The organism is Marinobacterium rhizophilum DSM 18822 (assembly GCF_000378045.1).
GTDB classification, from domain to species: Bacteria; Pseudomonadota; Gammaproteobacteria; order Pseudomonadales; family Balneatricaceae; genus Marinobacterium_A; species Marinobacterium_A rhizophilum.
Window position 1 is genome coordinate 1 of the sequence record NZ_KB899104.1, and the last position, 57,671, is coordinate 57,671.

Sequence of the window (57,671 nt, forward strand, 5' to 3'; positions counted from 1 at the left end):
ATAAAAAGGTAGCGGGAGTGTTCGATAACCTTCGACAAGACGAAAGGACCCAGCCGTTCCTGAGTCAGATCCTGCAGCACTGAGTCAGACCGCAAAGAACCACCCGTTAAATGTCGCCGCAACGGCGCATTTAACGGGCCCCTCCCGCCCGGAACATCGCCTTCCCTTCGGCCCCAAACAGCCTGCAGCGGCCGAAGCCAGCCGGCACCTTTGTTGCCCGTTTTGCTTTACGACACAAGGTGCAGGTGTTAGAAAGCCTGTTTGCCAACGTACGGAGCTTCAACGATGGATCTGGATTCATTTCTCGCCGGGATCGGACAAGACGACAGCCTGGATTTCAAACACACCATGGAGGTCATCCAGCAGTATTACGATTACCAGCCCAGCGGGTTCACCAATGGCGAGGTACGTAATGAAGCGGGTCAGAATGAGGGCAGCTGCAAGATTTTTGCATTCGCCCGGCTCAATGGTCTGAACGAAGCCCAGACACTGGCTTGTTTTGGGGGCTTTTATCGCGATGTGTTGAAGGCCCCCCAGGGCACCGACCATGGCAACATTCGTGCTTTCATGGCCAGCGGCTGGGACGGCATTGCCTTTGATGCCGAGGCACTGACCCGCAAGGGCTGATCGGACGATACACGCCTGCAGGATCCTGGGAACGTTCCTTAGAAGAGCGTCAGCTGATCGGGCTGCGGGCCTTCTCGATGCTCACTCAGGCGATAGCCGACACCAATCAGCCGTACGGGCCGGCTGCCACGGCTGAATGCTTCGCGCATCAGTTGCTCATATAACACCCTATTCGGCAGCAGGCCGGCCTGAACACGGGTCGCCTGTTCAACCGTGGTCTGACTGAAATCATGGAACTTCAGTTTGATAACCGCGCCGGCGACATCCGCCGGGCGCGACAGCCTGGCATAACGGACGGCTAACGCCTCCAGCATTGGCGGCAACGCCTGCAGGCAGGCCGCGAGGTCAGGCAGATCCTCGGCGTAGGTGTGCTCCACGCTCACCGACTTGCGCTCCCGGCTGATGCGTACCGGCCGTTCATCCTGCCCCCAGGCCAGCTCCCACAGTCGCTGACCAAAACGACCGAAACGGCTGTTTAGCGCCGCCGCCCCCTGCGCCCGAAGATCCGCACAGCTGTGCACACCCATGCGTTCCAGCTTCTGGGCGGTCTTGGCCCCTACACCATGCAGACGCTTCACTGGCAGCGCCTGTACAAAGGCTTCCACCTGCTCAGGACGCAACACAAAAAGACCATCCGGCTTGTTCCAGTCACTGGCGATTTTAGCCAGGAACTTGTTAGGTGCCACACCGGCCGATACGCGGATTCCGACTTCCTCAAACACCCGCCGGCGGATTTCCTCGGCCATCAGGGTCGCACTCCCCTGGCACCGCCGCACACCGGTAACATCCAGGTAGGCCTCATCCAGCGACAGCGGCTCAATCACCTGCGTATAGTCCGCGTAAATCGCCATGATCCTTGCAGACACCTCGCGATACTTTTCCATATTGCCGCGCACAACCCGAAGATCGGGACAAAGCGCCAGGGCGCGGGCCGTGGACATGGCCGAATGCACACCATAGGCACGGGCCTCGTAATTACAGGTGGCAACCACGCCGCGCTGATCGGCACGCCCGCCAACCGCCAACGGAATGCCGCGCAAGTCCGGATTGTCGCGCATTTCGACCGCCGCATAAAAACAGTCACAGTCGCAATGAATGATTTTTCGATCCACGTGAAGGTCTCTGCTGACGTCGGTGCCCAGGGGTCGCTGAAAATGACTAATGCAATATCATGCCTGACTGCTAATCTTAACCTGAATACGCATGCATCATCCCGGTGATGGAGCCACACAATGACGGATGAAAACAAGAACAACTGGAATGGTAGCGAAAGGCGCTCGGGTAACGACCGGCGCCAACAAAAAGACCGCCGCGAAGAGGTGAGGTTTGAACCCGGTAAACCGGATCGACGCAAAAATCGCGGGCGCCGTGGACCCGACCAGGACCCCTGGAGTAAAGGTTCAGTCTGAACCACCCCATTAACTGCCCAGGGGGCTTCGCGCCCCCTCCCCCTCCTCTTTTTGCCCTATGCCCGGCGCACGACGCACGAGCACGGACTGTCACATTCCTGTCACCGTACATTCAAACCGTGGTCACAGTCCGGCCATAGAGTGTGAGTCCTCCGATAGAGGACACCCCTGATGCAACTTAATGTCGAACAGGTCGTCACCCAGAAGTTTCCCGCTTTTATCGCCAAACCTGCGCCGGTAAAGCGCTCCACCCTTTTTTGCCTGCGCCATCTGGTGCGCGAGCGGGAAATTAACCAGTTCCTGGCCGAAAACAACACCAGCACCGGTTTCGGGTTTATTGACAAGGTGCTGGACTACTTCAATTTCAGTTACGCGTTGAGCCATCAGCACCGCATGAACATTCCGGCCACCGGACGCGTACTGATTGTCGCCAATCACCCGCTGGGCGCACTCGACGGCCTTGCCCTGCTGAAACTGGTGGGTGAAATACGCCGCGATGTGCGCATCGTCGCCAATGACGTACTCTCCAGCTTCGATCCGCTGGAACCGCTGCTGCTGCCCGTGGACAACCTGGGCAAGGCCACTCGCAAACGGGATATCACCCGTATCACCCAGGCACTGCAGGATGATCAGGCGGTCATCGTATTCCCCGCCGGCGAAGTGTCCCGCGCGGGGCTGACCGGCATCCGCGACGGCAAATGGAACAGCGGCTTCCTGCACTTTGCCCGCAAGGCCAATGCGCCCATACTGCCTGTCTTCGTGGGGGGCAAGAACTCGTCACTGTTTTACAGCATATCCGCGCTGAATCGCTCTTTCTCGACCTTGCTGCTGGCACGGGAGATGTTCAACAAGCAGTCGGTCACCATCGCGGTACGCATTGGTGAACCCATTGCCTTCAGCCAGATTGATGCACTGCCCGTTTCGACCCGCGAAAAAGCGCGCATTCTGAAAAAGCACCTGTACCGTATTGCCCGCAATAAGTCCCCGCTGTTCATCACCGAGAAAACCATCGACCATCCACAGGATCGCAGCAGCCTGAAACAGGAACTCAAAGCCTCCGAGCTACTGGGGGAAACCGGTGATGGAAAGAAAATTTACCTGTTCGACGACCATCCGGACTCGGCGGTAATGCGCGAAGTCGGGCGCTTGCGCGAAATCGCCTTTCGCAGTGTCGGCGAGGGTACCGGTGAAAAGCGGGACCTGGACCGCTATGACCACAACTACCGTCACCTGATCCTGTGGGACGAGGAGGATCTCGAAATTGCCGGCGCCTACCGGTTGGCGGAAACGGCCAGCCTGGCCAATAACGACAGCAGTCTCTACAGTGCCAGTCTGTTTCACTACAACGATGCCATGGCACCGGTGCTTGCCCGTGGCATCGAACTTGGCCGCAGCTTCGTCCAGCCGCGCTACTGGGGACGGCGCAGCCTGGACTATCTCTGGTATGGCATCGGCGCCTACCTGCGCTGCCACCCCGAGATTCGCTATCTGTTCGGCCCCGTGAGCCTCAGCAACAGCTACCCCAAGGCCGCACGTGACCTGATCGTCTGGTTCTACAGCCACTACTTCCCGGATAATGACAACCTGGCCCGTTCGTTGAGCCCCTTCAAAATCGACGCCGCCAGCCGGGAACATCTCACCCAGTTGTTCAGTGGCACCGATTACACCGCCGACTTTCGCGTGCTCAAGGAGCAGCTGGAATTCATGGGCGTATCCGTTCCCACACTCTACAAACAGTACAGTGATGTCTGCGAAGCGGGCGGCGTCCGCTTTCTGGACTTCGGTATTGATGCGGACTTCAACTACTGTGTGGATGGCCTGGTACTGGTCGACCTAGACTACCTGAAACCCCGCAAGCGCGAGCGCTACCTGGGCGTGGCACAGCCCCCGCAACTGCCCCGATCCGGTACCGCTTGAGACGATAAAACGCGCCCGCGCCAACTTTTTCCTGCCTGCGCACTCCAACGCTGTATTCTCCTATACTGAGCGAAAAAGGAGTGCGCCATGGGCGATGATCGAAAATCCCTCAGCCAACGCTCCAGTCACCAGGAAATCGACCAGTTCCTGCGGCGGCTGGCCAAAACGCCATCCAGCGGTACCGGGCGACTGGTGTTCGCCCTGGATGCCACCGCCAGCAGGGAACCCACCTGGGACCATGCCTGCCAGCTGCAGAGCGAAATGTTCGAACAGACCCGAAACCTAGGCGGGCTGTCGGTGCAGCTATGCTACTATCGTGGCTACGGCGAGTTTCATGCAACAGACTGGCTGTGCGATACCGATCACCTGATGCGTCAGATGAATGCGGTGCGCTGCCTCGGCGGCCATACGCAGATTGCGCGGCTGCTGACCCATGTTCGCCGCGAAACCCGTTTGAAGAAGATCCAGGCCGTGATCTTTATCGGCGACTGCGTGGAAGAACCCGTGGACGATCTGTGCGAGCTTGCGGGCGAACTTGGCCTGTTGCGAGTGCCGCTGTTCATTTTCCACGAAGGTCACGATTGCACGGCAACCCGGGCCTTCAAGCACATCAGCGAGCTTTCGGGCGGTGCCTATTGCCAGTTTGACCAGCACAGCCCCCAGCTCATGCGCGAATTGCTGGGCGCTGTTGCTGTTTATGCGTCAGGCGGACACAAGGCCCTGGAGGATTTCAGCCAGGGCAAGAGCGCAGCATTGCTGCGTCTCACCCGCCAGCTTAGAAATTGAAACCAAATCGAATACACACGAGGTAAGCGTTGAACCCTTTTGGCCTGATCATTCTCAGTGCAGTTGCCCTGGCAGGCATCATGTGGATCCAGTCACGGCCACCCCAGTTGCGCGAACGCGCCAAGTGGCAGCTGGTCATTATACTGTGCGCTCTGTTCCTGCTGTACCTCAGCGTCACCGGTCGCCTGCACTGGCTCGGTGCGGTCTTGGCCGTACTGCTGCCGTTCAGTCGAAGGCTGATACCGCTGTTGCGCTACCTGCCGTTCCTGCAGCAGCTCTACAAACAGCGCCAGCAGCAACAGCCGGGGAGCAGTAACAACCGTTCCCGCGTGCAGAGCGCCATTCTGGAAATGAGCCTCGAGCACGACACCGGTGCCATGCACGGCACCGTGCTGCAGGGGCCACTGAGCGGCAAGACACTGGGCAGCCTGAGTGAAACCCAGTTTATTGAATTACTGCAGTACTGCCGGGAGCATGATCAGGAGTCAACCCAGCTGCTGGAAGCCTACCTCGACAAGCGTTTTGGTGACAGCTGGCGTCAGGATGACCCTGGTGCCGGCAAAGACAGCCACACCAACCAGGCCGGGCCGCTGAGTGAAGCAGAGGCCTACGACATCCTGGGCCTCGAACCCGGCGCCAGTGAAAGCGACATTATCAACGCCCACCGCCGGCTGATTCAGAAGCTGCACCCGGACCGCGGCGGCAGCAACTACCTGGCAGCCCGTATCAACGAGGCAAAAGACCGCCTGCTCGGCTGACTTTATTACCTTCATGCCCACCCAATTCAGCGACTTTCTGCTATGATCGCCGATTCAAATTCTGTGCTGCGGGCAATGCTCTTCTGCTATGAAAAGGCTTTCATTTCTTCTGCTCCAGGGACCGGCAACGCCCTTCTTTGCCCGCCTGGCCGACACCCTGCTCGCCCAGGGACATCGGGTATGCAAAGTCAATTTCTGCGCTGGCGATGCCCTGTTTCGCACCCGTGCCCAAACCCTGACCTTCAATCGCCCGCTGGACGAATGGGACAGCTTCCTTGACAACGCGCTGCAACAGCATGGCATCGACCGGGTGCTGCTGTTTGGCGACTGCCGGCCACAGCACATGCAGGCGATCATTCGCCTGAAGCAGCAATCAATTCCTTATTTCGTCTACGAGGAAGGCTACTTTCGCCCGAACTGGATTACGCTGGAAGCAGGCGGCACCAATGCATTCTCAAGCCTGCCCCGGGACCCGAGCTGGTACCTGGCCCAGGCAAAAGAGATTAGCAAATATGGCGATGGCCACAGTGTCGGCGGATCTCTGAAGGTTCGCGCGCTGCAGGACATGGCTTACCATCTGGCCAATCTCGCCAATCCACTGTGTTTTGCGCACTATAAAACCCATCGCCCCCATGGCAGCCATATCGAGTACCTGGGTTGGGCACGGCGCTTCCCACAACTGCCGTGGCGCGGACGCCAGGCACAACAGGCCATTGACCGGATTCAGGCCAACAGCCGACGTTTCTATCTGTTCCCGCTGCAGCTGGACGCCGATTACCAGGTCAAGGTGCACTCCCGTTTTGATGGCATCTGCCAGGCGATCGACGAGGTCATGACCTCGTTCGCCGCCAGAGCACCGCGCAACTGTGTTTTAGTGATAAAGAACCATCCGCTGGATACCGGCCTGATCGATTATCGAACGCACATCCAGCGTCTGAGCGCGCAACTTGGCCTCGGCAAGCGGGTACTTTACATTGACGGCGGGCACCTGCCGACATTACTGCACCACTGCAGCGGCGTCATCACGATTAACAGTACCGTCGGACTCTCGGCGCTCTACCATGGTCGACCCACAATCGCACTGGGGCAGTCGATATACAACCTGCAGGGGCTCTGCTTCCAGGGTCCGCTGGATAACTTCTGGAAACAGAAGCAGAAGCCAGACAAGACCTTGTTCCATGCATTTCGCAATACCGTGATTCACCGCACCCAGCTCAACGGCGGTTTTTACAATGCCCGCGGTATCGAGCTGGCGATTGCAGGCTCAATACGGCGCCTCACTCAAAGCGACCCACTGCCGGTGCATCAGCCGGGCTACATGGGGGAGCCTTCGTGGGAAGGCTGAGCCAGCCCAGGCATGTGCTGATTACCGGTGCCAGTGGCGGTATTGGTGCCGCGCTGGCACACGCCTATGCCGGCACCGCTGAGCGCCTCAGTCTCTGTGCCCGCAATGAGGCCAGACTGCAAAGCGTCGCTGACGCCTGCCGCGCGCGTGGCACGCGGGTCGATATCAGGCCGCTGGATGTGACCGACGTTGACGCTCTGCAAGCATGGGTCAGTTCCTGTGATGCCCGCCAGCCGATAGACCTGGTCATTGCCAACGCCGGCAAAACCCTGAACGTGGGCCCACAGGGCGAAGCAGAAAGCTGGGCCGATACAAAGTCACTGCTGGCCACCAATATCGACAGCGCGCTGGCCACCGTCATTCCGCTGATAGGCCCGATGCGTCAGCGCGGCCATGGACAGATCGCCCTGGTAAGCTCACTGGCAGCCTATCGTGGCATGGCGATCACACCGGCGTACTGCGCCAGCAAAGCGGCGCTAAAAGCCTATGGTGAAGCCTTGCGCGGCCTGCTGGGCCCGGATGGCGTCGGTGTATCGGTGATCTGCCCGGGATTTGTGGAATCCGACATGAGCCGGGAATTTCCGGGCAAAAAACCCTTTATGGTCAGTGCCGACCAGGCCGCCACGATCATCCGTAAAGGCCTGATGCGCAACCGGCCTCGTATCTCATTCCCGTTCCCGCTGAATCTTGGCACCTGGCTGCTGGCCATGCTCCCGGCTGCGATGGCGGATTTCATCCTGCAACATATCAGCTACGGCCGCAGTCGCTGATTACTCAACTGCCTGTCCTGCCCATGACCCTGACCCAACTCTGCTTTCTGGCCCTCACCGCACTGTTTTCCGTTAATTTGGAGCGGTTTCGCAAGCCCGGGTATGAGGGTCTTGGCGCCCCGGCGCTGCACCTGTTGATTATTGCGACGCTGTTCCTGACAGCCTATGGACTGACACGGCGTTTCTATTTTGCCTTGCTCGCGGCACTGTGCGCCCAACTGGTCGTCCTCATCGTCAACAATGCCAAGTACCGGTTTCTGCGTGAGGCCCTCGTTTTCGCTGATTTGGCGCTGTACTCGCAGGCCATCCGCTTTCCTCGCCTTTATCTGCCCTTTATCGGTGTAGTGCCTGCCGTGCTGGGCTCGGTGGCCATCGGCGCGAGCATCAGCACTGCCACGCTGTATGAAGCCCCCAGCTCGCTGTTCGCGGCCTCTGCCTGGCTGGATAGCCTGAGCGCCCTCGCGCTGGCCGCACTGCTGATTGCACTGATCGCCAGACTCGCCGCCCGCCACTCTGTGACGCTCGATGCCAACCGCGACACGGCACGGTATGGCCTGCTACCGACACTGGCGATCTATGGCAGCCAGGCCAGAGAAGCGCCAGAGCTTGAGCCGCAAAGCTTTCCGGCGCTCGAAACCCGTCCCAACCTGATCGCTGTGCAAAGTGAGTCTTTTTTCGACGCAAGGCGCCTGGATGACCGTATCCGTCCTGAGGTGCTGCAGCACTTTGACCGCATCTGTGGCCAGTCGCAGGCACATGGCAAGCTTCAGGTACCCGCCTGGGGCGCCTATACCATGCGCAGCGAATTCGCCTTTCTCACCGGCCAGGCGAACAGTGGCCTGGGCTTCGGCCGGTTCGATCCGCTACGTTATTTTCAGCGCCGGGTGGCAAGCAGCGGCGTCGGCTCTTTTGCCGCCAGCCTGAAACAGCAGGGCTACCGCTGTATCTGCATCCATCCTTACCCGGTGGAGTTTTTCGCCCGTCACCGCATTTACCCGGAACTGGGCTTTGACGAATTCATTGATATTCGCAGTTTTAGCGGCAACGACCGCTTTGGTCCCTATACCTCTGATTCCGCCGTCTGTGAGCGCATCATCAACGAGCTGTCACAAAGCACCCAGCCCCTGTTTATCTTTGCCATCACCATGGAAAACCATGGCCCGCTTCACCTGGAATCCATTGAGCCGGCCGAGCGCAACGCCTTTTTTGATGCACCCACGCCGGATGCAGACAACAACCTGGCCATCTACTTGCGCCATCTTAAAAATGCCGATTGCATGCTGGACCGTCTGACCCGACACCTTGCCGAGCAGGACCCGACTGCGATACTGGCCTGGTACGGTGATCATGTCCCGGGCATGCCGGACATCTATCAGTCCCGCAATTATGCCGACGCCTGCACCGACTACCTGGTCTGGTCGGCCGCCAGTGCCGGCCTCACGCCCTCCAAACCCAACGAGACAAGCGTCGAGACCCTGCCGGGCTTAATGCTCGACGCCACCTTTGCCTCCACAAGCTGATTACGATTGGATCGTCAGACAGGCCGTGTCGACCACTGCATTTGAATGTGTGTGAGGGAATACGGGCAATGTGTGTGGTGAAGGGGTCGCACACCGGTGATCGTCCCGATGGAGCCGCCGCCCGCATAGAACCGGGTTGCCAGTTTCGCTAGGCGGCTAGCGTCGAATCAGGCCCAGACTCTGGCCAAGCCCCAGCAGACCCGACACCCGTGCGGCGTCGCGCGCGGCGGGCCAGCCGTCATAATTCCCCTCGCCCTGCTGAGCGAACCCGCTGTGACGGTCATCCATGCTGGTAATACTTTCGATGGCAAGCGTTGCCCCCAGCGAAAACAGCCGGGCGTACGCAGCCATCAGGCTTTCGGTGTGATCCAGAGTACAGTGTTGCTGCGCCAGCACAGGGCCGGTATCCAGCCGGGCATCGAGTCGATGCACCGTCACGCCGCCGGTCGTCTCGCCCCGCAGGCGGGCATGAAACAGAGGGTCAACACCCCGGTTATGGGGCAAAAAGGAGGGGTGGATATTAATGCAGCCCAGCGGTGGCAGGCTCAGTATCGGCTCATGCACCACCTGGTTGAAATAGGCCGACAGACAAAGATCCGGTGCGAGATAACGCACAAAATCAATCCCTTCGGCGGCGTTGATATCCTGAGTATCAAGCACCGGGACACCCAGTGCCCTGGCGCGAACATGGAGCCGTCGGCGCGGGGCCAGCAGCTCAAACCCCGATGTTGCCAGTAGCAAATGCAACGCATAGCGCAGGCCAGAGCGCTGCAGCAGACGGCGAATATCCGCAACCGCCGAACCGCCGCGGGACAGTATTCGAGTGGAATTGACGACACCAACCACCTCGACCCCGGGCGCCTGCAGCAGCGCGTCCAGCACCAGGCTCGAGTAAAGGCTCGAATGGGTGCACAGGATCAGCCGGCGCTTCATGCGTGCGCTGCGCGCATCACAGCTGTTTCAGGGCGTCGGCAATGGCAGCGACGGTCGCGTCTATCTGGGCTTCGGTATGGGCACAGCTAATGAAAAAACGTAACCGCGCCAGCTTTTCCTCCACCGCCGGATAGACAATCGGCTGCACGTTGATGCCCTTCTCCAGCAACAGATTCGACAGCCGCACCGCCTTGATCGAGCTGCCACAGAGCACCGGCACCACCGAATATCCGCGGCTCAGGCCGGTATCCAGCCCCTGCTCCCTGGCGCGCGCCAGAAAATAGCGACTGCGCTCGCACAGCTGTCGTACCCGCTGCGGCTCCTCCTGCATCACGCGGATCGCCTCGAGAGAGGCTGCCGCCATGGGCGCCGGCATACCCACACTGTACAGAAACCCCGGTGCTGAAAATTTCAGGTGATCGATCAGAGCCTGTTCGCCGGCGATATAACCGCCGCAACCGGCCATTGTCTTGCTCAGCGTCCCCATCCAGATATCGACCGCACCGCCGGCAACGCCGTAATGCTCGGCAATACCATGCCCGCGCTCGCCCATGACACCGATCGAATGGGCTTCATCAACCATCAGAAACGCGCGGTGGCGACGCTTGAGCTCAATAAACTTTGGCAGATCCGGATGATCGCCGTCCATGCTGTATATACCTTCCACCACGATCAGCACCCGCTCGAACTCATGGCGACGCTGCTCCAGCATGCGCTCGAGCGCCTGCCAGTCATTGTGTGGAAACGATAGCCGGAATGCACCGGACAACTGGATGCCCTGCAGAACACTGTTGTGAATCAGCGCATCGTGCAGCACCAGGTCCCTGGGACCAAACAGATAGCCGATACTTGTCACGTTGGTGGCATGCCCGCTGACAAAGACCACTGCATCCTCGGTACCGTGCAAAGCCGCCAATGCCTGCTCCAGCTCCTGCTGCACCGGACGCTCTCCGGAAACCGGCCGACTCGCCGACACCGAGGTGCCGTACTGATCGATGGCATCCTTGGCCGCCTGCGAAACCCGCGGGTGGCCACTCAACTCGAGGTAGTTGTAGCTGGAAAAGTTGATGCATTCGCGCCCGTCGATCACCGAGGTCGCGGATGCAGTACCTTCATGCAGACGAAAAAACGGGTTGCTGATATTAAGCTGATCCGCCGCCAGCCGCTGCACCATCAAGTCCTTGTAACCCGGCAGCTTATCAAAACGACAGAGATCATCGGACACCGGCACCCGGGCGCCCGAGGGTGCCCGGCGCGCCGTGTCGGCTTCCGCCTGCGCATCACGCGCACTGCGCTTTTCGATGGCTTTTTGAATCAGACTTTCCTTGGCCTTGCCGGTCAGTCCGAACAATCCCTTGTTGATCTTGTTCATTTCAACAGCCTCACAGTCGTCGAATCACTTTCCAGCACCGCCGCTATGCGTTGCGTTTCTTCTGCGGAAAGTGAATCGGCGTGACGGGCTGCGACCTGGGCCACCTGATTGGCCGCCTGCTGGGCAGCCCCGTTATCGCCACTCTCCTCGTGACAGAGCTGCGCGACAATACGTTCGGTCAGGCGGGTAATGGTGGGGCCCTGAGACAACGCCATCGCCGGCATGCTGACGCCAAAGCGGCCTTCGATCGCCAGCGCCAGTTCGACCCCCATCAGGGAGTCCATACCCAGTTCCAGCACCGACTGGTTCTGGTCGATTTTCTCCGCCGGCAGACGCAGGATCTGCGCAATTTCATCACACAGCATGCCACTCACCAGTTCGGCCACCTCGGCCGGCTCCATCCCCTGAATCAGGCTGCGAATATCATCGCTGTCTTCTTCATCGCCACCGTGGCGCGCATCCAGCCGACGCAGAAGATCAAACTTGGGAGAACGTGCAGACGGCATGAGACGCTGCATATCGCGCCAGCTGAAGTCCATGACCGAGGCGCCGGCGCAATCGCGTGTCAGCAGCAGCTGCAGCATTTTCAGCGCCTGGGCCGAGGTCAGCGCTTCGCTGCCCATGCGGCTTTGCAGCGCCTCCTTGATATCTTCGTTACGTGCCAGGAATCCAACGTCATCGATGGCACCCCAGGCGACGTAAAGCCCGGGCAACCCTGCAGCCCGGCGCTTGCGGGCCAGCGCTTCAAGATAAGCATTGGCCGCAACGTAGTTGCCCTGTCCCGGGTTGCCAAAGAAGGTGGTGACCGAGGAGTAGAGCACGAAGAAATCGAGTGCGAGGCCTTCGCTCAGCTCGTGCAGGTTGGCAGCACCAAGCAGCTTGGGCGCCAGCACCTTGTCCAGGCTGGACCGGCTCATATTGCGCATCAGGCCATCGTCAAATACCACCGCCGCGTGAATCACCCCTTTAAGTTCCGGCAGCCGGGTGCCAAAACCTGCGAACAGCGACTTAAGGTCATTGCGATCCGTGACATCAACCGACTCGGCCGTGACCTGCACACCCTCGGCTTCGAGCTGGGCGATCGCCGTACGGGCCTCATCGGTCTGTACGCCACTGCGGCTGATCAACACCAGGTGACGGGCGCCCTGCTCCGCCAGCCAGCGCGCACTGCGCAGACCAAACCCGCTGAGGCCTCCGGTGACCAGGTAGCAGCCCTGCGCATCCAGATTCAGCGGCGCGACCAGAGTCTGCGCCTGCTCAGAGGCAACAGGACGCTGTTCAAACCCGATGACAACCTTGCCGATCTGCTTCGACTGCTGCATGTAGCGGAACGCATCGCTGGCCCGGGAGGCCGGGAATACGCGGTGCGGCAAGGTGCGCAGCGCACCTTCGGAGAACCGCTCCATCACCTCATGGAACAGCCGGGCACTGAGCTCCGGACGTTCGACCATGAGCTGGTCAGCATCAATGCCGTAATAGGTAATGTTGTTGCGAAACGGTCGCAGGCCAATCTTGCTGTTCTCGTAGAAGTCGCGTTTGCCCAACTCCATGAAGCGACCGAACGGACGCAGAATCGCCAGGTTCTTGGTGATCGCCTCACCGGCCAGGGAATTCAGCACCACATCGATGCCTTCACCGCCGGTCAGCTGCATGATCTGGTCGGCATACGCCAGGCTGCGCGAATCCAGAATATGGTCAACGCCCATCAGGCGCAGGAAGTCGCGCTTCTCATCGGACCCCGCCGTGGCGAACACCTCGGCCCCCAGGTAACGGGCAATCTGAATCGCCGCGATGCCAACCCCACCGGCGGCACCATGAATAAGCACACGTTCACCCGGCTGCAGACGCGCCAGGTAATCCAGTGCGTACCAGGCAGTTACAAATACCGTCGGCACGGTGGCCGCCTCGGCACAGCTCCAGCCCGATGGCACCGCTGCCACGGCCGACGCCTGCGTCAGTACCCGGGACGAGAAACAGGATGGCGCAAAACCCATCACCTGATCACCGGCCCGGAACGCGGTGACACCTTCGCCAACCTCGATCACTTCACCGGCAAACTCCATGCCCAGCGTCGGGCCCGAGAAGCCATTTTCCACCGCCTCATCCGACAGAAGCCCCATGGCGTACATCACATCCCTGAAATTCAGGCCGCTGGCAATCGGCCGTACCGCCACCTCACCAGGTCCTGGTGTGCGCTGCGCCATGGGCATCCACTTCAGGTTTTTCAGCGGGCCCGGTTCAATGAAATCGAGCTTCACTTCGGCATCGCCGCCGCTTTGCGACGGTGCCAGAGCCAGTGACAGCGGCTCCAGGCGCAGGCTGTAGGCGGCATTCCCTGTGAGCAACAGCTCATCCTCCGGGCTTTCGGACAGCAAGGCTTCAGCCAATGCCGGCACCAGGCTGGCGGGATCCGCCTCGGCCAAATCAATTAGCCTTGCATTGAGTTCCGGATGCTCGTTCATCAGCACACGGCCCAGCCCCCACAAAGGCGCCTGGGATGGCACAACCTGCAGGCGACCCTGATGCAAGTTCGAGCACAAGGCGGCCCCGGACGTTACCAGCGACAGCTGCGGTGACTGTGTCCACACCAGCCGCTCCAGCGCCTGAATCAGGCACAGAACCGGCAAGCATCGCAGGTCCTGTTGCGCCAGCAAGCGGCTGCCCTGCGTATCAACCGGATCCAGCCCCATGAGCTGTACCACCTGATCGCAGCCGCCTGTCACGGCAATGGTATCGAGCAGCTGCTCAACACTGTCCACCGAGAACGGATCCACCTGCAATTCGCCGTCTGCAAGCGCAGCACCCTGAGCCCTGCGTGCCAGCACCACCTGCTGGCCGGATGCTTGCAACGCCTGCGCGAGCAGATCCGCCAAACCGTTGTCGTCTGCCAGCAATAACCACCGCTGCTGCGGCTGTGACGGCACCAATTGCGCTTCAGGCTCAGGCGCCTTGGCGGCCAGCACCACGTAACCGCCCTCGGCCTTGTCCGCTGCCGGCTCGTGCAGGGTTTCGAATCGAGAAAAACCACTTTCGCCCAGCAGCTCAACCCAGTGCTCGGCGGGCCTCAGCCGGGACAACGGGCGCGCCGCATCGGACGCATCCCACCAACCCGGCGTCAGACCCTGCGTCAGATCACTGAAGCGATCCTGGTTGCGCTCCGCCAGCAGCAGCACCCCGTCTTCAACCAGCAACGGGCTCAGTTGCGCCAGCGCGGTGACGGGGTTATCCAGCTGGTGCAGTCCATCACCGGCCAGCACCAGATCGAAGCGACGACCCGCGACTGCATCGGCTGTATTTGACACGTCGTTGGGATCAAAACAGGCAAAATCCACATACGGATGGGCCGCGAGCTCAACCTCCGCACTGGCCAGCAGCGCCTCATCGGCTTCGGTAAACAGATAGTCCGTACGGTCCTGTGGCAACAGCGCCATCAGGCGACGGGCCAGCGCGCCGGCACCGCCGTTCAGATGCAGAATGCGCACACGGCGGTTCTCGGGCCAGGCTGCGACCAGCTGTGCCAGCACTTCATGCACAGCCTGGTATATGCCGGCGCTGGACTGCGCCGAATCGGCCAGATGCTCCTGCAAACTGCTTTTGGCAGGGTTTAGCAATTTGGCTGCAGCGCAGGTGCCACTGAATACATCCGTCAGGTGCATGCCACAGCGACCGGCCAGCAGCAGTTCGGGCAGGTACGCCGGGTAGTCGCCCTGCAATGCCAGCCAGAGTTGCCGCGCCGCAGGCCACTCGTCGCTCTGCAACAGCACGAATTGATCACCTTCACAGGACACCAGGCCGTCTTCAGCGAGGATCTGAAGATAACGCACCAGGGCTGGACGGAACTCGTCGCCAAACCCGGCTCGGGTCATCAGCGTATCAATGGCAAAAGGCTCATCAAAACCAACCTGGCCCTGCAGCGCCTCATAAATAAATCCGCTGACCATCATGCCGATCAGCGGCTCGACCTCGGCGAAATGACGTGAACGCGCAGGCGCATGCGCTTCGAGATGGCGCCGGGCGACAGTCGCCACCGACGCCAGTTCGGGCAGCGGACTGGCGCCAATCGGCCCCTGCAAGCGGGGGCTGTAATGGTAGGTCGCCGGCAGGCCCTGCTCATGGGCAAAGTTTACGCCACGGAAGCGACACGACTGCGCCTCGGCGAGCACGCGGCCGTTATCATCGGTGAGCCTGAAATTCGCCAGCACCGAGCGCGGACTCTGCTTGCTGATGTGGGCACTGAAATGTGTGATGTCATGGCAGTTACCGTAGACTCGCAACCGGTCTATACGAACCGGTATCAGCGCCGCATGCTGACGTTCACCGCTGTTAGCGGTAAAGATTCCCACCAGCACCTGGAAGCAGGCATCCAGTACGCCGGGATGCAACACATGGCGTGGCAACTCGGCGGCAACGGATTCAGGCAGTTCCAGTTTGGCCAGGGCGCTCAGCCCATCGGTCCAGACAACTGCGACACCCTGAAACGCCGGGCCGTATTCCAGCGCCACGTCGCGGGCCAGCTGGTAATGCTGCTCACCGCTGAGGCGACCCTCAGCCTGCGTCTTGAGCTGGGCAAGATCCAGCTGCTGCTGTGCATCAAAGGCCGGCGCACCGGTCAGGCGTCCCACGGCATGCAATACCCAGGGATCGTCACTCAGGCGAACCCGGCTCTCGATCGTGAAACTGCCGTCCTTGGGATAAAAGGCAAATCGCAGGTTTTTGAGGTGATCCTGTTCGAACACCAGGGGCGCACGTATTTCCAGCCCCTCGATCTCGAAGCGCTCGGCCGGCGCCTCTTCAGTGCCAAACCAGGAACGCCCCGCCGCCAGTGCCATTTCCGCGTAGCCGGCTGCCGCCATCACCGCGGCGCCCCCCACGACGTGATCGGCCAGGTAAGGCACCAGATTCACATCCAGCACATTCTCCCACACAGGTTCGCCCGGCTTGATGCGGTATCCCAACAGCGGATGCTCCAACCGGCGATTAACCAGGTCATACCCCTCAGAGGTCAGCTCGTACCAGTGGCGCTCACGCTGCCAGGGGTAAGCCAAAGGACGCACCACGTTGCCTGGCTGCGGGAAGTGCCGCGACAAATCAACTTGAGCACCGCCGAGCCAGGCACTGAATACGGCGGCCTTTACGTCCTGCACATCATTTGAATTACGCTTGAGCGTAGATATGACCCCACCGCTGAGATCATGCGTTTTAAGACAGTCGCCAATATAGGCGCGCATAATCGGATGGGGGCCGACATCAATAAAGAGGCGCACGCCCCGGTTTATCGCCGTCTCGATTGCAGCACCGAACTGCACCGGTTGACGAATGTTGTCCCACCAGTAGGCAGCACCCAGTTCCGTACCCGCAAGTTCAGTGCCGCTGACCGTCGAAATATAGGGAATACCGGTATCAGACGGCGCGAGATCCGCCAGCTGCTCCAGCACCCGGCCGTGCACCGGGTCCATCAGGCTGCTGTGAAAGGCATAGTCCAGATCCAGAATGCGGAAGAAGCGACCCTGCGGCTCCAATGCGGAGCCTATCGCCTCAAGCGCTTCAAGCTTTCCTGCCAGGGTGACAGCAACGGGACTGTTGATGCCGGCGATTTCAACCTGATCACCAAGTTTCAGCTCGGCGATCAATGCTGCTGCTTCATCGGCCGACAATGAGGCCGCCGCCATGCGCCCCTGTCCGCGCGTGCTGCCCTGGGCCGCACTGCGCTCAAAGATGACTCTGACTGCCTGCGCCAGACTCAGGGCGCCGCTCACCCAGGCCGCAGCAATCTCACCGACGCTATGCCCGAGCACTGCACTGGCCTGAATGCCCTGCGCCTGAAGGCAGCGGACAAGGCCAACCTGCAACGCAAAAAGCGCAGGCTGCGCGACTTCGGTACGCTCGTAATCCGCGGCCTCATCGCACAGGAATATCTGGCGAATCGACAGGTCGGTGTATTCACTCAGCAGTGCATCCACTTCGTCGACTGCCTGGCTAAACAGCGGCTCGGCCTCCATGAGCTGACGTCCCATGCCAGCCCACTGCGAACCGTTACCGGAAAAGACCAGTGCGACGTCCAGATCCAGTCCCAGGTTTTCACCGGTAAATACTGCCGAGGGCTTTTCTGCGGCCGCAAACTGCTGCAGCGCATTGCGAATCTCTTCGACACTCTGCCCCTGCACGGCCAGTCCCCGAGGCAGCGACTGGCGGCGGGTAGCCTGAGTCCATGCAATGTCGTAATAGGCACCGGCGGAGTCTTCCAGTTGCGCGGCCATCTGCAGGGCCTGTGCTGCCAGCGCCGCGTCATTGCGCCCGCTCAGCAGCAAAGGAGGCAACATGCCCGCCTCAGCAACAGTAGCGTTATGGCTGCCTGAAGTCTTGCCCTGATACTCGGCCAGTACCGCATGGGCATTGGCGCCGCCGAAACCAAAGGAATTGATCCCCATGATCAGGCGCTGATCACCACCGATCTCGGTGTATTCGGTGACCGGCTTCAGATTCCAGCCGTCAAAATCAATGTTGGGGTTGAGCGTTTTAAGGTGGACGGTACCTGGCAAGGCACGTTGTTGCAGGCAGTTGATCACTTTGACCATGCCCGCCATGCCCGATGCCGTTTCAAGATGACCGACATTGCTCTTGACGGAGCCGATCAGCAGCGGATTACCCTCTCCACGCTGTTTGGCCAGCGCCTGCGACAGCGCTCTCGTTTCCAGCGGGTCGCCCACCGCGGTACCCGTGCCGTGCGCCTCAAGATAAGCCAGGTCCAGCGGGGACAGATCAATCTCGGCGTACACTCGACGCAGCAACTCGGCCTGGGCTTCAGCACTGGGTACGGTGATCCCGTTGGTACGACCGTCAGAATTCACACCGGTGTTAAGAATCACCGCATGAATCGGGTCACCATCACGCTCGGCGGCACTGAGCGGCTTCAGATAGAAAACCGCGCTGCCCTCTGAGCGCACATAGCCATTCCCGCTGGCATCGAACGTCTTGCAACGGCCATCGACAGACAGCATTGATGCCCTGGAAAAACCGATAAACGGGAAAGGATGCAGCAGCATGTTGACGCCGCCGACCAGCGCACTGGAGGCCTCACCGTCCCACAGCGATCGACAGGCCTGATGCAGTGCCACCAGCGATGAAGAGCAGGCCGTATCAACCGACATGCTGGGGCCATGGAAGTCGAACACATAGGAGATACGGTTCGAGGCGATGCTGGCGGTGCTGCCCGTCATGGTATAGGAATCGGCGTTGGACGGATCGTCGATACGCCGGTGGGAATAGTCCGTTCCCGCAATACCGACATAGACAGCGCAGTGGCTGCCGGCCAGGCGCGCAGGATTCTGGGCACCATTTTCCAGCGCCTCCCAGGACAACTCCAGCAACAGGCGTTGCTGCGGGTCCATCTGGCACGCTTCACGCGGCGAAATGCCAAAGAATTCGGCGTCGAACTCATCGATACGCGACAATACGCCGGCGGCCCAGGTATAGCTTTTCCCGGCCTCGGACTTGCGGGGGTGATAGTGGGTATCCTTGCCCCAGCGGCTATCATCGATCTCGCCGACAAGGTCTTTGCCATCTTTAAGTGCTTGCCAGAACTCATCCGATTTGGACTGGTCACCGGGAAGACGGAATGCCATGCCAACGATGGCTATATTTTCCTTACTTCGACGCAAAATAAATTTACCTAACTATACTAAGCCAAATCCTGCACCGGACCTGCGGGCACTCATGCCAGCGCACTAACGATGGGCAGACCAAAGCGGCTATGGTATCAATTTAACCGTCGTCAAGGAACGCAGTCGTGCAGACTTGATTCTGCAGATGCGTCCCTCGAACAAAGCCAGGCTCTCAGCGGCGCAAAAGCGCCAGAATCGCGTCAGTTTTTTCCTGCATTAGCGCCTGATCGCCCCGGCTCTCCACATTCAGTCGCACCACCGGTTCGGTATTGGAGCTGCGCAGATTGAAGCGCCACTGGGCACACTCAATGCTGATACCGTCAGTCTCATCCACCGACAGCGCGTCGGGCTCGTAGGCCGCGCGCACACGCGCAATGGCCGCCACCGGGTCCGCCAGCTTGCTGTTGATTTCACCCGAGCTTGGAAAGGCCGCGATGCGCTCTGCGACCAGCTCGGACAGCGGCTGTTGCTTGTTACTCAGCAGTTCCGCCACCAGCAGCCAGGGAATCATGCCGCTATCGCAGTAGGCGAAATCACGGAAGTAGTGATGCGCGCTCATCTCGCCGCCATAGACGGCATCCTCCAGACGCATGCGCTCCTTGATGAAGGCATGCCCGGTTTTGGAAAGTACCGGTACACCGCCGGCCGCTTCTACCAGGTCGATCGTATTCCAGGTCAGGCGCGGATCATGAATGACCCGGGCACCGGACTGCTTGTGCAAAAACGCTTCGGCCAGCAAACCAACGATGTAATAGCCCTCGATAAACTGGCCGTTCTCGTCGAACAGGAAACAGCGATCGAAATCGCCATCCCAGGCGATACCCATGTCGGCACCCTGTGCGATAACGACATCGGCAGTCTGGGCCCGGTTTTCGGGCAGAAGCGGGTTAGGGATGCCGTTAGGGAAACTGGCATCCGGCTCATGGTGCACCTTGATAAACTCGATCGGCGCGCCAAGCGCCTGCAACTGGCGCTCGATCGCATCCAGCGCGGGCCCGGCGGCACCATTGCCGGCGTTGACCACCAGCTTCAGTGGTTTCAGTGCGCCCGCATCGATATACGACAGCATTTTCTGTGCATAGACATCCTTGAGGTCCTGCTGGCTGTAACTGCCACGCGGCTCGCATGCAGCAGGCCACGCCTGCTCCTCGGCAATGCGCTGCATGTCCTTGAGCCCGGTATCACCCGATATCGGCCGGCTGCCTTCACGCACCAGCTTGAGTCCGTTGTAATCGATAGGGTTATGGGACGCGGTCACTTCCACGCCGCCGTCCAGCCCCAGGTGCACCGTAGCGAAATAGATTTCTTCGGTGCCCACCATGCCGATATCGACAACATCGACGCCGCCATCCTGCAGCCCGCGCGACAGCGCCATTTTCAGCGCCTCGGAGGTTTCCCGAATATCGCCGCCCACGACCACCGAGCGCGGCGAAAATTGCTGGGCGAAAGCACGCCCGATGCGATAGACCACATCTTCATTCAACTCATCGCCAAGGCGACCGCGAATATCATAGGCCTTGAAACAGGTCAGTTTTGTCACGTTTAGAATCCGATTCCGTTTTAAAGATTTGACAGCGGCGAAGGCGCGATCGTGGGAGCCCGGTCTCCGGGCGAACGGCCAAACCGGCTCATTCGCCTACAGAGCGGGCTCCCACAATCATTCAGAGACGGCCAATGCCGTAGTAAGTGAAACCCTGAGCCCGCAACAGGGCCGGATCATAGACATTGCGCCCATCCACAACTACCTTGGCGCGCAGGCTTTGCGCCAGGCGCTCAAAGTCCGGCGACCAGTATTCCGGCCACTCGGTCAACAGCAGTAATGCATCAGCCGCTTGAGCCGCTTCGTACTTATCAGCGCAGTAGCACACACTGGCATGATTTCCGTAGTGCTCACGCACCTCGGGCAGCGCCTCGGGATCATGCAGCCGAACCCGGGCGCCCTGAGCCAGCAGCGCATCGATGATGCGCAGCGCCGGGGCATTGTCGATACTCGCAACCCCAGGCTTGAATGCCACCCCCCACAGCGCCACCGTCTTGCCACTGAGGTCACACTCGTAGTGCTGCCAGAGCTTGCGAAACGGCAGTTCCATCTGACGCTGATTTTCGGCCAATACGGTGTCCAGCAGGGTCGATCTGCGCTTCTCGCTGAACAACCCCGCCAGCCCCTCGATGTACTGGGTGAAATGCTGACCGCCAAAACCGCAGCCCGGCGCCAGATAGTGCGGGCCGATACGCTCATCCGAGCCCATCCCCTGACGCACGACATCTATGTCGACAGCCAGCAGATCCGCCAGGTTGGCCAGCTCATTGATGTAACCCAGACGCAGCGCCAGCATGCCGGTAATGGCGAACTTGGTAAATTCGGCTTCCCGGCGGGTCATCAGCTGCAAGCTCTGCAGCGCCCCGGTAAATGGCCGCAAGATGGCCTGCAGCGATTGCAACGCGGTTGCATCCTCGCAACCGACGAGCAGCGTCTTTGGCTGTGCAAACTGGCTCAGCGCCCGCCCCTGCTGCAGCGTATCGGGCAAGCAGATCACCGCCTGCCCGGCGTCACTGTTGAGCAGTGCCTGCAATCGGTCGCTGGCACCGATGCCAAAGTTGCTCTGATTAATCACCAGCAGCGAACCGTCTGCACGCTGCGCCAGGCGCTGCACCAGTGCGATGGCCTTGTCTTCTTCATCCGGCGCCATGGCCAGCCAGTGTACAACGACCTCTTCACACTCATCCGTCGCCAATGCGCTGAGCTGTCCTTTGATCACACCTGCCTGAATCAACTCCATCAGGCCAGGCTCTGCGCGCACGCTGCTCTGGGAAGGTCTGATCTCAGTTGTTCCGGCCGCAGCCTGCGGCACCCGTACATCATTGCCGTAGGCAGCAAGCTGTGCCACGGCAACCCACGAGGCCAGTTCATCACCCCACACTGCTATTTTCATCGGTCCGCTTCCATTTTCTGTCCTGCCTGGCTCCATGCAACAACCACGGTTTTAATCCGCATCGGGGTTGCTCATGCGTCGCGCCTCAATCGCGGCCAACAAGCCGTTCGTCGCGTGATCGAAAGACGCCACCGGGTGCTGGCCGCTATCAAGAACATCAAGCAGCTGCGTCGCCATGGTCTTGCCAAGCTCCACGCCCCACTGGTCAAACGGGTTGATGCCCCAAATCACCGACTGCACAAACACCTTGTGCTCGTAGAGCGCAATGAGCGCTCCTACTGAGCGCGGGGTTAATTCGTCCAGCAGAATCACCGTGCTGGGCTGATTGCCCCGATAACGCTGCCACGGCTTGGCGTTATCCTGAGCACTGCCCAATGCCGCATCTCCCAACGCCAGCACGCGCGCCTGCGCCAGGCAATTGGCCAGCGCCAGCTGATGCTGGCGCTGCAATGTTTCATGCTCGGAGGCATAGCGCCGCGCCGAGACGATGAAATCGCACATCACCGACTCGGTACCCTGGTGCAGCAGCTGATAAAACGCATGCTGCGCATTGGGGCCCACCTCACCCCACAGCACCGGGCAGGTACGATGTGCACTGGCACTGCCATCGCGACACACGCTCTTGCCGTTGCTTTCCATCTCCAGCTGCTCGAGATAGGCCGGCAAATGCGCCAGCCGTCCGTCATAGGGCAGAATGGCATGGGCATGAATGTCCAGGAAATTGATATTCCAGATCCCGGTCATCGCCAGTAAAACAGGCAGGTTTTCGCTTAAGGGAGCACTGCGAAAATGCTGGTCCAGGTCATGCGCGCCTGCCAGCATCTGGTGAAATCCGGACATGCCAATCTTGAGCGCAATGGGCAGGCCGATGGTGGACCACAGCGAATAGCGCCCGCCGGTCCAGTCCCAGAAATGCAGCTGGTTGGATTCGGGAATGCCCCACTGCAGCGCCTTTTCCGGCGATGCGGTCACCGCGACGAAATGGCGATTGACCAGCACCTCATCCCGCACGTCACTGGCATCCTGCAGCCAGCGCCGTGCCGTCGCCGCGTTGGCCAGGGTATCGATGGTGGTAAAGGACTTGGACGAGACGATAAAGAGGGTGGTGGCCGGATTCGACTGCTCGAGCAGATCCACCAGCTGACTGCCATCCATGGAGGACACGAAATGGATCTTCAGATGGGCAGCTTCATCGGGAACGAAGTCATTCAGCGCCCGGCAAGCCATCATGGGCCCAAGATCCGAACCACCGACACCCACGTTAACCACGGTATCGATGGGCTCACCGGTGTAGCCCCGCCACTGCCGATTGTGCAGCAGTTCAACCATGCCGGCCATGCGCTCAAGGTTGGCGTGCACCTTGGGCACCACGTCTTCACCGGCAACCCGCAAGGTCGAACCGGCCGGCAGACGCAGCGCCGTGTGCAGCGCCGGGCGCTGTTCGGTGTTGTTCACTGCCTCGCCCTGAAACAGCGCCTCGATCCAGCCCTGCAGATCACTGGCCTGTGCCAGGTCGACCAGCTTGTCCAGCGTCTGCGGCAGCAGCCGCTGGCGGGACAGATCCAGTAGCATTCCCTCGTGGCGGAAACTCAACTCGCCAAAGCGCCCGTCCTGCGACAACAGGTCTTTCAGGTGTTGTTGCTTCAACGCATCAGCGTGGACGCCCAGCGCCTGCCAACAGCTCTCAATAGTCAATTGCATACTCCCACAAGCCATATTCATGCGCGGCCCCTATATACGTGCTAAAAACGCCTTCAGCGCGTCAGCAGTCTCGGGGTGTTTAAGCCCAAATGCGACATTGGCCTGCAACAGACCGGCCTTGTTTCCGCAATCATACAGATTACCGGTCATGCTGTAGGCCTCGAGCGTCGCTTCCTGGGTCAGGTGCACCAGGGCATCGGTTAACTGAATCTCACCGCCGGCGCCCGGCTGGGTGTCCTGCAACAGCGACATGACCCGTGCTGGCAGTATATAGCGGCCGACGATCGCCAGGTTGGAAGGCGCATCTTCCCGGGCCGGTTTTTCAATCATGCCCTGCACCTTGGCGCCACCGCCCGCCTCGACCACGGCACCGCCGCAATCGACGATACCGTAGCGTTCGACCTGATCCTGCGGTACCGCTTCAACCATGATCTGGCCACAGCCGCCGGTACGGTAGCGCTCAACCATGGCGACCATATCAGTGCCAGTAGCATCGCTTTCGATCAGCATGTCGGGAAGCATCACCGCAAAATCCTCGTCACCGGTCACCGCCGCGGCGCAGAGCACGGCGTGCCCCAGCCCTTTGGCAAATGGCTGGCGCACCGAAATCACCTCGACACCCTCGGGCAGAATTTCCCGCACAGACGACAGCAGCGCGACCTTGCCTTTGCGATCAAGCTCAGCTTCGAGTTCGTAGTGGCTGTCGAAATGGTCCTCAATGGCGGACTTGCCGCTGCGGGTGACCAGTATGATCTGCGTGAAACCGGCCGCGATGGCCTCTTCGACCACGTGCTGGATAACCGGCTTGTCGACCACCGACAGCATCTCCTTGGGAATCGCCTTGCTGGCGGGCAGAACGCGGGTACCGAGACCGGCAACGGGAATCACAACTTTTGACAACATGTTCATAAACCTTTTTCTGATCCATAGAATTTCGCTACTTACCCCCGGAGCCAGCCGGGGAACTGCTGTTTCAAACGCCATGCGCTAACGGCAATGGCTTCGCGGTCTGAATAGCGGGGGATCCATACCCCAGCAGTCGGTCACCTCCTGCTTCATCTCAATCAGATTAATGGCATCACTTCCCGAACCGCTACCGGGACTTCAGTGGCTCATTCCACCTTCAGGAGCACGTATCGCTAGATACACAACTGCCCATGACGGCCAAATGCTGGCTGTAGCCACTCAGTATCCTCAGCACCAGTTCGGGTGCCGTTATGCGGGTTATTACCCCGCGGGTTTCATTACATTTCCCAATTCACAAAGGTGCCTGTTTCTTCCATATTTCAAAGAAACACTGCATGCAGATGCGCGCTTTGGTCTGCGCATCTGCGGCATTAAAGTAACGTAACGCAGCTGAATGCAGGCCGTATGCCAAATCGCAATCCCGCGACATTGACTCGCCCCCCGTGGCTCATTGTTCGATACCCGTTCTCGACCAAACAAACGGTCGGTATGCCCTGCTGTCGGGCTATTCAGAGCCGTGGCCGATGACCCGAACGCGGCAACGTATTGACTACACGCGACACGGTAAAGCCCCGCCGCCGACAAATAAAGACCTATTTTTGCGCCAGCGCCGCCCAGTCCTGTGAACTAATCCCGTGCACGACAAAGAAGGGATTCAGGATGTGCGCGGTATTGGCATAGCTCAGCGGGGTACCGTCCAACTGGATCACCGCTCCGCCGGCCTGCTCGACCACCGCCTGGGCGGCCGCGGTATCCCACAGTGACGTAGGGCCAAGGCGCGGATAGACATCGGCCGCCCCTTCGGCGACCAGGCAGAGCTTGAGCGAGCTGCCCATGGCGACCATCTCGTGCTGACCCAGCTTTTCCAGCCAGGCCGTTGTTTCAGCGCCAGCATGGGAGCGGCTGCCCACCACCCGCCAGCAATCGCCCTGCACATGTTCGCTGACACGAATCGGCTGTCGTCCCTCGGCATCCACCTTGAACGCCCCCAGTCCCTTGAGCCCCAGATAGGCAACATCCAGCACCGGGGCATAGACAACACCGAGCACCGCCACACCGTTTTCGATCAAGGCCACATTGACGGTGAATTCGCCATTTCGCTTGATGAACTCCTTGGTACCATCAAGCGGATCCACCAGCCAGTAGCGGCCGCTGGCATCGGCCCCCGTGAAGGCCGCTGTATCCTCTTCCGACAGTATCGGCATGTCCGGCGTCAGCGCAGCCAGGCGTGCCACGATCAGCTCGTGGGCCGCCGCATCGGCTTCCGTGAGCGGCGACTTGTCGGCTTTTTCTTCCACACTGAACTCACGGCCGTAGATCGCCATGATGGCCTCGCCCGCTTCGCGCGCTATCCGCTCCACGCTATCGAGCAGCGTCTGATCAATCGCTGTCATTGTTCTCTCCCTATGCAAATTGGTTAAACCCATCGTCGACCTTTGTGGGAGCCCGTTCCTCCGGGCGAATTGAATAGGCACCGAGGCCGTTCGCCCACCGAGTGGGCCCCCACAACAGGTGAAAGTATCCTGGGAGCCAGACCGTCCGGGCGAATGGGGTATCAACCCACCAGCATGGCGCGCTCGTCCAGCATGGCGACGATCATCTCGGCCGCCTGCTCCGGCGTCTGCCGCGTGGTATCAATATGAATCTCGGGATTCTCCGGTGCTTCGTAGGCGGAATCGATACCGGTGAAGTTTTTCAGCTCGCCGCGACGCGCCTTCTTGTACAGGCCCTTCGGATCGCGGTCCTCGGCGACACTTAGCGGTGTGTCGATAAAGACTTCGATAAACTCACCCTCGGCCACCAGATCCCGCGCCATGTCCCGCTCGGAACGGAACGGCGAAATAAAGGCCGCCAGCACAATCAGGCCGGCGTCCACCATCAGGCTGCCGACCTCGGCCACACGGCGAATGTTCTCGACCCTGTCAGCATCAGTAAAGCCCAAGTCCCGGTTCAGGCCATGGCGCACGTTATCGCCATCCAGCAGGTAGGTATGGTGGCCGCGGGCATGGAGTTTCTTTTCCACCAGGTTGGCGATGGTCGACTTGCCGGCGCCGGACAGACCGGTCAGCCACAGCAGGCAGGGCTTCTGGGACTTGGTGGCACTGCGTACAGCCTTGTCGACATCGACGTGCTGCATGTGGATGTTCTGGCTGCGACGCAGCGCGAACTTCAGCATGCCGGCACCGACGGTGCTGTTGGTCATGCGATCGATCAGGATCAGACCACCGGTATCCTGATTGATTTCGTAGGGATCAAAGGCGATGGCACGATCAAGAGTCAGGTTGCAGATACCGATGGCGTTGAGTTCCAGCTTCTTCGCCGCCGTGTGCTCAAGGGTGTTGACGTTGACCTGGTACTTGATCTCGCTGACCTGGGCGGTCACCGTGCGGGTGCCGATTTTCAGCAGATAAGAGCGCCCTGGCAGCAACGGCGCCTCGTGCATCCACACAATGGTCGCCTCGAACTGGTCCGCCGTTCCGGCCGGCGCTGCGATATCGGAAATCACGTCACCGCGGGAAATATCGATCTCATCGGCCAGTGTCAGCGTAATGGACTGCCCGGCCACCGCCTGCTCCAGATCGCCATCATAGGTGACGATGCGGGCAATGGTGCTCTCCTTGCCGGAGGGCTGCACGCGGATGCGATCACCCGGGCGCACCACGCCGCTGGCGATGGAGCCTGCAAAGCCGCGGAAATCCAGGTTCGGGCGATTGACCCACTGCACCGGCATGCGGAATGCACCCTGCTGCAGGCGTTCCTCATCAAGTTCGACCGTTTCGAGGTATCCCATCAGGGTGGTGCCATGGAACCAGGGCATGCGCTCGCTGTGGCTGGTGATATTGTCACCCTTGAACGCCGACATCGGTATAAAGGTCACGTTCTCGATGCCGACGTGGCGTGCGAATTCGCGGTATTCCTCGACGATCCGGTTGTAAGTCTTCTCCGAGTAATCGACCAGGTCCATCTTGTTGATTGCCACGACGATATGGCGGATGCCGATCAGCGACATCAGGTAACTGTGGCGGCGGGTCTGGGTCAGGATGCCCTTGCGTGCATCGACCATCAGGATGGCCGCATCGGCAGTCGAAGCGCCGGTCACCATGTTGCGGGTGTACTGCTCGTGCCCCGGGGTATCGGCGACGATGAACTTGCGCCGGTCCGTGGAGAAGAAGCGGTAGGCCACATCGATAGTAATGCCCTGCTCACGCTCGGCGGCCAGACCGTCCACCAGCAGCGCGAAGTCGATTTCGTCACCCTGGGTACCGAACTTCTTTGAGTCTGCCTCGATCGCCGCCAGTTGGTCTTCAAACAGCATCTTGGATTCAAACAACAGGCGGCCAATCAGGGTGCTTTTGCCATCATCGACACTGCCGCAGGTGATAAAACGTAGCAGCCCCTTGCGCTCGTGCGCCTTGAGGTACTGCTCAATATCCGTTGAAATCAGATCCGATACATGTGCCATCAGAAATAGCCCTCCTGCTTCTTCTTCTCCATCGATGCCGCCGAATCGTGATCGATCACGCGCCCTTGCCGCTCGGAGGTCTTGGTCAACAACATTTCCTGAATGATCGCCGGCAACGTATCGGCCTCAGACTCAACCGCACCGGTCAGCGGGTAGCAGCCCAGGGTACGGAAACGCACCTTGCGCATCATTGGTACTTCACCCGGCTGCAGCGGCATGCGCTCGTCATCCACCATGATGAGCGCGCCGTCACGCTCGACCACCGGACGCTCGGCAGAATAGTAGAGGGGCACAATGGGGATGCCTTCCAGGTAGATGTACTGCCAGATATCCAGCTCGGTCCAGTTAGAGAGCGGGAAGACACGAATGCTTTCCCCCTTGTGCTTGCGCGAATTGTAGAGCTTCCAAAGTTCCGGACGCTGATCCTTGGGGTCCCAGCGATGCTGGGCGCTGCGGAACGAAAAGATCCGTTCCTTGGCACGGGATTTCTCCTCGTCTCGGCGTGCACCGCCGAAGGCCGCATCGAAACCGTACTTGCCCAGCGCCTGCTTGAGGCCTTCGGTTTTCATGATATCGGTATGGATCGCCGAACCGTGGGTGAACGGATTGACGTCCTTCTCGATGCCCTCAGGGTTGGTATGGACCAACAGGTCCATGCCCAGGTCCTGCACCATCTTGTCGCGGAAGCTGTACATCTCGCGGAACTTCCAGCGGGTATCCACATGCAGCAGCGGGAACGGCGGCACCGAGGGTGCGAATGCCTTCATCGCCAGATGCAGCATCACCGCACTGTCCTTGCCGATTGAATAAAGCATGACCGGGTTTTCGGCCTCGGCCACCACCTCGCGCATGATGTGGATACTTTCGGCTTCCAGCCGTTGCAAATGTGTCAGTGCCATCATTGCCCTCGACGTGTCTGTGTTTGCGATGCGCGAACCCGGGGCTACCGGGGAGGCGTGTGTAGCGTGCGTTGAACTCTTTCGGCTGGCTGGCGGGGATTGCGCCGGCATTGCCAGAAGCCTGAATGATGTGGCATGGCGGGTTAACCAGTCTTGAACATTCGGCTCGTGATTGAACTGTGCGCCATGAAAAACCAGTCCAACCGGACCATCAAAAGCCGCCAGCAAGCGTTCAAAAAACGCCTGATAGAGGCCAGAGAGCGGAGGCTGCTCGCTCAGCAGCCAGAACTGTCGCGCCCGCCCAGCATGCACGTACAGCTGGTAACAGGATTTGCCGTCAAGCGGATTAACGATACGACGCAAGCCACCCCAAAGCAGGGCACCGCCCTGCTTTCGAAGGCTTGCCTCCAGCGGCTTGAGCTGGTCCTTGCTCCAGCGCTGCATTGCCACACTCAACGGACCGGTGGTCTGCGTGGCCTTGAGCTCCGGCGCAACCAACTGCCACTGCTGCAGCAGGCGCGTGAGGCTGCGGGCAGTCAACTGGACGCCGAGCTGTTCCTGCACCCAGTCGAGAATGTCGTCGGCCTGCCAGAGTTCATAGCCGCCTGGGCAGGCTTGCGCCGATGCCGCAAACAGATGGTGCAGCAGCGCCTGCTCGCGATCGGGATCCAGACTTCGACCGGAGCCCGCCTTGCGACCGCGCGGCTTCACGTCGACCGCGGCCCAGCCGCCGGCAACAAATGCCTTGTACGCCGCAATCACGGTGGGCGCGCTAAGACCGGCCTGCTTGGCGGCTTGTGCCACCGTCGCACCGTCAATCCGCTGCTGAACGGCCAGGTGTCGACGCTTGTTTAATTCTTCAGGCGCTAAATGTTTTACCATTCAATTCACATTAACTCATTGAATTTTAATAAAAATTATTAAAACATCAGCATATTAGGCCTGATAACTATCGACAGTGTATAAAACATACTCCTACAATGACAACTCGTTTATGCGTGAGGCATGAGGCGTAACATGCACCCTAGTCCGGTGAATGTGGGAGCCCACTCTGTGGGCGAAAAATGATATTCGCCCGGAGACCGGGCTCCCACAACGCATAATCACTTAGCGAGCAGTGGCGGCAAATCAAGCCCTCAAAGGGATCAGAAAGGAAAACGAACCATCCATGGAAAGCTGGAGCGTACTGATATCGGTTGTCGTGCTGCTGGGACTGCTGACCAGTGGCCGCGTGCCGCCGGCCGTTCTCTTCACCGGCTGGGCCGGCGGCTTTGCGCTGCTCGGGGTCGTCGACAGTAGTGATATGCTGGCCAGTCTGGCCAACCCCGCGCTGGCCACCCTGGTGCTGCTGATGCTGGTATCGCTCGCACTGGAGCGCTCCCACCGTCTTGACCAGCTGTCTGAACGCTTGCTGCGTGGCAGCGAAAGCACCGCACTGCTGCGCCTGATGGGCACAAGTGCGTTGCTGTCGGCGTTTCTCAACAACACAGCGGTAGTCGCCTCCTTCCTTGGCGCCATCAGTCGCCAGCGAAAAATCACGTCGTCCCGGCTGCTGATCCCGCTCTCGTTCGCGTCGATACTGGGCGGCATTACCACGCTGATTGGCACCTCGACCAACCTGGTGGTCAGCTCGTTTGCGGTCAATGCGGGGCTGCCGGCGCTCGATATGTTCCAGTTCAGCCTGGTGGGCGTGCCGGTGGCACTGCTCTGCATGCTGGTACTTCTGTTCAGCGCAAAGCAATTACCCAAACACAACAACGGTGAACAGGAATCGAGCCAGGAATACTTTCTGGCCGCGCAGGTTCTGCACGACTCACCGCTGATCGGCAAGAGCATCGAAGAAAACAGACTGAGGAAACTGGACGGGCTTTTTCTGCTGGAGATCGAACGGGAGGGTCATCTGATCAGCCCGGTCGGGCCCGAGGAGATCATTCATGCCGGTGACATACTGGCATTCACCGGGGAGGTGCAAAAAGTTCAGACGCTGCAGCGCTTTCAGGGGCTGGAACTGTTTGGTAGTCGGGCCGACGACCTGCTGACCACCAACTTGGTGGAGGTGGTGATCTCGAACGAATCTGAGCTGGCCAACCGCACGCTGCAGGAAGTGGATTTTCGAACCATGTTCAATGCCGGCGTGGTGGGCATCAGGCGGGGGGAGAAACGCATAAAGGAGCAGCTGGGCCGAATCCCGTTGCGGGTAGGCGACAGCCTGCTGCTGGCGGTGGGGGCTGACTTTCGGCAGCACCGCAATCTGGATCGCAACTTCCATGTCCTGAGCGGCTCGCTGCAGCGCCCCAAACTCAGCGATGCCCAAAGCACCCTGGCGCTGTCCGGTTTTGCCGCGGTAATCGTCGCAGCCACCCTCGGCCTGATGCCGCTGTTCAATGGCCTGCTGCTGCTGCTCGGTGCGCTGCTGGCAAGCCGTGTCCTGACCATCAGCGAAATGCGCCGGCGCTTTCCGTTCGAGCTGCTGCTGCTGATCGGCTCGGCGCTCACCATTGCCCGGGGCCTGGAAGCGTCCGGCGGCGCGCAGCTGGTCGCCAACTTTATTCAGAACTATGCCAACGGCTTCGGCGTCATGGGTGCCTTTGTCGGCATTTACCTGCTTACCCTGCTGCTCACCGAAACCGTGACCAACAATGCCGCAGCCGCCCTGGCATTTCCAATTGCCCTGTCGACCGCCCAGGCTTTCGACGCCGACCCGCTCCCTTCATCATGGCTGTCGCCTATGGCGCCAGCGCCTGCTTCCTGATTCCCTTCGGCTACCAGACCCACCTGATGGTCTATTCGCCAGGACGATATCGCCTGCAGGACTATGTTAAAACCGGCCTTCCGGTAAGCCTGGCCTATTCGGCCGGCGTTCTCATACTGGTGCCGCTGGTGTTTCCGTTTTGATTTAGCGTGTTGATTTATCGTTTCAGGAAGCGGTTTCTGACCAATCGGTAGGCCCTGGTCTTGAAACTGTCCGGCTTGGTTGTGGAGCGCTGGATCGCGAGCAAGGCTATCGCGGTTTCCGCATTGATCTGGTCGCCCATCTTCGGATCAACATAGACCGGATACAGAATCAACGTGCCGGCGACCAACTGCTCCAGGCTCAGGCGCCGCGTACGCCGCGAGCACTGCAGGCGATCTTCGGTCAGCCCCCAGCCGGCATAAAACGGCATTCCGTAGGTCACGACTTTCACGCCGCGAAGCAGGGCTTCAAACCCGCTGAGGGATGAGAGCGTGTGCACTTCATCAACCCGATCGAGAAGATCGGTAATGGCAACATCCCGTATCTCCAGGTCGCAGAGACGCGCCGCATTGATGTCACCATAACGCCCTCCTCCCACCACATCCGGATGCGGCTTATAGATAATAAAGGCGTCTGGATTGGTCTCGCGCACCGCCTCGAGCAGCCCGTGATTCGTTTTGATAACCGGTGAGCCTTTTGCAATCGACGCATCAGTTTCCACCTGCCCCGGCACAAGGATCAACCGCCGGTCGCGCGGCAAATCAAGTGGTGCCGATGTGCCGACGTTGTATTTCGACACGCGAAGCGAAACGAGCTTTTCACGCAGGAGGCTCGCACGCTCCAGCATATCGGGCGTAAAGTCCGTTTCCTGCAGCAGGACCTCAAGGTCGCTTGGCGCGGTAGCATCGTAATAAATTCCCCGCGAATCAAGCACCAGCGACAATGGCCGCACCAGATCGGCGCCCAATCCCACCGAACGCACAAACCCGTCCTCCATACGCCACAGCGCGACTCCAGCAATGGAACAGGCAGAGACAAACTCAGGTGCGAGCGCACTGGCCCAGCTGAGGACAGCCGTCTTCGAGCCAACACGCTGCAGCAATTCTGGATGACGGTGACCAAAGCGCAGCGTCGCAGCCGATCCAAGAAATGCAGGCACAAACGAGCGCTTCCAGCGCGAAAAGCCAACGCCCAGCCAGTCGCCACGCAGACACTCCCGCACGCGCTTCTGGTCGGCGATCAGCGCGATGGTGTCTTCCAGCTCACAGCGCTCCCCGGTATAGGGATTGATGTATCGGCAATACCGCAGATAAGCCGCGGCAAATACCTGCTCAAGCGAACGCTGTACGCCCCTTCGCTCACACTTCTGGCGATCCCGGGTAAGACCCCAGCCAGCATAGAACGGCATGCCGAAACAATACACCTCCTTGCCCGCCATCAGCGCGTCGAAGCCAAGCTGGCTCGTCACCACGTAGACCTTGTCAACGGCATCCAGCAACGCCCAGGGCGACAAATCTTCCCCGATCAGCCTGCAGTTGCGCGCCAGTGCCAGTTCGAGCAGATAGCCCTTCTTCTTGCCGCAGATCACATCGGGGTGAACCTTGACCAGCACCTCCGCACCCGGATTCTGCGCTATCGCAGCCTCAAGCATTTGCGTGAAGGTACTTTCTTCTGCCAGTCCGTAACCAATCGATGGATCGCCGAATGTCTGGTCAACGACCAGTACCCGTGGCACCCATTCGTTGGCGCCGCGCACCCCAGCAAACTCCTTCGCGGCGAACAACTCTGGCTCGGTACTGGTTCCAACGGGGGAGGTGTCCTTTGGGTACATCGCTCCTGCGCTGTACGGTGCCACCTCGTTGTAGGAGCCGCGCCTCGCGGCGAACAACTCTGATCCCAGCGGCACATCAGGCGCATGATTGTATTTGGAGAGGCGATAGCAACGCAGCAGTTCCATACACGCCTGGGCACGCGCAAGCTCTGCGGCCGAGAAATTCGCCGCGACGATTAGTTGCTCAAGATCACTCGGGCGGGTGGCATCGTAGTAAATGCCAGTCGCATCAACAATCAGGCTATGCAGCGGTGCGCCAGCAACGCCGAGGCCCAAGGAGCGCAGAAAGCCATCCTCAAGCGACAGATAGGGTAGGCCCTTTTTAGCGGCATAGCGGCGCGCCCTGTCCGCGGTAGGCTTCAGCCCCCAGCCCACGACCTGGCTGATTGCCGTGCGCGGGGTATTCCAGCCAATACGCCGGCTGGGCGACTGCAGCAATTCATCCAGAAAGGGTATACGTGCAATTCCCGGTGAGAAATAACCGATCATAACGAGTTACGCGCACCTTGCAGCAGACGGGCCCGATAGACCTCGTCCCCCGCCAGCTGCAGAATGGCCTCAACCCAGGCCGCTTTGTCCATCGGTACCAACAACCCATTGTCACCGTGCGTGACAATACGTTCATATATGGTTCCCGGGGCATAGATACCCACGGCACCCGCCTGGGTGATATCAAAAAACTTGGTATGCGAACGCGCGCGATTGAAAGGTGAATCGAGCAAAGGGGCAAGACCAACCGTGCGCCCAGGCCTCTGCAGCAACGCCTGATACGCAGGCCAGTTCATCGAATGTAGCACATGGACCCGCGGCACATTTGCAAACAGTTTACGCACCTTTTGATTACCAATAATTTCGAACGTAAGTTCGGGCGCACGCTCCAGCACTTCTGCAACAACGGGGTACAGCCACTCGATCTCGTCATAATGTGAAGCCGACCCATGGTAAAACAGGGTCGTGACCGCCGGAGTCGATAGATGCGGTGATTGCGGATACAACAGTTGCGGCTGCCACTCCTGGTACTTTTCCAGCAGCCAGGGCGTCGACACCCAGAGTTCCACGCCAAACGCCTTCAACCAGCGCTGGTGGCGCCATATTAGCTGCAAGAGCTTCCAACGATAACGCCAAGGCAGGCCGGAGTGAGCCTTCAGGTCCAGCAGGTCGTCGTCCATGAAGAGCACAACCTTTCCCAAACTCGCTTTGTTCCGTTCCACCCAGCGCCGCCACTGTGGCGTGATATAACGTACGAAAATGACACGGTCGATCTCCCCCCCGTCGTCCGGTGGACCATCGTACAAAAGGAGCCGTTCACAGCGGAAATCACCGTTTTCCAGCTTCGGCAGGATGAAAAAATCCGTCGACGGATTGGCAGCCTGCTCGACTATCAGCGCTCTGGTCATGGATAACGAGTCGATAGCTGGCGCATGCAATCATCACTCACTCTAAGAGAAAAATCTTCATGCACGAGCGTCAAATTCGGATTATAAGCGGGGTCGCGGTCGAGTAGGTGACCCCAGGTACGGTGCATATAAGCGGCCTCATTCTGTGCACGCACACGCTTGCTTGGGCTCCGATCTGTCCCACGAGATACCGACTCATGGTGAATTAACTCGGCAAAGGGAGTCCACAGGTTTCGGTACCCCAGAGCCTGGATTTTCAAGCACAGATCCACATCGTTATAATTCACGGCCAATTGTAGCTCGTTCATACCTCCGACACGGTCAAACAAGTCTTTGCGTACAGCCAGGCAGGCAGCAGTGACAGCCGATATATTTTGTACCCGTAACAAACGTTGTTTGTAACCGGTACTGTTACCCACAGCAAAGCGATCAACATGCCCGGCAACGCCACCAACCCCCAAGACAACGCCCGAGTGTTGAATACGACCATTCGGATAATAGAGTTTAGCACCGACACAACCAATATCGGGGCGACAGGCCTGGCTTACCATTTCAGTCAGCCAGTCGGAATTTAATGGTTCGATATCATTATTCACCAACGCCAAAATGCTACCATTCGCGTGCCGTGCGCCAAAATTGTTTATCGCTGCGAAATTAAATGGATTGTCCCAGCGCAGTACTCTGACCCGGCTATCACGCAAACATGCCTCTTTTAGATAAGCAAGCGTCTGAGGGCAGTTGCTCTGATTATCCAGGATTATTACTTCAAAGCTGGGATAGTCCGTACGTTGCAATACTGACTCGATGCAGGGCTGAAGAATCTCAACATGATCGCGGGTGGGGACCAGCAAAGAGACCATGGGCTCTGGCGCTCGAACTTCCCATCTTACGCGTACGGAACGACCGGAGACTGGGGTCGCCTCAGCGCTGTATTGCCTGGTTTCCAGCCAGGAATTAACCACCTTAGCTTTGAAAACGGCAGAATGCTGATCAGCAGATTCAGCGACATGCAGAAGAACAACCGGAAGATTCCGACTCGAAGCTGACAGATCAACATGGGCACTTAGCTTCAACATTAACCCGTATAGTAAAGCATCTAGCGGCAGCTCTCCCTCCATACCAAGCGCAAAACCGCCCGCCTGCTGGAGCAAGCTGGCCTTGATTAGTACCGCACGCCCGGTACCAGTGCCCGATAAAAAAGCATCCAGATTCCAGGCAGTCTTGAAGCAGGGCTTGATACGACGACCGTCAACAGTCAGACGATCTTCGTCCGCTACTATTACCGAACAGTCCGGAGCTTGTTGCACCGTCCGAGATAGCCACTCAACACACTCAGACGCTACCCGGTCACCCAGCAGCAGTGGAAACACCCAAGATTCAGGAGCCTGTATGACCTGCAGCTCCAGGCCTGTGTTGAGTATCTCGCCCAGCGCCCCCTCAGCGACGAGCAGCAGGTCGACCTGTTGCGATAGCACCACGGATGAAACCAGCAATGAACGAATTTTCTGTTCATCTTCTCCGGTCTCATCGCCCTTACGGGCAAGCAGCAATATACAACGCCAATTATCAGACGATAGTTGTTCCAGACTAGTTAAGGTTTTCCGCAACCCATCAAGGCAACTTCCCGACGCTAATGGCAGCAAAAAATACACCTTGGCCGACAAGGTTGTATTCTCGACTCCTGGCTGGTTCGCTCGCCTACGCTTTTGCAAAGCCGGCTCCTGCTCCTCTATCCAACGGCTATAGTCTTTCACCTGCGTGTAGTGACTCCAAGTCGTTTCATACAGTTGCAGCGCCGCAGTGCTGGGCAGGCACTTTAGATTAACAGCACGCCCAGCTACCTTAACCAAAAAAAACGGGAATGAAACCTCGCGCCACTCTGGCAATAGATTACGCACTCGAAGCCAGAGACGATACCAGCCATCAGCCACAGAGATGTGTTGCAGGCTGCAGCACAGCTGGTTATCTGGCAGCGAAGCTTTGTCATTCGCGGTTCTCAAACTCAAGCGATAGCTCGTGTTAGCAAGGAGATATACCACTCTCTGCGCTTCGCGCCCCGGCCTGATCAACAGACTGAAACTGGCAATGCCCGTGCTGTCCTGTTGCGACATCACAATTGATTCCACGGCCTCAAGTGCCATGCTGCATTTTAGAAGATACCAGCCTGTTTTCGATACCGTTGTAATATCGCTCACAGTCTAGCCCGGCGCAGCCATTGTCTTATGCGCTGGCTGATGCGCGCACTTTGAACACGGTACTCGCCAAGCTTACGGTTTATAAAGGGACCCTGTGGCCTGATTTGCGAGGCAAGTTCCATCAGTCTGGTGGCCAAAGGCAGGTCGTTCGCCTCGACTTGAAGTGCCATATCACGGAGATAATTGGCACAAGGGTCCAGTATCAACACGCTCTCGCACTCCGTTGCAGTCAGATACTGAATGATCTTTCCAACCAGAATCTGCTGCTCGGTATTCAACAGCTTGATGGTCGGCGGCCGGCACTCTGCTGCCTTTACGGGTGCAAACAGAAACTCGCGTTCAGGAAACCATTGCTTACACACCGTCACATTGCTTTGATCAAAGGCAGCTTGTATCTCAGTTGCCAGTTCAACATCCAGCCGCTCACCTGACCCCGCAAATTGCTGGCGCAACTCCAGTGCAAACTCCTCGATATCGCCGTTGGGCTCCAAACGTCTAGCGCATTTAACCGACGCATTCAAGCCCCTGAGCAATACCTGCCCAAACGGTGTCAGTGATTCATTGTATCGCTTGTATTCTGCTACAGCGGACAGCATACAAGCAGACAGATCCGTTGCGTGCAGAAAATCCGCGGTTATATCGCCGTTGAGCAACTCCGCAGGGCTGAACAGGCGCGGCGTGATATTGTGCTCACCAAAGGTTTCTGACCATAACGACAGCAAAGCCTGATAATTGAAGTAATGGTTTCCCGGCCTGCACCCATGGCGCACTGCTTGTTCAAGGGTTCGAACGCCACCATTTTTCAGCTCTGTAGAGTAGTAGGATGCAGCCATATCGACTTGCCGGCGTAAATAGACAATGACCTGTATTTCGCGACTATAGGGCTCCAGCAAAGACTTTAACCACCTAAGGTGTTCTGGCTGGCGCAAGCGGGAATGCAAGTGTTCGCTTGATATTATGACGGTATGAACCGAACCAGGCAGTAGCTCAAGTGTTGCGGCAAAATGTCGCTCCACTTCCTTACGAAACGCCTGCCGCTCTTCAGGCGTATTCATACCCTTTCTCAGCAGGTAGTCGTCTCCGACCTTATCCCCCACCGCAGCTGCGGCTAGGGTGCGGGACTCTACACGTTCAGGAGATGTGAAGTAGTGAAGGCCCTGCTCCTGTAACGACCGTTGGTTATGATACAACTGGTGCTGGAGTGTCGTTGTCCCGGTCTTCTCGGTACCAATATGCAATATAAATCGAAATTGACGTTTCATCGTTTCGACAACGCACCCATACAGCCTGCAAGCAGCTGCTCTACAGCACCGGCGGTTGCGGCCTCGCAGTAACATCGCAGCTCCGGCGCATTACCCGACGGACGCAGATGCACGACGCAACCGTCTGCCAATGTAGCACGCAGCCCATCGGTCGTATCGAGCCGTTCGACCGGACTGTTCAATGCCAATGCCGCTTGCATCTCGGTTGGCGCCGACTGCCAGCCCGCGATTAACGCATGACTACGATCGGTCGCGAAGTTCTTGATACGATCACTGGCGGTATGGCGAGCGGGCAGCCCCTCGAGTAACTTCGACAGGGCTTGCTTGCGGCTCGCCGCTTCGGCCAGCACCACAAGTGCTGGTAACAACGCATCACGGGTTGGCAGGGCAGCCATGACAGTGCCTTCCCGCTCAATGGCGCTACCCAGCAGAAAACCGCCGTTGGCCTCAAACCCGGCGACACGGTCAAAGCACTGCACCAGCTGCGCCATACCGTCGATCACATAGGGCGACCCGATACGGGTACGTAAAACCTCATTAAAATAACCGCACGCATCGATGGCAGTGTTACAACTGACGGGCACAGCAAGCGCCTCAATATCCAGGAAACGCGCGCACAGCAGGCCCAATATATCCCCACGCAACCACTCACCCCGCTCATCGGCCAGCAACGGACGGTCGCCATCACCATCCGTCGATAGGATCGCATCAAGTTTGTGCTTTTGCGACCAGGCCCCGCCACGGTCCCGATCTTCCTGCGATACGGCCTCAGTGTCGATGGGTACAAAAGCCTCGGAGCGGCCCAACGAAACCACTTCAGCGCCAAGTTTTTCAAGTACTTCGATACAAATGTCACGGCCCGCCGCGGAGTGCTCATAGAGTCCGATACGCATGCCTTGGAGCATCTGCGATGGGAATAGATCAAAATACCGCTTCACATAATATTCTTTCGCTTTGCTGGAAGCGGGAGGTAGACCCGGCGCCAGTTCCGGTAGTTCCGGTAGTTCCAGCTCAGCCTGCAAAATCGCATGCTCATCAACCTTGTCGATCTCGCCATCCGGACGATAAAACTTGAGCCCGTTACGATCGAAGGGGATGTGACTGCCGGTTATCATGACCGCCGGAACGCCCTCTGACATGGCGTGCAGTGCCAAGGCGGGGGTGGGTAGAATGCCATAATTGACCACCTGGATACCAATAGCCCGAGCCGCTGCGCCACAGGCAGCCGCTATATCAGGGCTACTGGGGCGGCGGTCCATGCCAATGGCGACCTGAGAGACCTCACCTTGTTCGCGCATCACGGTCAGAAAGGCTACCGTAAAGGCTGCACATACCTCGTCAGTAAATTGCTCCACCAGGCCACGGGCGCCGCTGGTACCGAAGACGATGCCGCTTTGGCCGATTACGTCTTTACAGGATGCTTTAGCGTCCTCGAGATTATTTCTTGTGAGCATAAAATTGGGCCAATTATCCGCTAAGTGCTGCTTCCAGCATATTTTCCAGAGTGGTATCTAGATCGTATTGAGGCTCCCAACCTGTCAACTGCTTTAGCCGCTGATTAGAACCACAAAGACGTGGTATTTCGTTGTCTCTGACAAAGGCAGGATTAACCTGAACCGCTATCTTATACCCAGCTAAAACGCTGACCTTTTCAATAATGGTGCGCAGCGCGGTATCGGTACCCGAGCTGATATTGACCACGGTACCTGTAACCTCGCTATTGAGCAGTGCCATATATGCGTTCACCACATCCCTGACGTCCGAGAAATCACGGCTGACATCAATGTTCCCCAGTTCAATCGTGGAAGACCTGCTTGCAAAGTGATCGACAATCTTAGGTACGAGAAAACGGGTATGTTGGTGAGGGCCTGTGTAGTTGAAAGGACGAGTAATAACTATAGGCAGGCGTTCAAACCAGTTAGCCACCATGTGTTCCATCGCCAGTTTGCTACAAGCGTAATGATTCACTGGCGCTGGGCATACTCCTTCGTCGATCTCGCCAATATCCGGAGTACCGTATACGTTGGCACTACTGGCCACTAGTATTCGATCAGGGGGCGTTTCAAGTTCGGCTAAGGTCTGCAGCAGGTTGAGCGTGCCAAACACATTCACATCATAGAAAGCCCTCTGATTTTCATGACCTACAAAAGATAATGCCGCCAGGTGGATTACCCAGTTCGGTTTAACACGCTCAACGCAGGCTTTAACTGCTGATGCATCGGTTAGATCACACGCCAGAGATTGATCAGCGGTGGTGGGATGGTTACCCAACCCCACCACCTGAAACCCCTGACTTTTGAGCGCCTCGACCATGTACTGGCCGGTAAATCCAGATGCACCTGTCACTAACGCGATGGGCATTTGTTTGGCTCCTTTGGATAGAGGTGATTAGTTAAAATGAAAAGCCCTTGTCATTACGACGCAAGTCAGATTCGACCATCATTCGGCACAACTCTTCAAGACTTGTTTTTGGCTCCCAACCCAGCTCGTCTTTCGCTTTCTGAGGATTGCCAATCAGTAGCTCCACCTCAGCAGGGCGGTAAAACTTGGGATTAACACGAACCAAAACCTTGCCCGTGGAAACATCAATGCCCTGCTCATTCTCACCTTCGCCTTCCCAGCGCAGTTCAATTTCAACTGCCTTGAACGCTAGTGACACAAAGTCACGCACCGTTTCGGTACGGTTCGTGGCCAGCACATAGGTATTCGGCTTATCTGCCTGCAGCATACGCCACATACCTTCTACATACTCTTTGGCATAACCCCAGTCGCGCTTGGCATCCATGTTACCCAGCTCAAGCACATCCAACTTGCCCAGCTTGATCTTAGCCACTGAGTCTGTGATTTTCCTCGTTACAAACTCTCGGCCACGTAACGGCGACTCGTGGTTAAACAGAATGCCACTGCAGCCGAAAATGCCGTAAGACTCTCGGTAGTTGATGGTCATCCAGTGCGCGTAAAGCTTGGCAACTCCATAAGGACTTCTTGGATAGAAAGGCGTACTCTCAATCTGGGGAATCGCTTGCACCTTGCCAAACATCTCGGACGTCGAGGCCTGGTAAAAACGTATCTTGGGATTGACGATACGAATGGCTTCCAATAGGTTAACCGCGCCAGCGCCGGTAATATCCAGTGTAGTGAGCGGTTGCTCGAAAGATACACCTACAAAGCTCTGTGCAGCCAAGTTATACACTTCGGTGGCTTCGGTAGTTTGTAGTAGACGTATACTCGAAGATAAATCTGTCAGATCGTATTCAACTAGATTTAAGTTAGGGTGAATATGGATACCAAGCTCTTCGATTCGCCAAAAATTAACCGAACTCGTGCGACGGTATGTACCAAATACCGTGTAGCCTTTCTGAATCAATAGTTCGGCCAAATAAGCGCCGTCTTGTCCGGTAATACCTGTTATGATTGCTTTTTTCACTTATATTCTCCAGTAAAAATTCCTGAAAACCAAGTTAGCTTGGTTCAATTTGATCCAAAAATATCGAGCGTATAGACCTTGTCGCTTACATCAGTTAATTATTACGCCATCCGGTTGGTGAGAATCACATCCGCATATAATTTAAAGCTCTCCAAGTTACGTATTACCTTAAAACCAATGAAGGTTGCTTCTTTCAATACTGGTTCATAGACAATGACTTCAACTCCTTTAGCCTTGATACGCTTCATCTCACCTGTATAGCTGAAACACGAAAGTTATCTGCACCATCCTTCATAACAAGCCGATAAATGCTTACAACTTCAAGGCCACGTCGGAGCACCAAATCGATGCTAAAGTCCTTTCGGGTACAATTAGCGTCGACGACAATCGCAAATTAGATTGTTAGGTACGTCCTGGTCATTTTCACGTTATTGTTTTGTCTCTATGGACAGACCGCAGCCTCCATAACCGAAGTTGGGATTATTGTAGTTGTTTCCAATACGTCGAACCATCCCTACACTTTCGATAATTTTACGAGTATTTACGCGATGGATTCGGCGAAAGTATCCAACTCATTTAAGTACATATATTTCCGAGCAAGAAAGGCAGAAATATCTTTATCTTCAATAGGTGATACGCCCAAACTTAATAAAGCAACCATTTTCTTAACGACATCCACTGCCCTTACCGGCTGATGTTGGACCAAAAAGCGTGTGTTGAAAACCCAAAATAGCGAGTACCGGTTATCGAACTTTTAAAATTTATACCGCTCCCATAATCGCCGATTAATTAATACTTATAAAATTTTCTATACCAATTGACAAGATTGTTGACACCTTCAATGACGTCTACTTTTGGTAGATAACCTGTAGCTTCAAAAAATGCATTAGTATCCGCCCATGTCTGAGGTACATCGCCTGGCTGCATGGGTTGAAAGTCACACTTGGCTTTAAAACCAGTAGCTTGTTCAATAGCATGAATAAAGTCCATTAGCGCTACTGGAGTACCATGACCAATATTATAAAGCGCCCACGGAGCTGTACTTGTATCTGGAAATTTGGAATGTTCACCTTCTTTTGGGATTATATTCAAAATATTCGCAATACCTTCTACAATATCGTCGATATACGTAAAATCCCGAAACATCTCACCATTGTTAAACACTTGAATAGGACGGCCTTCTAAGATGGAACGAGTAAACTTAATAGGCGCCATGTCTGGACGTCCCCATGGTCCATATACGGTAAAAAATCGTAATCCGGTAGCAGGCAAACGATACAAATGCGAATAACTGTGGCTCATCAGTTCATTAGCTTTTTTTGTAGCAGCATAAAGACTCACTGGATGATCGACAGCATCAGTAGTTTTGAAAGGAACTTGTTCATTCATACCGTACACTGAGCTGGATGAAGCGAATACTAGATGTTCAATGGCATGACGTCGGCAACCTTCTAACACGTTAAGATGTCCAACTAGATTGCTATCAGCATAAGCATGGGGGTTTTCTATCGAGTAACGCACCCCTGCCTGTGCTGCAAGATGGATAACACGATTAAAACCATGTTTGATGAATAGCGACTCCATGCCATGCCGGTCGGAAATATCCAGCCGTTCGAAGTTCACATCCGAATATTTTTCAAGATCTTCTAATCGTGCATACTTAAGTGCCACATCATAGTAATCATTTAAGTTATCAATGCCTATTATTTCGTACCCATGCCCACTTAAGCGAGAAGCTACCGCATGCCCTATAAAACCAGCGACACCAGTTATCAAAATTTTCAAAGCGACACCTATTCAAAAAAATTAATTACTAATTCATTCTACGCTACGGATAAAATCTTGAATACTAGCCGATTCATCATACAGACGTAAAAGTTTTTTATAATCATCTTCATTTGGCTTTCGATTAAGCCTTACTATTGATGTTATCTCAATCAATCTTTGCTTATTTTTTTCTTGTAACTCTTCAAAAGACCCTGAAAAAAGATCTTCTAAAGCAGATACATTAATGACTTTTTCAGACTCTTTTTCTTTGTCACTCAGCCTATTCTCACACATATAACTAAGAGAGTTTTCGTCAACTACAATTGATCTAACCATCACACCGAGACTTCTATCGTCAGGAGAGCCCTTTAATTCTTTTGGATTAAGAAGCCTATCTACCTCGATATCAATGATTAATTCTGACCCTTTTAGATCTTCACTATTCGATATAAAATCACTCAACGCAAAGTCAAGCGTTAATACCCCGTTCTTAATATCACTCGTATTTAAACAAAGAGCCATATTGCCATTCAAAGAAACACTAACTCTTTGATTATTAATCTTACTTCCTATAGAAAGAAATGAAACGTTAATCTTCAATTTAGCCTTATCAATTCTTCCAAGATAATAAAATGAAATAGTTGAATTTAGTTGAGTTGACCAAACACCACTAGACTCAATATGAGACCAGCCTCTATTTAAAGACTTTTGCGCAGAAAGATTTCCTAAAGATCGTTCAAAAGTTAAACTCTTGCTTGGCAACAAAACAGGGGGAGAAAAACCATCAAATGGAAGTTTATCAAGATGACAGACAATATCTTTAATTGACCGTTCCCATTCATAGATTTTGAATCTTTTTCTTATTAAATCTTCTCTTGTACGTAATAGATCACGATTTTCAAGATAAATTCGAGCGCAATCAAGCCACGCCTTGAAATCATATGGATCTAACAACTCAGTCAAGTAAGGGGAAATTTCAGCTGTTGAACTAGTATTACTTGTAAGACATAGCTTATTATAGGCGAGACTTTCTGAAACAGGCAGTCCCCATCCTTCATACAAAGATGGAAAAACTGTAAACAAACAATTTTTATATAACCAATCCAAACCTGAATCATCTACATCAGATAAATGGTGTATATAACCGGCCAACTCATCATTCCTACTTAATATATCTACTACAGGATCATTCGGCCACATTACTCTACCAACAAATATTAATATTGGCGTTCTATCACCTCTTTCTTTTATAAGCCTTTCCCAAACATTTAAGAGTAAAGAGTGATTTTTTCTCTTATCAAACGAGCTTACAAATATTACAAACTCTTTTTCTGAATACTTATCGACCAAATCAGAAACATATTCACCTGCTCTATCGGTTACTGAAGTCCAGTCTCCTAATTTAGCGGGCAATATTTTTTTCTCATCAAAATCATTATCTTTTATAAAATCAACTAAGTCATCAGATGTTGACTTAGAATATGTAATAAAATGATCCACATGGGAAAATATATTTAGAGCATTTTTTTCAAACTTATCTGCAACTTCTTTTGGGTATAAATGAGATAATTTATAACGAACCAAGTCATGAACCATTAAGATAAACTTAGATCTTGTTGCATACTTGATTCGCTTCAAGCCTTGACAGTAACCATCATGCCCGGTCCACGCCCCGCCAAAACTTAATAGAAAATTATCATTATTATTTCCAACAAATCCAGTTTCACATAGGTTATTTTTATTTTTTATATTTAAAGACTCGATATTTTCTATAATATCATTATTTTCAACTTCATCTGACTCAAGCATAATAAAACTATTATCTGTTCGCCTCCAGCAAATAAAATTAGCACGGTCAGAAAATGACCTTTTAAATATTTGATATGATTTTTCAACAACTCTCGGAACACCAGATGGTTTTCCCTTAGCATAAACATAATCAGTTATATCAAAGTATATTTTTCTTTCATTACTCTTCTCGTTTAACGTAAAAACATTTACTTTCTCGTCTCTAACGTTCAGAGCTCTGTATATGCTCGCAGTTTCTTTTGCATGCTTAGTCCAATTAAAATTGATATCTATATATTCTTTTTGAGCACCGCTACGACCTCTACCAATAGACTTCTCCAACTTTTCACATAATCCATTTAAATCACTAGGTCGTACATAGTCAGCAAATTTTCCGAAATATTCTTCTTCGGATGAGCGGTCACTCAGGACTAAAGGGACACCAGTAGACGCAGCTTCCAACGCAGCCAGCGGTGCTCCTTCCGACCAACTAGGCAAAGTAAATACTGATGCTCCAGTAAATGCCGAACCAAGCAAGGGATCTTGAGGGTCTATTCTGGGAATAAATACGCCATAATCTCCAGCGTATTTTTTTACCAATCTCGCATAGTTTGGATTACCTTCATGTCCAATAAAGACAACTTTCTTACCTAATCTTTTGGCTGCTTCAGCTACCATTAACTGATTTTTTCGCGGTTCAATACGTCCCACACAAAGAATATATTCATCAATATTATATTTTGACTTAAACAAATCAGCATCAGCTCTATCAAACCGATTAGAATCAACTGGATTTTCAACTACGCTATAATTTTTTGGTAAAGCCCCAATGTGCTTCAAGCATTTAACTTCATATTTACTTAAGCAGACTACATGGTCAGCAAGATTCGTACAAGCTGCAACCTGACTGTGGTATCCAGGAAATATCTCTCGTATTGGAAGATTAGGCTCGTAGCGTATTCTTTCATCAGCATATTTTAGATTTTTATCCAAATCACTGTAATTTTGAAAAAAACCAGGAAGCTCTTGAGAGAAAAAAGCATGATTGGAAAGATTGAGAAAGATAGGTGAAAAAACAACTTTTTTTCCTGATGCCTTAGATGAATACATTTTTTCAACACAGCTATCAGGATGCCAAATATTAAATATATGAGCTATTTTAGAGTCACTGAAAGATATTTTATTATTCTTAACATATTCTCCTTTAATACCCTGATTAAAAAGGGCCTTAGCTGTAGCCGGAACACGCACTGACGGACCGCCTAAACTTTTCTTTTCGCTTCCGTGGGTAATTAAAAGAACTTTTCCTTTTGTTTTTGAAATATCTTTTGAAGACTTATATTCACTTAACAATTTATCAAATAGAATTATATGTTTTTCTGCCCAATTATCCCATGAGTAATCTAAAGCACTCTTCCTTAGCTCACGCCGTTCATGTACCAGTTTTTCCAAAACCACTCTAAGAGAATCAGGATTACCATTCTCAAACTCAATATGAGGAAAGTTTCTAACCCAACCCACATCTGATGAAATTATTGGTATTCCGCAAGCAAGCCCTTCTACTACAGACATAGGGCCTCCTTCGTAAAGAGCGGGAACTAACACATAGTCAAGATCATTATAAAATTCCGGCATCTTTTCATCAGGAACATTATATGCTTCACCTGGCCATCCAGAGCCTGTAAAGCGCCACTCTATTCCAGGTATATCCATAACGCGTGAAATAATAGACTCACCTTTTCTCCCCGTATGGTACGTTCGCCCTACTATTCCAATCTTAATATTTGGCTTAAACTTCATTAGGTCAACCCCCGGGGGTATAACCACTACATTCTCGACTCCTTCGTTTTGAAGTTCTTTTTTGTACATACTAGACATACAAATACACTGATCGACTTCTTTAGCATTACGAATGAAACGATTTCTAGCACTTTCATCTTTTTCAGAATGTGTAAAAAATCCAACCTCTATAGGTACTACTCGCTTTTTTCTCGCAGAATAATTTACATAATATTGAAGCGTGGCATTTGGATCATCTTCAAGTCCATAAGTAATTTTGCTATCAAGCTTAATTATCTCGCTCGCACACTTCTCTAATATCCAGCCACTGTCTGCAATCTTAATATGTATCTTACTCATAAGGCATATCTCTAAAAACTAAAATTAAATATTTAAAAACTTGATAACAGAATTAAATCCAAGGCACTCTGTCTAATAAACCTATCAATGCCAGCTCATATAATGCAATTATTCGATAATTCCCATCGATTTTTCAAGACCAGCAAATGATATGCCATACTCAATATCCCATATTTCCGCTAAATGTAAGTCACTATTATATTTAGCAGCAATTACGGCATAATCCGGACTTATACCTTTTAGAAAATATATAAATTCAAACTTAGCTTTATATTTCAATTCCGTATTTTCTTGTAACCTTAGAACCTTTACCTTTTTATATCCATAATACTCACAAACAAAAGCAAGCAAAGGTGGGGGCAAAGGATTACGGTGGGTCGGATCCATATAAAAATTACAGGTGCCCACTGTATAATTTTCAGGATTTGGTGTTTCCATAATCAGGATCCCTTCGGGGACCAGTATCCGTTTGGCCTGCTCAACTATCGTACGTAACGTCTCGAAAGCAATATGCTCCACCACATGAATCAAACTGATGCAGATACGACTAGCGTCCGGTAGCTTTTCCAAATACTCTGCTACATCACCTTCCATCACGTTTAGCCCCCGTTCTCGACATGCACTTAACATGCCTAAGTCACGGTCTACACCCTCAGCATCGATGCCGTGCTCCTGCAGAAGTTCAAGCCACTCACCGCGGCCACAACCTAGATCAAGCGCCGGTAATTCCGGGTATTTATCAGAAATTGGCGCTACAAAGGATAAATAAACAGCCACTCGTTTTTTGATTTTTTCACGTGTACCACGAAACTTATCCTCAAATGCACGATAAAAATTATCATAATGGGCCTTTTCCTTTTCTGCCGTATACGTACCCCGCAGATTCTTAGTAGCAAGCTCTCTCTGAACTCTGAATTTTGCCAACCGCCTTCTAAGTAAATTGCATTCCTTTTCCAGTTTTACTACTTTGGCCTGCTCAGCCATCAGAGCATCAATATTCAAATCGTACTGAAGCAGCACATTTTCATTTTGCTCCAGCAACTGCGCATTTTCCGCTTCCAGTTCCTCCCGCTGCCTATTTAGCTCAGCAAGCACGTGCTGCTGTATCTGTTGATGTTGCGTCACAGCCGCCAGCTTCTTCGTCAACTGTAAGTTATCTTCAGCCAGGGGATGCAAAGTAAACACTTGCGCGTGAGGTGACAGGCTATCCGCTAGCGATCTGAGCAACACATTATCCTCCACCACACTAACTGGCGGTTTCAGGGAATGAGAGCTATGTCTGGACTGAATAACCACTACTGCTGAAAACTGCAGTAGCTGGCCACTGCCTTCCAACTTATCTAATAGTGGCTGCATCTCTTCGCCCAGATCAATCACTAGAAGATTTTGCGTATTTCTTTCACCAAGTAACTCCGCAACCAACGTGCAGATATCGCTAGTTAACTGTTCGCATTTTCTTAGGCAGCTCAGCCCAGGATAAAGCGCTTTAAGTTCGACACTGACTGGGTGTATGCCATTGGCCCAAGGCAGGTTGTAGACATTAAAAGTTGCCAAGCGTTTTTCCGTGTCTACCAGAGCCTGCCGTATGCCTAACTGCAGGCAAGATTTATGCTCTCCTTGAAGCCCTTCCACCACCTCTTGATCTGCGTCAATCAACCACAGGTGTTCTGCCACCTTCTGTAAAGCCGCTAGAGGTGGATGGGAACCGCAGCCTAAGAAAATAAGCGTGCTGTAGAGGGGGGGAATTTGCGTCATGGCTTGTATCCACTCCGGGTTCAGCGTTTTTTACGGCTCTCTATTTTTTTACTTTTGCTTGGTGAATGCATTGTACATCTGCTGCTAACTTCTGCCAGTCGGACCAGTTGCGCCCCAGCTGCCAATCACTCTGCTGCAGCTTGCTAAGTATCTTCGGCAATTGCTGTATCAGCTCAGTGATTAGCTGTTGATCCTGCGAATTCAGTTTTTTCCAAACTGTCATGTCCATGGCGTTGGGCGTAGCAAAACGAAGCTCCAGCTTGCTACCATACTCGTCCCGATTTTCTTCAAACCAGTTGGCAAACATGCCTGCTCCCTGTTGAGGGAACTCCAATTTCGGCTCGTTGCCAAACTGGCCGGGGCTCACATTGGCGCAGGAAAGGCGGAACTGCCAGTCATCTTGGTATTGGACGCCAAAGCTGAGAGATTTAAGGCTTATCCAAAGATGCTCGTAGTCTGAATTTACCTTAGCTCTATGCAGGCGGACTTGCTCATATTTCAGTTTCGGCGACTGCGTTTTATTTTTCCCAAACAGCAGTCTAGACAAGGAGGTGATCGTTGGCGCCTGGACCTGGTTTTCTGCCTGATGTAACTGCTGCTTCAGCTTCTGTACCTGCGGGATTAGCTCGCTGTTCTGCTTCGCCAGATTCTGCTGTTCTAAGAAGCAGTGTTCCAGTTCCCTCTGTACCTGATGCAGTTGCACCAGAAGCAACTCGTTTTTCTCTAGAGTTTCCGATTGATAATGCTGCGGGGTTTGCTGCTTGACCGGTGAGGCTTCTAATTGCTGTACTCTTGCTTCCTCCAGCTGTTGCTGTAACTTTTGCTTGCTAAGGAATGTACTCTCTAGTTCCTCTTGCACTTGATACAGCCGCTGTAGCAACAACTCGTTTTCTACCTGATTTTCCTGTTTCGCCTGTTTTACTGCTTCCTGCTGTTGCTCGATGGTATCTTGATAGAGCGTCACCAATTTTTGTTTCTGATCAAGCTGTCCGCGTAGCTTACGGTAATCAGTAAACAGGTTCGTTATTATGTTAGTATTCAAGTCTTTTTTAAGCCACTCCATTAGACGATTTCTGGCCGGCGTGTCATTTTTCGCCGCCGGAAAGGGATATTGGGCTGCTTGCAGTTCAGAATAAAGCCCTGTTATATCTTTTGTACTAGCCTTGATCAATTCACAAATAATTAAGCTAGCAATGCTATCCGGCTGCGGTACAATATTCTCCGCAACTGATTTTCTACTGTTTTCTAATACTCTGCTGGCATCCAGTGGCAATTGCCACTGCTCGTGAGCAATGGCCAACTGACCACCCAGTTGCTGCAGAGCATCGTTGGCGTCAATTAGCAGGCAGCGCTCAGAATGATTTAAGTAAAATTGCAACATTTTCTGGTGCTGGGCATACCATGTATCCAGCCAAGCGCTGGGGTTTTCCTCAGCAGTACTACCTTCCTTCTGTGTCAGACGTATAGCCAACTCCTGCTCCGGGCGGGTGCACACCAGCAAAAAGTGGATACTGGGTTCCAGCTCCGCCCAGAACTCTAAAGCATCCACGCTATGCGCTTCATACCAGCCCCAGCAATCGCTGTCGATATTGGCAAGAAGCAAATCCACTGCGAGATTTTCCCACAACCGGCCAATCGGGCGCTCATTGACCAAGCTTGAGATAACCTTCTGGTGCCAGAGGGAAAAATCCAAGGAGCGGTCACGCATTAGTGTTTTCGGTTTGGCCATTCCAGCACGGTAAAAAGGTGCTGCAATCTCGGCTAAAGTAGAATTATCTGCCCCGGTTATACAAAGAGTTTTCATTTGGTTCTTCCATATCCGTCTTCAAAACGCACGATATCATCTTCACCCAGATAACTACCCGACTGCACTTCAATTAAGTGCAATGGGACCTTACCCGGATTTTCTAGGCGGTGTGTATCCCCGATTGGGATGTAAGTGGACTCGTTTTCGCGCAGCAGAAAGCTTTTTTCACCAGCGGTAACCAACGCTGTTCCACTGACGACTATCCAGTGCTCTGCACGATGATGGTGCATTTGTAGCGACAGTTTCTCTCCTGGATTAACGGTAATGCGCTTCACCTGGTAGCGTTCGCCTAGGTCAATACCTCGATAAGATCCCCAGGGTCGATGCACTTTGGTATGCAGATTATGCTCATAGCGCCCGTCAGCCTTTAATTTGTCCACAAGCTTTTTAACATCCTGGGCGTTATTCTTGTTAACCACCAAGACCGCATCATCAGTTGCAACGACAATGACATCATCCAGACCCGAAACAGCTACCAGAGCATGATCAGCGTGAACGTAACTGTTACGGGTGTTATGCAGTACTACGTCACCGTGCTGAGCGTTTCCAGCTTCATCCTTATCTTCGATCTCCCACAGCGCAGACCAGGCCCCTAGGTCACTCCAGCTCATATCCACGGGTATAACCGCTGCGCGCTCTGTCTTTTCCATCACTGCATAGTCAATAGAGTCAGAAGGAGACGCCGCAAACGCCTTGGCATTCAGGCGGCAGAAATTCAGATCCTGCTCTGCCAAGCTCAGAGCCTTATCACAGGCCTCTACCATTTCCGGGTTAAACTCCATCAGTTCATTCAAATACTGGCGAGCGCTGAACAGAAAAATGCCGCTGTTCCACAAGTATTCTCCCGAAGCGAGGTACTCCTCCGCTGTTGGCAGGTCAGGCTTCTCCACGAAACGTGCAACCTGATGAACACCTTCGGCGCTATCAAGCATTGAGCCTTTCTCTATGTAGCCGTAGCCAGTTTCAGGCTTGTTCGGAGCAATACCGAAAGTAACAAACATACCTGCCTTCGCAGCCTTGCTTGCTTTTTCAACGGCCTGATGAAATGCCTGCGGTTTCAAGATGACGTGATCGGAGGGCAATACCAGCATCAGGGCATCTTCATGTACGTGTAACAGGCTCATGGCTGCTATTGCCACGGCTGGCGCCGTATTTCGCCCAACCGGCTCAAGAATAATCTTGGTTGGATTAATACCTGCGCTACGCAGTTGCTCTGCTACGATAAAACGGTGCTCTTCGTTACAGATCATCAATGGCGCACTGAACTGAGCTGATGACACCCGTGCAGCGGTGTCCTGAAGCATAGTGTTATCACCCGTTAAGGATAAAAACTGCTTCGGGTAGCCGGCACGAGACAGCGGCCAGAGACGACTGCCGGAGCCGCCGGAGAGAATAACGGGATGTATGAGATTAGGGCTCATATACTGTCCTTTCCTGTTCAGTATTAAATTGTGCGATCTGATCCAAACGCTGTTTGAATACGCGACCACAGTACGCCGGTGAAAATTGCACTGTGTCATATTCGATAGGCTGTTTCCGGCGCCCTTGTCGCTGGCACTGCTGCATCAGTTGTGCGGCATGGTCGATATCCGGTTCGGCCCATTGCTGGCCATCTCCATAGAAATAATCGCCCGTGGCCAAAGGTTTGAGTCTATATTTCACTTGCAAAGTGGGCGGGGTGCGGCAGAACTCCATGTTGCCCGAATAGCCGGTTGCGATCAGTCGCATCCCCAGCAGCTGCGCTTCTGCCAGACCGCGGCCAAAACCTTCACTGCGGTGCAGTGACACATAACAATCGCAGTTACGGTAAAGCGCGAGCACCTCGGGACGGCGTAACTCGCTGCTGATCAGGTGGATACGGCTGTCGCCCTGGATCAGCTTTTCGAGCTGTTTCCACTGGGGTTTATCCCGCTTGAGATGGCTGATCTTCAGTACCAGGCCAACTTCGTTGGCACTTTTAACCTCAAAGGCCTTCTTGAACGCTTCGATAACACCTGCTGGATATTTACGGGTCGGCGTAGAGTTCATGTCGAACGAAAACACAAACAGGTAGGCCGCCCCCGGCAACTGCCAATGCTCTCGCTGGTAGTCACCCACGTCACCGATCACCACAGGAAGCGGTATTGGCGTAACAGGCACCGGTGCTTTGGCATAGGCATCGGCCGTATACTGACTGATACCCCAGAGTTCATCTACAAGACTCCATGCATGGTGCCAGGCTTCGGGCCACTCTGGCAGCTCCCAGGGCCAAAGACCGATGTTGTAACGACCAGCCAGAACGCCTGCACCCCGTTCCGTGATGTAACGCGTCATCTCAATGCCGGTCATACAAAAGATGTTGGTCGCATATTGGGGCTCAGCCGCAATCCAGGAATCGGCACTTGCATCCGCCTGGCTCACATCATTGCCAAGCTCGATATTGATGATGCAAAAGGGAATACCTACAGCTTGCAGTGCCAGAGCCAGCATTCGGACATCTTCACCGATACCGAGTTCGCCCTTGGCATAGCCATAGAGGTTGACGCCAAAGGCGTTGGATTCAAAACTAGCTGATCGACTCCTTGCAGGGGCTTTATTGTTTACACCGAGCAAACGTGCAATCCGGGTTTGCTCGTCAGTTGTTGGTCTACCATGCCTGCCACGCGTGAGCGCCAGCAGTTCATTAACTTTAACCGGTAGAACGCGCGCCAGCATTCGACTCAGCCAGTTGCCGGTATCGACGGTTTGCGATGTTACGAGTTCCCGCAGCGCTGTTTCATGCCAGTTGCTGATAAGGTCAATGTTATTATTCATGACCATCGCGCGCTCGGTCTTTTGATCCCTGGGCAGAGTGATCGCCTCAAGCAACTGCTCAGGAGTATTGAAACCGGCTACCAGAGCGTTGTGCTGCCATTGTGGTATATCATCAAGTCCTATCAGTTGCCGCCCTTCCCGGAAAAACCAGCGCGCCGTTCGATGGCGCAGTGTCTTACTGGCGCTAATCTGGCCCTGCCAGTATTTGGCACGGTGCAGCCCGGCCAAGTACATACCGCAGCTGTATACCTCCTGCCAAGGGTCGCCTTTTATTTCGGGCAAGTTAATAGGCTGTCGCAACTCGTCGTTCCAAGCTTCGATTTCTGTCAACAGAACGCACTCACGGCGGCCTATAGCAGCGCACCAGGCCAGAAAACGCAGATAGTCCTCGCGCCTACTTTTGTGCAGTGGAAAGCGCTGTTGCAGGTTGGGCTTAAGTAGCCAGATAACGAGCATTCCTCCGTAAATACGGGTCGGGAGCCGGAATGGAAGATCTACAGGTTGATGGTACGGATGCATGTAACCTTCATATTTTTAGCCAATTAGAATCATAGCCATTTAAATCTAAAACTCATTTCTGTTTATTAGATATAAAAATTTTTATCAACCTGCGTGCATATAGGTTCACCTTTGTCCACTAACTTTCGGGAACAAGGCACCTATACTTCAGCGGCTCGCGGTGTCTCTATTACGGCCTGTGGGGGCACGCTCCACCGGTGAATAAAGCAGAGCAATCCTCCGAACAGACCGAAGTCCAGACTCCTACAGCTTCGTAATATCATTCTGTCTGACGATGTGTTTTTCAGCCAGAATGATAAGCACTTCTACAGACACCGAAACTTATAATTATCATCTATCAAATGAGTCAAAAATAAATCAGTCGCGGTGATCCTTAATGATCAATACCAGCATGTGCAGAATCAGGCCGAGAAATAGCGCAATGATGGCAAAAACCACCGAGTTGTATAGTCTGCGAGGTTCAACCGAATACTCAGGCAGTGTCGGACTTTGCAAAACCGATACCTGTTTTAGTTTTCGTGCTGCTTCAATTCGAGTACTTTCCAGTGCCGCCAGAGCGCCGGAGTAACTATCCTGTGCAAATTGAGCCTGCAACTCCAATGTTTGGTATTCGGATGACATGACATTCAGCGCCCCGCCCGACTGCTGCGCCATGCGCGCACGCTCCTGTGCTATCTGTTGATTAAGTGCTTTTATTTCGCTTGCAACTCGTAATACATCTGGCGAGCGAGTGCTCTGGTAGCTGGCCAACACTGTGCGCTTCGCTTTCAGATTAGCGAGCTGCGCTTCAAGGTTTGCCACGACCATACTCAGGCTTTCTACCGTACCGGTAGGTGACACCAGTCCGTTCTTGTTCTGATAATCAAGCAAAGACTGACGGGTCGCATTGAAGTTGTCACTCAATTGGCTAACCTGGCCCTCGAGAAAACGCACCTGCTCTTCCGCCAATCGTTGTCCCATGGCGTTCATATGATCTTCACCCGCGCTCAACAATAACGACGCAATAGCATGTGCCATTTCTGGGCTGAAAGCTTGAACCCTGATACGCAGTATTTGAGCATAATCATCAAGTTCAACGGAGACGCGGTTCAGATAATATTCATGCAAGTCCTCGATAGGGGCGCGCTCATCGAAGAGGCGAGAAAATATATCGAATTTCGAGCTGGCGTAGTGCTCGCGAAAGCCCACTTCACTATCGACCTTTCGCAGCATATCCACTGAAAGCAGGTAATCACGCAGCAATAGCATATCGCCACTTGCTCCCCCGGCACCGCTTAGCAAAGAAGAAAAGCTAAGAGTTGGCGCCGCAATCTGCGGGCTCTCCAGTACCACGTTACTTTCGGAAACATAACGATCGCTTGCCCAGAGACTCCAGTAGCCCGTCACCAGTACAATGGATACAAAACATAAAAACCAATAAGGGTATTGTCGGAACAGGTGCTTCATTTTTACGTTACTACCTTAAGCGCTGCTATCGTCTGCTGCTAAGTTCTGTGGTTTATGCTGAGGTGCCCGGAGCCGGAAAGGGTGACTTTTGAGCATTTTTTGATTGAGGACGCGTAATACCAGCACTTTGGTGGTAAGCCTCTATTGCCTCATTGATATTATCGAACCAGATCGCCTGCCCCTGGTGTAACCAGACTCCTGCCTGGCACAGCTCCCTGAGTATGCCTTCACTGTGCGAAACCATAATAATACTCGCCCTGCCTATTCTATCTTTAAAAGCCTGTGAAGCCTTTTTTCGAAACACCTGATCACCCACGGCAGTAGCTTCATCAGATAGGTAGACATCGAAATCAAAAGCCAAGGATAATCCAAACGCCAACCGGGCGCGCATGCCGGACGAGTAGGTTTTTACCGGCTCATCAAAGGCTTCACCAATTTCGGCAAAATCTTCGACCCGGCGCATCAATTCGCCAAGATTATTGTCACCATTATGATGGATGCGGGCTACGAATTTGACGTTTTGTCGCCCGGTCATTGAAGCCTGAAAACCGCCGGTCAAGCCAATAGGCCAGGATACGCGGCAGTCACGAACGATTTCGCCCCTGTCGGGACTGTCCATTCCACCGATCAGGCGCAACAAGGTAGATTTACCAGCGCCATTTCGGCCAACGAGCCCGACGCTGACATTGGTCGGAATTTCCAGGTTGATGTCACGTAATACCCAGTCGCTGCCGTGGTGGTTGTGATAACGCTTGTACAGGTTCTGAATTCGGATCATTGTGCCTTCAGCCTCATTGCAAACCGCAAATGCAGTATCAAACCAAGGGTAATCAGGCTCAGCGCCCAGAACCAAAGATAGGTTAAATCAATACCATTAAGGGAACGGTATGCTGGAAAAAAGCTCAGGCGCAAACTTTCAATCCCATGAACGATTGGATTCCAAAGCACATAGACTTGCAGGTCATGCGGTATGAAATTTAACGGAATAATAACACCAGAAATAATCAGTAATGGAAGCGATATGATACGCGCGACACGCCCTGTTTCTGGTACCAGAGCATCGAGTGCCGAGAGCGTTAGGCCTGTTCCTACCCCAAGCATCCAAAGCGATAGCCAATCAAAAAAAGCTCCAAGAGGATCAGCCGGCATCAAGCCAATATCCAGCAGAAGACCGGCAAAAATAAACAGCATGAAAATAAACGTTTTAAGCATCCCTTCCAAAAAGCAGCGAATCAGCACGGGATCAACGGTTTTAACCTGGCGGTACGCAAAAAGCCCTTTATTAGCACCAACGGCCCCCAAGGAGCGCATCATGTTCTCGCGAAACAGATAGAAGCCGAACAAGCCTATAATAATCCACGGCACGAATTCGGCCCCGGAAATACGGCTATATCCTCCCGCCGCCAGAGTACGAATGGCGGTCATGATCACAATCATCGCGATAGGCTCAGCCAGCATCCAAAACCAGGCAAAACGATCTGCCGTAGTGCGCGCCAACGCTTCACGCATGAGCATGGCATACCAGACCGACCGGGTAACCTGCCAGGGTGTACGGGTTTTCAAAACAATAAAACTCCACCTAAAAATAACGCGGGCTTATTAGCCCGCGTGTCATTATCAGTCTGCAACATCAATCCAGTGCGACTTTGGCGGCAATGGCGATCTGGTAGATGATCTGCGAAATACTGGTGGCCAACTGCAGGTTTTTGGTGGGTACAGCCGGCAGTACCAGGATCTCGTCACCCGCACGC

The 57,671-nt window shown here is 54.7% G+C and carries 38 protein-coding genes (1 of these 38 running past the window's edge); 9 read left to right on the forward strand and 29 right to left on the reverse strand.

Annotated features, from left to right (window positions below; all coding sequences use genetic code 11):
* Positions 1 to 285 precede the first annotated feature (285 nt).
* The gene (locus F451_RS0116320) at positions 286 to 627 is read left to right on the forward strand and encodes a HopJ type III effector protein (RefSeq protein ID WP_020682463.1); all 342 of its coding nucleotides are present in this window, start codon (positions 286 to 288) and stop codon (positions 625 to 627) included.
* A 38-nt stretch (positions 628 to 665) separates the two neighbouring features.
* On the opposite strand, the gene dinB is transcribed toward F451_RS0116320, so the two are convergent.
* Positions 666 to 1,739 carry a DNA polymerase IV gene (gene dinB, locus F451_RS0116325; RefSeq protein WP_020682464.1) on the reverse strand — a complete coding sequence of 358 codons (1,074 nt, stop codon included), beginning with the start codon at positions 1,737 to 1,739 and terminating at the stop codon, positions 666 to 668.
* Between the two features lie 468 nt (positions 1,740 to 2,207).
* Here dinB and olsF point away from each other — a divergent pair, with 468 nt between their 5' ends.
* The 6 genes from olsF (at position 2,208) to F451_RS25755 (ending at position 9,132) form a co-directional block, all read left to right on the forward strand.
* Positions 2,208 to 3,953 carry a bifunctional ornithine lipid synthase OlsF gene (gene olsF / locus F451_RS0116330; protein ID WP_020682465.1) on the forward strand — a complete coding sequence of 582 codons (1,746 nt, stop codon included), beginning with the start codon at positions 2,208 to 2,210 and terminating at the stop codon, positions 3,951 to 3,953.
* 87 nt (positions 3,954 to 4,040) lie between these two features.
* On the forward strand, positions 4,041 to 4,739 hold the full coding sequence (locus F451_RS0116335; protein WP_020682466.1) for a hypothetical protein: 699 nt from the start codon (positions 4,041 to 4,043) through the stop codon (positions 4,737 to 4,739).
* Positions 4,740 to 4,768: 29 nt separating this feature from the next.
* The gene (locus tag F451_RS0116340; protein ID WP_020682467.1) at positions 4,769 to 5,497 is read left to right on the forward strand and encodes a DnaJ domain-containing protein; all 729 of its coding nucleotides are present in this window, start codon (positions 4,769 to 4,771) and stop codon (positions 5,495 to 5,497) included.
* A gap of 88 nt (positions 5,498 to 5,585) precedes the next feature.
* Positions 5,586 to 6,842 carry a capsule biosynthesis protein gene (locus F451_RS25750; RefSeq protein ID WP_020682468.1) on the forward strand — a complete coding sequence of 419 codons (1,257 nt, stop codon included), beginning with the start codon at positions 5,586 to 5,588 and terminating at the stop codon, positions 6,840 to 6,842.
* On the forward strand, positions 6,830 to 7,612 hold the full coding sequence (locus tag F451_RS0116350; RefSeq protein ID WP_020682469.1) for an SDR family NAD(P)-dependent oxidoreductase: 783 nt from the start codon (positions 6,830 to 6,832) through the stop codon (positions 7,610 to 7,612). Before F451_RS25750 ends, F451_RS0116350 begins: the two co-directional genes overlap by 13 nt.
* Before the next feature lie 23 nt (positions 7,613 to 7,635).
* Positions 7,636 to 9,132: an LTA synthase family protein gene (locus F451_RS25755; RefSeq protein ID WP_020682470.1), complete on the forward strand. Its 1,497-nt coding sequence runs from the start codon at positions 7,636 to 7,638 to the stop codon at positions 9,130 to 9,132.
* 156 nt (positions 9,133 to 9,288) lie between these two features.
* Here F451_RS25755 and F451_RS26790 read toward each other — a convergent pair whose 3' ends face one another.
* The 10 genes from F451_RS26790 to cysD all read right to left on the reverse strand — a co-directional run bounded on the left by F451_RS26790 (position 9,289) and on the right by cysD (position 29,063).
* Positions 9,289 to 10,065, reverse strand: a complete 777-nt coding sequence (locus F451_RS26790) for a methionyl-tRNA formyltransferase (RefSeq protein ID WP_020682471.1) — start codon at positions 10,063 to 10,065, stop codon at positions 9,289 to 9,291.
* 16 nt (positions 10,066 to 10,081) lie between these two features.
* On the reverse strand, positions 10,082 to 11,437 hold the full coding sequence (locus F451_RS0116365; RefSeq protein ID WP_020682472.1) for an aminotransferase class I/II-fold pyridoxal phosphate-dependent enzyme: 1,356 nt from the start codon (positions 11,435 to 11,437) through the stop codon (positions 10,082 to 10,084).
* A complete protein-coding gene (locus F451_RS0116370; RefSeq protein WP_156826521.1) occupies positions 11,434 to 19,095 on the reverse strand; it encodes a type I polyketide synthase in 7,662 nt (2,553 codons plus the stop codon). Before F451_RS0116370 ends, F451_RS0116365 begins: the two co-directional genes overlap by 4 nt.
* Positions 19,096 to 19,270: 175 nt before the next feature.
* Positions 19,271 to 20,638: a phosphohexomutase domain-containing protein gene (locus F451_RS0116375; protein WP_020682474.1), complete on the reverse strand. Its 1,368-nt coding sequence runs from the start codon at positions 20,636 to 20,638 to the stop codon at positions 19,271 to 19,273.
* Positions 20,639 to 20,759: 121 nt separating this feature from the next.
* A complete protein-coding gene (locus F451_RS0116380) occupies positions 20,760 to 22,031 on the reverse strand; it encodes a UDP binding domain-containing protein (RefSeq protein WP_020682475.1) in 1,272 nt (423 codons plus the stop codon).
* A 51-nt stretch (positions 22,032 to 22,082) separates the two neighbouring features.
* Positions 22,083 to 23,732, reverse strand: coding sequence for a glucose-6-phosphate isomerase (gene pgi / locus F451_RS0116385; protein WP_020682476.1), 1,650 nt, complete (start codon positions 23,730 to 23,732; stop codon positions 22,083 to 22,085).
* Between the two features lie 30 nt (positions 23,733 to 23,762).
* Positions 23,763 to 24,641 carry a UTP--glucose-1-phosphate uridylyltransferase GalU gene (gene galU / locus F451_RS0116390; RefSeq protein ID WP_020682477.1) on the reverse strand — a complete coding sequence of 293 codons (879 nt, stop codon included), beginning with the start codon at positions 24,639 to 24,641 and terminating at the stop codon, positions 23,763 to 23,765.
* Between the two features lie 650 nt (positions 24,642 to 25,291).
* On the reverse strand, positions 25,292 to 26,092 hold the full coding sequence (gene cysQ / locus F451_RS0116400) for a 3'(2'),5'-bisphosphate nucleotidase CysQ (protein ID WP_020682479.1): 801 nt from the start codon (positions 26,090 to 26,092) through the stop codon (positions 25,292 to 25,294).
* Between the two features lie 161 nt (positions 26,093 to 26,253).
* The gene (gene cysN / locus F451_RS0116405; RefSeq protein ID WP_020682480.1) at positions 26,254 to 28,161 is read right to left on the reverse strand and encodes a sulfate adenylyltransferase subunit CysN; all 1,908 of its coding nucleotides are present in this window, start codon (positions 28,159 to 28,161) and stop codon (positions 26,254 to 26,256) included.
* Complete coding sequence (cysD, locus tag F451_RS28460) at positions 28,161 to 29,063, reverse strand: sulfate adenylyltransferase subunit CysD (RefSeq protein ID WP_240476505.1); 903 nt, start codon at positions 29,061 to 29,063, stop codon at positions 28,161 to 28,163. The genes cysN and cysD overlap by 1 nt, the downstream gene beginning before the upstream one ends.
* A 1,165-nt stretch (positions 29,064 to 30,228) precedes the next feature.
* Here cysD and F451_RS25765 point away from each other — a divergent pair.
* Positions 30,229 to 31,812, forward strand: a complete 1,584-nt coding sequence (locus F451_RS25765) for an SLC13 family permease (RefSeq protein WP_240476502.1) — start codon at positions 30,229 to 30,231, stop codon at positions 31,810 to 31,812.
* Positions 31,776 to 31,955, forward strand: a complete 180-nt coding sequence (locus F451_RS28470; protein ID WP_240476503.1) for a hypothetical protein — start codon at positions 31,776 to 31,778, stop codon at positions 31,953 to 31,955. The genes F451_RS25765 and F451_RS28470 overlap by 37 nt, the downstream gene beginning before the upstream one ends.
* A gap of 14 nt (positions 31,956 to 31,969) precedes the next feature.
* Here F451_RS28470 and F451_RS0116420 read toward each other — a convergent pair whose 3' ends face one another.
* The 18 genes from F451_RS0116420 to F451_RS0116510 all read right to left on the reverse strand — a co-directional run.
* Positions 31,970 to 34,114, reverse strand: a complete 2,145-nt coding sequence (locus F451_RS0116420) for a capsular polysaccharide biosynthesis protein (RefSeq protein WP_020682482.1) — start codon at positions 34,112 to 34,114, stop codon at positions 31,970 to 31,972.
* Complete coding sequence (locus F451_RS0116425; RefSeq protein WP_020682483.1) at positions 34,111 to 35,022, reverse strand: glycosyltransferase; 912 nt, start codon at positions 35,020 to 35,022, stop codon at positions 34,111 to 34,113. Before F451_RS0116425 ends, F451_RS0116420 begins: the two co-directional genes overlap by 4 nt.
* Positions 35,019 to 37,217, reverse strand: a complete 2,199-nt coding sequence (locus F451_RS25770) for a glycosyltransferase family 2 protein (RefSeq protein ID WP_156826523.1) — start codon at positions 37,215 to 37,217, stop codon at positions 35,019 to 35,021. Before F451_RS25770 ends, F451_RS0116425 begins: the two co-directional genes overlap by 4 nt.
* Complete coding sequence (locus F451_RS0116435) at positions 37,214 to 38,479, reverse strand: hypothetical protein (RefSeq protein WP_020682485.1); 1,266 nt, start codon at positions 38,477 to 38,479, stop codon at positions 37,214 to 37,216. Before F451_RS0116435 ends, F451_RS25770 begins: the two co-directional genes overlap by 4 nt.
* Complete coding sequence (locus F451_RS0116440) at positions 38,476 to 39,933, reverse strand: phosphomannomutase (protein ID WP_020682486.1); 1,458 nt, start codon at positions 39,931 to 39,933, stop codon at positions 38,476 to 38,478. Before F451_RS0116440 ends, F451_RS0116435 begins: the two co-directional genes overlap by 4 nt.
* Before the next feature lie 13 nt (positions 39,934 to 39,946).
* Positions 39,947 to 40,840, reverse strand: coding sequence for a GDP-mannose 4,6-dehydratase (locus F451_RS0116445; protein WP_020682487.1), 894 nt, complete (start codon positions 40,838 to 40,840; stop codon positions 39,947 to 39,949).
* 31 nt (positions 40,841 to 40,871) lie between these two features.
* On the reverse strand, positions 40,872 to 41,906 hold the full coding sequence (gmd, locus tag F451_RS0116450; RefSeq protein WP_020682488.1) for a GDP-mannose 4,6-dehydratase: 1,035 nt from the start codon (positions 41,904 to 41,906) through the stop codon (positions 40,872 to 40,874).
* A gap of 101 nt (positions 41,907 to 42,007) precedes the next feature.
* Positions 42,008 to 42,154, reverse strand: coding sequence for a hypothetical protein (locus F451_RS28095; RefSeq protein WP_020682489.1), 147 nt, complete (start codon positions 42,152 to 42,154; stop codon positions 42,008 to 42,010).
* 541 nt (positions 42,155 to 42,695) lie between these two features.
* Complete coding sequence (locus F451_RS26795; protein WP_051103954.1) at positions 42,696 to 43,691, reverse strand: NAD-dependent epimerase/dehydratase family protein; 996 nt, start codon at positions 43,689 to 43,691, stop codon at positions 42,696 to 42,698.
* Between the two features lie 33 nt (positions 43,692 to 43,724).
* Positions 43,725 to 47,600, reverse strand: coding sequence for a glycosyltransferase (locus tag F451_RS27300; RefSeq protein WP_083928454.1), 3,876 nt, complete (start codon positions 47,598 to 47,600; stop codon positions 43,725 to 43,727).
* Between the two features lie 108 nt (positions 47,601 to 47,708).
* Entirely contained in the window at positions 47,709 to 49,355 is a 1,647-nt protein-coding gene (locus tag F451_RS26800; RefSeq protein WP_020682493.1) for a class I SAM-dependent methyltransferase, read from the reverse strand.
* 40 nt (positions 49,356 to 49,395) lie between these two features.
* Entirely contained in the window at positions 49,396 to 51,159 is a 1,764-nt protein-coding gene (locus F451_RS0116480; protein WP_020682494.1) for a hypothetical protein, read from the reverse strand.
* Positions 51,156 to 52,583, reverse strand: coding sequence for a mannose-1-phosphate guanylyltransferase/mannose-6-phosphate isomerase (locus F451_RS0116485; RefSeq protein ID WP_020682495.1), 1,428 nt, complete (start codon positions 52,581 to 52,583; stop codon positions 51,156 to 51,158). Before F451_RS0116485 ends, F451_RS0116480 begins: the two co-directional genes overlap by 4 nt.
* Positions 52,573 to 54,411, reverse strand: coding sequence for a glycosyltransferase (locus F451_RS0116490; protein WP_020682496.1), 1,839 nt, complete (start codon positions 54,409 to 54,411; stop codon positions 52,573 to 52,575). Before F451_RS0116490 ends, F451_RS0116485 begins: the two co-directional genes overlap by 11 nt.
* A gap of 420 nt (positions 54,412 to 54,831) precedes the next feature.
* Positions 54,832 to 55,920, reverse strand: coding sequence for a KpsE/RkpR family capsule polysaccharide export protein (locus F451_RS0116495; protein WP_020682497.1), 1,089 nt, complete (start codon positions 55,918 to 55,920; stop codon positions 54,832 to 54,834).
* 52 nt (positions 55,921 to 55,972) lie between these two features.
* The gene (locus F451_RS0116500; protein ID WP_020682498.1) at positions 55,973 to 56,698 is read right to left on the reverse strand and encodes an ABC transporter ATP-binding protein; all 726 of its coding nucleotides are present in this window, start codon (positions 56,696 to 56,698) and stop codon (positions 55,973 to 55,975) included.
* Positions 56,695 to 57,483 carry an ABC transporter permease gene (locus F451_RS0116505; RefSeq protein ID WP_026291829.1) on the reverse strand — a complete coding sequence of 263 codons (789 nt, stop codon included), beginning with the start codon at positions 57,481 to 57,483 and terminating at the stop codon, positions 56,695 to 56,697. Before F451_RS0116505 ends, F451_RS0116500 begins: the two co-directional genes overlap by 4 nt.
* Positions 57,484 to 57,550: 67 nt before the next feature.
* Positions 57,551 to 57,671 carry the end of a polysaccharide biosynthesis/export family protein gene (locus tag F451_RS0116510; protein ID WP_020682500.1) on the reverse strand. 1,589 nt of this gene lie beyond the right edge of the window, so only the last 121 of its 1,710 coding nucleotides appear in the window; its start codon lies off the right edge, out of view; the stop codon is at positions 57,551 to 57,553.

Coding starts and splice junctions, on each gene's coding strand:
- F451_RS0116365 (WP_020682472.1), bottom strand. CDS start 11,437: ATGAACAAGATCAACAAGGGATTGTTCGGACTGACCGGCAAGGCCAAG.
- F451_RS0116320 (WP_020682463.1), top strand. CDS start 286: ATGGATCTGGATTCATTTCTCGCCGGGATCGGACAAGACGACAGCCTG.
- F451_RS27300 (WP_083928454.1), bottom strand. CDS start 47,600: ATGAGTAAGATACATATTAAGATTGCAGACAGTGGCTGGATATTAGAG.
- F451_RS0116440 (WP_020682486.1), bottom strand. CDS start 39,933: ATGCTCACAAGAAATAATCTCGAGGACGCTAAAGCATCCTGTAAAGAC.
- F451_RS0116490 (WP_020682496.1), bottom strand. CDS start 54,411: ATGCTCGTTATCTGGCTACTTAAGCCCAACCTGCAACAGCGCTTTCCA.
- F451_RS25750 (WP_020682468.1), top strand. CDS start 5,586: ATGAAAAGGCTTTCATTTCTTCTGCTCCAGGGACCGGCAACGCCCTTC.
- olsF (WP_020682465.1), top strand. CDS start 2,208: ATGCAACTTAATGTCGAACAGGTCGTCACCCAGAAGTTTCCCGCTTTT.
- cysQ (WP_020682479.1), bottom strand. CDS start 26,092: ATGACAGCGATTGATCAGACGCTGCTCGATAGCGTGGAGCGGATAGCG.
- F451_RS0116495 (WP_020682497.1), bottom strand. CDS start 55,920: ATGAAGCACCTGTTCCGACAATACCCTTATTGGTTTTTATGTTTTGTA.
- F451_RS25765 (WP_240476502.1), top strand. CDS start 30,229: ATGGAAAGCTGGAGCGTACTGATATCGGTTGTCGTGCTGCTGGGACTG.
- F451_RS0116425 (WP_020682483.1), bottom strand. CDS start 35,022: ATGACCAGAGCGCTGATAGTCGAGCAGGCTGCCAATCCGTCGACGGAT.
- F451_RS0116420 (WP_020682482.1), bottom strand. CDS start 34,114: ATGATCGGTTATTTCTCACCGGGAATTGCACGTATACCCTTTCTGGAT.
- F451_RS0116335 (WP_020682466.1), top strand. CDS start 4,041: ATGGGCGATGATCGAAAATCCCTCAGCCAACGCTCCAGTCACCAGGAA.
- pgi (WP_020682476.1), bottom strand. CDS start 23,732: ATGCAATTGACTATTGAGAGCTGTTGGCAGGCGCTGGGCGTCCACGCT.
- F451_RS0116500 (WP_020682498.1), bottom strand. CDS start 56,698: ATGATCCGAATTCAGAACCTGTACAAGCGTTATCACAACCACCACGGC.
- F451_RS26790 (WP_020682471.1), bottom strand. CDS start 10,065: ATGAAGCGCCGGCTGATCCTGTGCACCCATTCGAGCCTTTACTCGAGC.
- cysD (WP_240476505.1), bottom strand. CDS start 29,063: ATGATGGCACTGACACATTTGCAACGGCTGGAAGCCGAAAGTATCCAC.
- F451_RS0116435 (WP_020682485.1), bottom strand. CDS start 38,479: ATGAAACGTCAATTTCGATTTATATTGCATATTGGTACCGAGAAGACC.
- cysN (WP_020682480.1), bottom strand. CDS start 28,161: ATGGCACATGTATCGGATCTGATTTCAACGGATATTGAGCAGTACCTC.
- F451_RS28470 (WP_240476503.1), top strand. CDS start 31,776: ATGGCTGTCGCCTATGGCGCCAGCGCCTGCTTCCTGATTCCCTTCGGC.
- F451_RS0116380 (WP_020682475.1), bottom strand. CDS start 22,031: ATGAAAATAGCAGTGTGGGGTGATGAACTGGCCTCGTGGGTTGCCGTG.
- F451_RS28095 (WP_020682489.1), bottom strand. CDS start 42,154: ATGAAGCGTATCAAGGCTAAAGGAGTTGAAGTCATTGTCTATGAACCA.
- galU (WP_020682477.1), bottom strand. CDS start 24,641: ATGAACATGTTGTCAAAAGTTGTGATTCCCGTTGCCGGTCTCGGTACC.
- F451_RS0116445 (WP_020682487.1), bottom strand. CDS start 40,840: ATGCCCATCGCGTTAGTGACAGGTGCATCTGGATTTACCGGCCAGTAC.
- F451_RS0116480 (WP_020682494.1), bottom strand. CDS start 51,159: ATGAAAACTCTTTGTATAACCGGGGCAGATAATTCTACTTTAGCCGAG.
- F451_RS25755 (WP_020682470.1), top strand. CDS start 7,636: ATGACCCTGACCCAACTCTGCTTTCTGGCCCTCACCGCACTGTTTTCC.
- F451_RS26800 (WP_020682493.1), bottom strand. CDS start 49,355: ATGACGCAAATTCCCCCCCTCTACAGCACGCTTATTTTCTTAGGCTGC.
- F451_RS0116485 (WP_020682495.1), bottom strand. CDS start 52,583: ATGAGCCCTAATCTCATACATCCCGTTATTCTCTCCGGCGGCTCCGGC.